General features: G+C 72.6%; 46 protein-coding genes and 1 riboswitch (2 of these 47 only partly in view). Of the genes, 35 read left to right on the top strand and 11 right to left on the bottom strand.

The genetic code is table 11. The annotated features are described in order from the left end of the window. Positions 1-411, top strand: partial view of a vitamin B12-dependent ribonucleotide reductase gene (locus tag B6R96_RS09595; protein WP_030389419.1) — the 3' portion only. Its footprint begins 2,478 nt before the window's first position; the window shows 411 of its 2,889 coding nt (coding positions 2,479-2,889); its start codon lies beyond the left edge, outside the window; it ends in the stop codon at positions 409-411. A 133-nt stretch (positions 412-544) separates the two neighbouring features. On the opposite strand, the gene B6R96_RS09590 is transcribed toward B6R96_RS09595, so the two are convergent. After that, a complete protein-coding gene (locus B6R96_RS09590; protein ID WP_081522255.1) occupies positions 545-1,504 on the bottom strand; it encodes a DUF1152 domain-containing protein in 960 nt (319 codons plus the stop codon). 122 nt (positions 1,505-1,626) lie between these two features. Between B6R96_RS09590 and B6R96_RS09585 the strand changes: the two genes are divergently transcribed. The 5 genes from B6R96_RS09585 (at position 1,627) to B6R96_RS09565 (ending at position 6,699) form a co-directional block, all read left to right on the top strand. Beyond that, the gene (locus B6R96_RS09585) at positions 1,627-2,475 is read left to right on the top strand and encodes an arylamine N-acetyltransferase family protein (RefSeq protein WP_081522254.1); all 849 of its coding nucleotides are present in this window, start codon (positions 1,627-1,629) and stop codon (positions 2,473-2,475) included. Positions 2,476-2,507: 32 nt separating this feature from the next. Beyond that, positions 2,508-3,113, top strand: coding sequence for a YdbC family protein (locus tag B6R96_RS09580; RefSeq protein WP_030008846.1), 606 nt, complete (start codon positions 2,508-2,510; stop codon positions 3,111-3,113). A 72-nt stretch (positions 3,114-3,185) separates the two neighbouring features. Continuing rightward, positions 3,186-3,845: a histidine phosphatase family protein gene (locus B6R96_RS09575; protein ID WP_030389422.1), complete on the top strand. Its 660-nt coding sequence runs from the start codon at positions 3,186-3,188 to the stop codon at positions 3,843-3,845. An 11-nt stretch (positions 3,846-3,856) separates the two neighbouring features. After that, the gene (locus B6R96_RS09570) at positions 3,857-4,774 is read left to right on the top strand and encodes an ADP-ribosylglycohydrolase family protein (RefSeq protein WP_030389423.1); all 918 of its coding nucleotides are present in this window, start codon (positions 3,857-3,859) and stop codon (positions 4,772-4,774) included. A gap of 209 nt (positions 4,775-4,983) precedes the next feature. Beyond that, positions 4,984-6,699: a DUF4153 domain-containing protein gene (locus B6R96_RS09565; protein ID WP_107475488.1), complete on the top strand. Its 1,716-nt coding sequence runs from the start codon at positions 4,984-4,986 to the stop codon at positions 6,697-6,699. Between the two features lie 98 nt (positions 6,700-6,797). Here B6R96_RS09565 and B6R96_RS09560 read toward each other — a convergent pair whose 3' ends face one another. After that, positions 6,798-8,351: an MFS transporter gene (locus tag B6R96_RS09560; protein WP_030389425.1), complete on the bottom strand. Its 1,554-nt coding sequence runs from the start codon at positions 8,349-8,351 to the stop codon at positions 6,798-6,800. 142 nt (positions 8,352-8,493) lie between these two features. On the opposite strand from B6R96_RS09560, the gene B6R96_RS09555 reads away from it, so the two are divergent. The 3 genes from B6R96_RS09555 to B6R96_RS09545 all read left to right on the top strand — a co-directional run bounded on the left by B6R96_RS09555 (position 8,494) and on the right by B6R96_RS09545 (position 10,626). Next, entirely contained in the window at positions 8,494-9,096 is a 603-nt protein-coding gene (locus B6R96_RS09555; protein ID WP_081522253.1) for a TetR/AcrR family transcriptional regulator, read from the top strand. 115 nt (positions 9,097-9,211) lie between these two features. After that, positions 9,212-9,922 (top strand): ribonuclease HII, encoded by a 711-nt coding sequence (locus tag B6R96_RS09550; protein ID WP_030389427.1) that lies wholly within the window; start codon positions 9,212-9,214, stop codon positions 9,920-9,922. A 59-nt stretch (positions 9,923-9,981) separates the two neighbouring features. Next, entirely contained in the window at positions 9,982-10,626 is a 645-nt protein-coding gene (locus B6R96_RS09545; RefSeq protein WP_081522252.1) for a hypothetical protein, read from the top strand. 156 nt (positions 10,627-10,782) lie between these two features. Here B6R96_RS09545 and B6R96_RS09540 read toward each other — a convergent pair whose 3' ends face one another. Continuing rightward, positions 10,783-11,409, bottom strand: a complete 627-nt coding sequence (locus B6R96_RS09540) for a hypothetical protein (RefSeq protein ID WP_081522251.1) — start codon at positions 11,407-11,409, stop codon at positions 10,783-10,785. A gap of 214 nt (positions 11,410-11,623) precedes the next feature. Next, on the bottom strand, positions 11,624-13,783 hold the full coding sequence (locus tag B6R96_RS09535) for a RecQ family ATP-dependent DNA helicase (RefSeq protein ID WP_053173345.1): 2,160 nt from the start codon (positions 13,781-13,783) through the stop codon (positions 11,624-11,626). A gap of 120 nt (positions 13,784-13,903) precedes the next feature. Between B6R96_RS09535 and B6R96_RS09530 the strand changes: the two genes are divergently transcribed. The 7 genes from B6R96_RS09530 to B6R96_RS09500 all read left to right on the top strand — a co-directional run bounded on the left by B6R96_RS09530 (position 13,904) and on the right by B6R96_RS09500 (position 24,221). Next, the gene (locus tag B6R96_RS09530; protein ID WP_107475487.1) at positions 13,904-15,169 is read left to right on the top strand and encodes a DUF4192 domain-containing protein; all 1,266 of its coding nucleotides are present in this window, start codon (positions 13,904-13,906) and stop codon (positions 15,167-15,169) included. Between the two features lie 209 nt (positions 15,170-15,378). Continuing rightward, on the top strand, positions 15,379-17,367 hold the full coding sequence (locus B6R96_RS09525; RefSeq protein ID WP_081522250.1) for a glycogen debranching N-terminal domain-containing protein: 1,989 nt from the start codon (positions 15,379-15,381) through the stop codon (positions 17,365-17,367). A 120-nt stretch (positions 17,368-17,487) separates the two neighbouring features. Then, positions 17,488-18,234 (top strand): NUDIX hydrolase, encoded by a 747-nt coding sequence (locus B6R96_RS09520; protein WP_030389433.1) that lies wholly within the window; start codon positions 17,488-17,490, stop codon positions 18,232-18,234. 137 nt (positions 18,235-18,371) lie between these two features. Next, positions 18,372-20,153, top strand: a complete 1,782-nt coding sequence (locus tag B6R96_RS09515; protein WP_081522249.1) for an ATP-binding cassette domain-containing protein — start codon at positions 18,372-18,374, stop codon at positions 20,151-20,153. A gap of 211 nt (positions 20,154-20,364) precedes the next feature. Further along, positions 20,365-21,234, top strand: a complete 870-nt coding sequence (locus tag B6R96_RS09510; protein WP_030389435.1) for a FadR/GntR family transcriptional regulator — start codon at positions 20,365-20,367, stop codon at positions 21,232-21,234. A gap of 374 nt (positions 21,235-21,608) precedes the next feature. Continuing rightward, positions 21,609-23,192 carry an RNA polymerase sigma factor gene (locus tag B6R96_RS09505; RefSeq protein ID WP_257789490.1) on the top strand — a complete coding sequence of 528 codons (1,584 nt, stop codon included), beginning with the start codon at positions 21,609-21,611 and terminating at the stop codon, positions 23,190-23,192. 102 nt (positions 23,193-23,294) lie between these two features. Then, positions 23,295-24,221 carry a serine protease gene (locus B6R96_RS09500; RefSeq protein WP_081522248.1) on the top strand — a complete coding sequence of 309 codons (927 nt, stop codon included), beginning with the start codon at positions 23,295-23,297 and terminating at the stop codon, positions 24,219-24,221. A 109-nt stretch (positions 24,222-24,330) separates the two neighbouring features. On the opposite strand, the gene B6R96_RS09495 is transcribed toward B6R96_RS09500, so the two are convergent. After that, positions 24,331-24,564 carry a DUF7455 domain-containing protein gene (locus B6R96_RS09495; RefSeq protein ID WP_030016583.1) on the bottom strand — a complete coding sequence of 78 codons (234 nt, stop codon included), beginning with the start codon at positions 24,562-24,564 and terminating at the stop codon, positions 24,331-24,333. 448 nt (positions 24,565-25,012) lie between these two features. On the opposite strand from B6R96_RS09495, the gene B6R96_RS09490 reads away from it, so the two are divergent. The 3 genes from B6R96_RS09490 to B6R96_RS09480 all read left to right on the top strand — a co-directional run bounded on the left by B6R96_RS09490 (position 25,013) and on the right by B6R96_RS09480 (position 29,386). Then, a complete protein-coding gene (locus B6R96_RS09490) occupies positions 25,013-27,133 on the top strand; it encodes a DNA gyrase/topoisomerase IV subunit B (protein ID WP_030389438.1) in 2,121 nt (706 codons plus the stop codon). A gap of 175 nt (positions 27,134-27,308) precedes the next feature. Then, the gene (locus B6R96_RS09485) at positions 27,309-27,797 is read left to right on the top strand and encodes a DUF485 domain-containing protein (RefSeq protein ID WP_051779728.1); all 489 of its coding nucleotides are present in this window, start codon (positions 27,309-27,311) and stop codon (positions 27,795-27,797) included. Beyond that, complete coding sequence (locus tag B6R96_RS09480) at positions 27,794-29,386, top strand: solute symporter family protein (protein ID WP_053703834.1); 1,593 nt, start codon at positions 27,794-27,796, stop codon at positions 29,384-29,386. Before B6R96_RS09485 ends, B6R96_RS09480 begins: the two co-directional genes overlap by 4 nt. A 6-nt stretch (positions 29,387-29,392) precedes the next feature. Here the strand turns inward: B6R96_RS09480 and B6R96_RS09475 are convergent, their stop codons facing one another. The 3 genes from B6R96_RS09475 to B6R96_RS09465 all read right to left on the bottom strand — a co-directional run bounded on the left by B6R96_RS09475 (position 29,393) and on the right by B6R96_RS09465 (position 33,316). After that, positions 29,393-30,103 (bottom strand): response regulator, encoded by a 711-nt coding sequence (locus B6R96_RS09475; RefSeq protein WP_081522247.1) that lies wholly within the window; start codon positions 30,101-30,103, stop codon positions 29,393-29,395. Next, the gene (locus B6R96_RS09470; protein ID WP_237291389.1) at positions 30,100-31,701 is read right to left on the bottom strand and encodes a sensor histidine kinase; all 1,602 of its coding nucleotides are present in this window, start codon (positions 31,699-31,701) and stop codon (positions 30,100-30,102) included. The genes B6R96_RS09475 and B6R96_RS09470 overlap by 4 nt, the downstream gene beginning before the upstream one ends. A gap of 361 nt (positions 31,702-32,062) precedes the next feature. Beyond that, the gene (locus B6R96_RS09465; RefSeq protein ID WP_081525045.1) at positions 32,063-33,316 is read right to left on the bottom strand and encodes a citrate synthase; all 1,254 of its coding nucleotides are present in this window, start codon (positions 33,314-33,316) and stop codon (positions 32,063-32,065) included. A gap of 78 nt (positions 33,317-33,394) precedes the next feature. Between B6R96_RS09465 and B6R96_RS09460 the strand changes: the two genes are divergently transcribed. Both B6R96_RS09460 and B6R96_RS09455 read left to right on the top strand, forming a co-directional pair. After that, entirely contained in the window at positions 33,395-34,546 is a 1,152-nt protein-coding gene (locus B6R96_RS09460) for a citrate synthase/methylcitrate synthase (protein WP_106977475.1), read from the top strand. Between the two features lie 30 nt (positions 34,547-34,576). Next, on the top strand, positions 34,577-35,710 hold the full coding sequence (locus B6R96_RS09455) for a CobW family GTP-binding protein (RefSeq protein ID WP_081522245.1): 1,134 nt from the start codon (positions 34,577-34,579) through the stop codon (positions 35,708-35,710). An 84-nt stretch (positions 35,711-35,794) separates the two neighbouring features. Here the strand turns inward: B6R96_RS09455 and B6R96_RS09450 are convergent, their stop codons facing one another. After that, the gene (locus B6R96_RS09450) at positions 35,795-37,873 is read right to left on the bottom strand and encodes a restriction endonuclease (RefSeq protein WP_203351611.1); all 2,079 of its coding nucleotides are present in this window, start codon (positions 37,871-37,873) and stop codon (positions 35,795-35,797) included. A gap of 100 nt (positions 37,874-37,973) precedes the next feature. Then, positions 37,974-40,430: a DNA gyrase/topoisomerase IV subunit A gene (locus B6R96_RS09445; RefSeq protein ID WP_030385638.1), complete on the bottom strand. Its 2,457-nt coding sequence runs from the start codon at positions 40,428-40,430 to the stop codon at positions 37,974-37,976. Between the two features lie 265 nt (positions 40,431-40,695). Between B6R96_RS09445 and B6R96_RS09440 the strand changes: the two genes are divergently transcribed. The 4 genes from B6R96_RS09440 to B6R96_RS09425 all read left to right on the top strand — a co-directional run bounded on the left by B6R96_RS09440 (position 40,696) and on the right by B6R96_RS09425 (position 45,511). Beyond that, complete coding sequence (locus B6R96_RS09440; RefSeq protein ID WP_030385639.1) at positions 40,696-42,048, top strand: M16 family metallopeptidase; 1,353 nt, start codon at positions 40,696-40,698, stop codon at positions 42,046-42,048. A 20-nt stretch (positions 42,049-42,068) separates the two neighbouring features. Beyond that, the gene (locus tag B6R96_RS09435) at positions 42,069-43,436 is read left to right on the top strand and encodes a M16 family metallopeptidase (RefSeq protein WP_030385640.1); all 1,368 of its coding nucleotides are present in this window, start codon (positions 42,069-42,071) and stop codon (positions 43,434-43,436) included. 217 nt (positions 43,437-43,653) lie between these two features. Beyond that, a riboswitch (cyclic di-AMP (ydaO/yuaA leader) is annotated at positions 43,654-43,812 on the top strand. Positions 43,813-43,825: 13 nt separating this feature from the next. Then, positions 43,826-44,629 carry a M23 family metallopeptidase gene (locus tag B6R96_RS09430; RefSeq protein WP_030385641.1) on the top strand — a complete coding sequence of 268 codons (804 nt, stop codon included), beginning with the start codon at positions 43,826-43,828 and terminating at the stop codon, positions 44,627-44,629. A gap of 204 nt (positions 44,630-44,833) precedes the next feature. After that, positions 44,834-45,511: a GntR family transcriptional regulator gene (locus B6R96_RS09425; protein WP_081522244.1), complete on the top strand. Its 678-nt coding sequence runs from the start codon at positions 44,834-44,836 to the stop codon at positions 45,509-45,511. A 683-nt stretch (positions 45,512-46,194) separates the two neighbouring features. Here the strand turns inward: B6R96_RS09425 and B6R96_RS09420 are convergent. Continuing rightward, positions 46,195-46,476, bottom strand: coding sequence for an HPr family phosphocarrier protein (locus B6R96_RS09420; protein WP_030012489.1), 282 nt, complete (start codon positions 46,474-46,476; stop codon positions 46,195-46,197). Positions 46,477-46,660: 184 nt separating this feature from the next. Here B6R96_RS09420 and B6R96_RS09415 point away from each other — a divergent pair, with 184 nt between their 5' ends. The 10 genes from B6R96_RS09415 to B6R96_RS09375 form a co-directional block, all read left to right on the top strand. After that, a complete protein-coding gene (locus tag B6R96_RS09415; RefSeq protein WP_081522243.1) occupies positions 46,661-49,444 on the top strand; it encodes a bifunctional acetate--CoA ligase family protein/GNAT family N-acetyltransferase in 2,784 nt (927 codons plus the stop codon). A gap of 50 nt (positions 49,445-49,494) precedes the next feature. Beyond that, positions 49,495-50,097 carry a DUF5998 family protein gene (locus B6R96_RS09410; RefSeq protein ID WP_030385644.1) on the top strand — a complete coding sequence of 201 codons (603 nt, stop codon included), beginning with the start codon at positions 49,495-49,497 and terminating at the stop codon, positions 50,095-50,097. After that, the gene (locus tag B6R96_RS09405; protein WP_081522242.1) at positions 50,097-51,299 is read left to right on the top strand and encodes an alkaline phosphatase family protein; all 1,203 of its coding nucleotides are present in this window, start codon (positions 50,097-50,099) and stop codon (positions 51,297-51,299) included. The genes B6R96_RS09410 and B6R96_RS09405 overlap by 1 nt, the downstream gene beginning before the upstream one ends. 73 nt (positions 51,300-51,372) lie before the next feature. Next, on the top strand, positions 51,373-52,023 hold the full coding sequence (locus B6R96_RS09400; protein WP_030385646.1) for a thymidine kinase: 651 nt from the start codon (positions 51,373-51,375) through the stop codon (positions 52,021-52,023). 262 nt (positions 52,024-52,285) lie between these two features. Then, a complete protein-coding gene (locus tag B6R96_RS37225; RefSeq protein WP_158721081.1) occupies positions 52,286-52,438 on the top strand; it encodes a hypothetical protein in 153 nt (50 codons plus the stop codon). A gap of 119 nt (positions 52,439-52,557) precedes the next feature. Then, the gene (locus B6R96_RS09395) at positions 52,558-54,051 is read left to right on the top strand and encodes a UDP-N-acetylmuramoyl-L-alanyl-D-glutamate--2,6-diaminopimelate ligase (RefSeq protein ID WP_081522241.1); all 1,494 of its coding nucleotides are present in this window, start codon (positions 52,558-52,560) and stop codon (positions 54,049-54,051) included. 73 nt (positions 54,052-54,124) lie between these two features. Further along, entirely contained in the window at positions 54,125-54,760 is a 636-nt protein-coding gene (locus B6R96_RS09390) for a VOC family protein (protein ID WP_030385648.1), read from the top strand. 175 nt (positions 54,761-54,935) lie between these two features. Next, positions 54,936-55,349, top strand: a complete 414-nt coding sequence (locus B6R96_RS09385) for a hypothetical protein (RefSeq protein ID WP_081525043.1) — start codon at positions 54,936-54,938, stop codon at positions 55,347-55,349. After that, positions 55,349-55,906, top strand: coding sequence for a hypothetical protein (locus B6R96_RS09380; protein WP_037859838.1), 558 nt, complete (start codon positions 55,349-55,351; stop codon positions 55,904-55,906). The genes B6R96_RS09385 and B6R96_RS09380 overlap by 1 nt, the downstream gene beginning before the upstream one ends. Further along, on the top strand, positions 55,906-57,671 hold the beginning of the coding sequence (locus B6R96_RS09375; protein ID WP_081522240.1) for a putative T7SS-secreted protein. The gene runs 2,899 nt beyond the window's last position; 1,766 of the gene's 4,665 nt are visible here — the first part of the coding sequence; its start codon is at positions 55,906-55,908; its stop codon lies off the right edge, out of view. The genes B6R96_RS09380 and B6R96_RS09375 overlap by 1 nt, the downstream gene beginning before the upstream one ends.

Here is a 57,671-nt window from a genome sequence, read left to right as displayed (position 1 = left end):
ATGACGGACGACCCGGACGTGCGGATGGCGCAGTCGATCGTCGACTACATCTTCCGCCGTGTGGCGCTCGACTTCCTGCCCTTCGAGACCCGCTCGGCCCTCGGCATCCACTCCGCCGAGGAGCGTCAGCGTCACCTGGACACCGGTTCCTACGAGCCCCTCGAAGAGGAGCTGGACACCGAGTCCCTGACGCAGGCGACCCCGCTGACGGCGGTCCCGTCCGCCCCGAAGCCGGTCGCGGCCGTGTCCGTGCCGTCCCCCAAGACGGCGCACAGCAGCGCCGAACTGGTCGAGATGCAGCTCGGCGTCTCCGCCGACGCCCCGCTCTGCTTCTCCTGCGGTACGAAGATGCAGCGCGCCGGCTCCTGCTACATCTGCGAGGGCTGCGGCTCCACCAGCGGCTGCAGCTGACACCTGGCAGGACAGTGCCGGAATCAGCGGTGAGCATCTGCCGCCGACGGCGCTGAACCGCGCATGAGAGAGGGTGCCGACCACGGGTCGGCACCCTCTTCGGCGTCCCGGCACCGTGCGGCCCGCGGGAGCGTCAGTGGGGGATGCGGCGGGGCGGGCGGGTGACGAGCTCGTCGCGGAATTCGGCGATCCGGGAGTGGACCTGGCGCATCAGCAGGGTGTCCTCGATGCGGTCCAGGTAGAGGCAGCGCGCGGCCAGCCCCGGCAGGTCGAAGGCGAAGCACAGCGACATCAGCGGGTTCACGAAGAGCTCGCTGCCCCGGGTGCGGGTGGTGAACTGCACGTCGCCGAAGGAGCCCCGGACGGCCCCGGCGATGGAGCCGTTCACGATGCTGGGCCGGTCCGGGGTCTGCGCCTGGGCATGGGCGACCGCGTCCAGGAAGAGCGCGCCCTCCCTGGTGGCGCGCGGTATGGAGAACGCGCCGAGGTACGCGCCCTCGCGCTCCAGCGCCGCGATGTTCTCCAGCACCAGGGCATGACTGACCCCGTGGTACGCGTCCACGCCGAAGCCCACCGACACGACGAGGCGCTCCGGTACGTCGTCCAGCGCGGCCAGTGCCGCGACGCTGGTCAGGTCCTCCTCGGGGGTGCCCAGGCCCGCCTCGTCGCCCCGCATCAGGATGTCCGTCCCGCCGTCGACCAGGACGATCGCGTCGATGCGGTGGAGGCCGACCAGCTCGCGGTAGGCGGCGCGCAGCGGCTGCACGCCGACCTGGGGGAAGGCGTACACGGTGGCCGGGTAGCCGTGCCTGTCCAGCCACTGGGCCAGGGTCCGCTCGGGGAAGTAGGACAGGTGGGGCGCGGAGTAAGGGGTGACGGCGGCGAGGTCCGGGGCCGCCCAGTCCTCGGCGGGCAGTCCGGCGAGCGAGCTGAAGGAAAGGTTCGCCAGGTGGACCCGCTTGCCCTGGTGCATGAGCGAGAGGGCCACGGGCAGGCCGGCGTAGATGTCGAAGCCGCCGCCCGCCCCCGCGACCAGGATGCTTTCGGCGTCGGCGAGGCGGTCGAAAAGCGGGTTGGTGTGCAGCGCGGTCATGGCGATCATTGTGCGGGGTGCCCGCGCCCGCGCGCCCCGGGATTTTCCGGCAGCGCGCGCGGGCGGGCACACGGGGAACGGGGAGAACGGCGTGAACGGTGCGAACGGGGAGATGGTCGGCCATGTGGAGCGGTGACGAGCTGGACCTGGACGCCTATCTGGCCCGGATCGGATGGGCAGGGAGTTCCGGAGACGAGGGGCAGCCCCGGGAACTCCGGCCGGACCTCGACACGTTGTACGCAGTGCACCGGGCCCACACCGCCGCCATCGCCTTCGAGAGCCTGGACGTCCTGCTCGGCCGCCCCGTCGCGCTGGACCTCAAGTCAATAGAGGCCAAGCTCGTGCACGACCGTCGCGGCGGCTACTGCTACGAGCAGAATTCGCTGCTGGCCGCCGCCCTGGAACGGATCGGCTTCGAGGTCTCCGGGCGCGGTGCCCGCAACCGCACCCGCGGGGACTCCCTGCTGGCCGTGACGCATGCCGTCCTCGTCGTCACCGTCGAGGGCGAACCCTGGCTGTGCGACGCGGGATTCGGGCACCAGGGCCCTCGCGAGCCGCTCCCGCTGGGACGGCCGGGGACCGAGGTGCGGCAGGGGGAGTGGACGTACCGCGTCCGCCAGGAGGAGAAAGGCGTCCTCGTGGTGTGCCTGCTGCGCGGCGACACCTGGCGGGACCTGTACGCCTTCTCCCCGCAGCCGTACCACCCCGTCGACTACGTCGTGCTCAACCACTACAGCTCCAGCCACCCCGCCTCCTCCTTCGTCGGGCGGCTCGTCGTCCAGCACCCGGGCGACGGCGTCCGCCGGGCGCTGGTCGGGAGGGAACTCACCCGGCTGCATCCCGACGGTCGGGCCGAGCAGGAGTGCGTCGGCCCGGACGAACTGCTCGCGGTGCTCGACCGGGAGTTCGGGCTTCGGCTGCCTGAGCGGGACGCGGCGGAACTGGTGCGGATCCACCGCGCCGGGGACTGACCGGGGCCCCGCCTGGCCCGTACGATGGCGCAGTGCTGGTCAAGTGGATTCGCTGCACGGTGACGGACCGACGCGGGTTCGAGCGCGGGCAGCGAAAATGGGCGGGGCTGCCGGGCGAGCCGGGATTCCGGGGGCAGGGCGGCGGCTGGAGCCGGGGCCGGCAGGGGGTCGCGCATGTCTTCGCGTTCTGGGAGAGCCGGTCCTTCTACGACTCCTTCATGGCCCGCTCGCACGACCGGTTGGCCGCCTCCCAGAACGGCACCTACACCGACCTGCGGGTCACCCTCTTCGACCACCGCTTCGACGTGAAGACCGGCTTCGAGCCGCGCTTCACCGATGCCGACGTCGTACGGGTCGCGCACACGCGGGTCCGGGAGGGCCGGGTCGACCACTTCGCCCTCATGCAGGAGAAGGTGTGGAATCCGGCCATGGCGGGCTCGCCCGGGATGGTTCGCGGCCTCTTCGGGGAGGCACCGGGCCGGGAGTTCCTGGTGCTGTCGATGTGGCACGCCGCCGCCGAGCACGGCAAGTACCGGCAGGAGCGGGTCGAGCGGCTGTCCCTGCGCGCCCAGATCCAGGCCGATGTCGAGGCCCTCACCGGTGACGTCGTCGACCTCGAACCCTCCTGGACGGTATGACCGTACGATGACCGGCGGGTCGGTCGGCGAGCCCGGTCGGCGCACCGCCCGATGGCCGAATAGGGTCGTGGGATGGTTCGACCACGGCGCATCGTCCTTGTCCGACACGGGGAATCGGAGGGAAACGCCGACGACACGGTGTACGAGAGGGAGCCCGACCACGCCCTGCGGCTGACCCGCAACGGGCGCGAGCAGGCTTCGGCGGCCGGAGTCCGGCTGCGCGAGCTCTTCGGCGACGAGACGATCAGCGCGTACGTCTCCCCCTACCGGCGGACCCTGCAGACCTTCCGGGAGCTCCGGCTGGACCCCACGCGGGTGCGGATGCGCGAGGAGCCCCGCCTGCGCGAGCAGGACTGGGGGAACTGGCAGGACCGGGACGACGTACGGCTGCAGAAGGCGTACCGGGACGCGTACGGGCACTTCTTCTACCGCTTCGCCCAGGGCGAGTCGGGGGCCGACGTCTACGACCGGGTCGGGTCCTTCCTGGAAAGCCTCTATCGCAGCTTCGAGGCCCCCGACCACCCCGAGAACGTGCTGCTCGTGACGCACGGGCTGACGATGCGGCTCTTCTGCATGCGCTGGTTCCACTGGTCCGTGGCCGAATTCGAGGCCCTGTCCAATCCGGGCAACGCCGAATACCGTGTCCTCCTGCTCGGCCCGGACGGAAGGTACCGGATGGACCGCCCGTTTGAGCGGTGGACCACACCCGAGCCTTATGACCTGGACGGCTAGAGTTGCCCGCGATGACGCCTGATTCCACTCCCGAACGGCGCTACGCGCGCGCCATGTCCAGCCTGCGCGGGCTGGCGCTGGGTGACGCCCTGGGCTCCCAGTACTTCGTCCCCGTGAACTACCCGCTCCTCAAGCGGCGCGAGCTGCCCGCCGGCGCCGGCACGTGGCAGTGGACCGACGACACCGAGATGGCCTGCTCGGTGGTGGCCGTGCTCGCCGATCACGGCCGTATCGACCAGGACGCGCTCGCGCTCTCCTTCGCCCACCACCACGATTTCGACCGCGGCTACGGGCCCGCGGTGAACCGGATGCTGCGTCTGGTGCGGGAGGGGCAGGACTGGCGCACGCTGGCCGCCGAACTCTTCAACGGGCAGGGCTCGTGGGGCAACGGCGCCGCCATGCGCATCGCGCCGCTGGGCGCCTGGTACGCGGACGACCCGGAGCAGGCCACGCACCAGGCGGAGATCTCCGCCTACACCACCCACCAGCACCGCGAGGCCGTGTGCGGGGCGATGGCCGTCGCCGCGGCGGCCGCGCTCGCGGCGAGTACGGACGGCCCGCCGAAGGCGTCCGACCTGCTGGACGGGGTGATCGCGCTGGTGCCGCGCAGCGCCGTGGGCGCCGGGCTGCGGCGCGCCCGGGACATGCTGGACTACGGCGACGCCACCACGGTCGCGGCGGTGCTGGGCTGCGGGCGCCGTACGAGCGCGCACGACACCGTGCCGTTCGCCCTGTGGTCGGCGGCCCGGGCGCTGGACGACTACGAGAGGGCGTTCTGGACCACCGCACAGGTGGGCGGGGACGTCGACACGACCTGCGCGATCGTCGGCGGAGTGCTGGGCGCGCGCGGGGACGACGTGCTGCCGGCCGCGTGGTTGGCGCGTACGGAGGCCCTGCCGGCCTGGCTGCCGGAGGTCGCGGCGGGCTGATGCCCGTGAAGCCGGTGGATCCCGCCGAGTCGGCGCTGTCCGGCGCGAGCTGACGCATGGTGACACGAGGTGAAATCTCGCGTTCCGATTGTCACGGTCCTGCCACAGCAGTCTTTTGATCCTGTTCAAAAGCGTAGGTGACCGGCCTACTCTGTCCGCATCGCCGCCCCACCCTGAACCGCGGGGCGGCCGACAGGGGAGGGAACCCGATGTCAGAGAACACCGGCGGAGCCGGCGAAACCAGGCCCGCGGACGCGGCGAATCCAGGAGCCACGGCAGGGGATCCGCTCGCCAAGCCGGCCCCGGCCGACGGCAGACCCACCGGTACGCACACCGGGACACCCACCGGGACACCCATGGGGATCCCCGGCCCACCGGTCGGGGCGTACGCCGGCGCGGTGGCCGCGAACCCCTGGCAGGTGCAGCAGCGTTCCGGCCCGCCCGCCTGGAGCACGCTGGTGCGGCCCGCCGAACCTGCACCGATCCGGACCGCAACCCTCGTCGCCGTCCTCGCCTCCGGCCTGGCCGCCGCGCTGCTGCTCGCCGACGGCATGGGCCCCGGCCTGCTGATCGCCGTGGTGCCCGCCGTCGTCGCCGCGTACATCGCCGCCCGCACGGCCCGCCGCAGTGCCCGGCCCTGGAGTCTGGCCTGGGTGATCGGCTGCCTCGCCCTTCTCGTCATACCCGCCCTGCGTGACTCCGCCTGGCCGGCCACGCTGGCGATCCTGTCCGCCGTCCTGCTGGGCGCACTGGCCCTCCACGGCAGCCGCACCTGGCCCGGAGTCCTGCTCAGCCCGCTCGGATTCGTCAACTCCGCGGTGTCCGGGATCGGCTGGCTGCTGATCGGGCTGCGTGCGCGCAGCGGGGTCAGCAAGGACCGCTGGCTGCCCTTCGCCAAGGCGACCGGGGTGGCCGTCGTACTGCTGGTGCTCTTCGGCGCGCTGTTCGCCTCCGCCGATGCGGCCTTCGCCGACCTGCTGGGCGACCTGATGCCCGACGTGTCGATCGAGGACGGGCCCGTCCGGGTCGTGCTCTTCGCCCTCGGCGCGGTCCTGGCACTCGCAGCGGCCCGCACGGCCGCTGCCCCGCAGCGCTGGGACCGGATCAAGGTGGCCCCGGGCAAGCCGCGTTCCCGTGTCGAATGGGCCCTCCCGCTCATCGTCATGAACCTGCTCTTCGCCGGCTTCAACGCCGTCCAGCTGGCCGTCCTGTTCGGCGGCTACCACAAGGTGCTGCAGAGCACCGGCCTCACCTACGCCGAGTACGCCCGCCAGGGTTTCTGGCAGCTGCTGTGGGCCACCCTGCTCACCCTCGCCGTGATCGCGCTCGCCCTGCGCTGGGCCCCGCGCTCCGGACCGGGCGACCGCCGACTCGTCCGCATCGTCCTCGGGCTGCTGTGTGCGCTGACCCTGGTCGTCGTCGCCGCCGCGCTGCGCCGGATGGACCTCTACGTGGACGCGTACGGGCTGACCAGGCTGCGCGTGTCGGTGGCCGCGATGGAGCTGTGGCTCGGGCTGGTGATCGTACTGATCATGGCGGCCGGGCTGTTCGGCGGACGTTGGCTGGCGCGCGCGGTCGCGGGCAGTGTCGGCGCGGCCGTCCTCGCCTTCGGCCTGCTGTCGCCGGACGGGATGGTCGCCGAGCGGAACGTGGCCCGCTTCGAGGAGGACGCGAAGATCGACCTGGCCTACTTCCAGTCCCTGTCGGCGGACGCCGTTCCGGCCCTGGACCGGCTGCCCGAGCCCCGGCGTTCCTGCGCCCTGCGCGGGATCAACGACGAGATGGCCTGGGCGGGAGACGTGCCCTGGTACGCGATGAGCCTGGGCGAGTACCGGGCCCGGCAGATCCTGCGCGAGCGTCCGGTGACCGCGTCGTACGAGGTCTGCTCGCGGATGGGCGCCTTCGGCGCCCGCGTCGAGTCCTAGTCGGGCACGAGTCGCGGACCGGCGGATTCGCGGGAAGCGCGTACGGGGCCGGGCGCGGGGGACGTTCCCCGCGCCCGGCCCCGTACGGTGAGCCGGATTCAGGCGGCCGGGCCGGCCTCCGCGGCGGTGCCGGCCAGGGCCTCCAGATCGCTCTTGCGCACCCGGATCACCAACAGGGCGGTGGCCAGCGCGAGGCCCGCCATGGCGACGGCGGCGTAGAACGCGGTGGAGATGCCCTGGGTGAGGACCAGATCACCCCAGGGGTCGGGCAGGAAACCGGTCTCCTTGAAGGCGGCGATCTGCTCGGGACCGGCCTGGGCCATGAAGGCCGGGACCTGCTGGGTGGCCTCATTGCGGCTGGCCGTGCCGAAGACGGTGACCAGGATGGACAGTCCGAGGGAGCCGCCGACCTGCTGGCTGGCGTTGAGCAGCCCGGAGGCCGCGCCCGCCTCCTTCGGTGCCACGCCGGAGACGGCCGTGAGGGTGAGCGTCACGAAGTTGAGGCCCATGCCGAAGCCGAACAGGAGCATCGGCCCGAGCACTCCGGAGACGTAGGAGCTGTCGGTCCGGATGAAGGTCAGCCAGGCCAGCCCGGTTCCGGTGAGCGCGGACCCGAGGACCATGAAGGGCTTGGGGCCGAACCGCGGCAGGAACCGCTGCGAGAGGCCGGCGGCGGTGACGATGGCGACCGTCACGGGCAGGAAGCCGAGACCGGACTGGATCGGTGAGAAGCCCAGCACGTTCTGCACGAACTGGACGATGAAGAAGAACATGCCGAACATCGCCGCGGCGAGGCCGAGCATGATCACGTACGTGCCGGTGCGGTTGCGGTCGGCGAACATGCGCAGCGGGATGATCGGTTCGCGGGCCCGCGACTCGATGACGACGAACAGCGCGAGCAGGACCGCGGCGGCCGCGAACGAGCCGAGGGTGAGCGCGTCGCGCCACCCCTCCTCCGAGGCGCGGATGAAACCGTAGACGAGCGAGGCCATGCCGCCGGTGGAGGTGAGGGCTCCGGCGATGTCGAAGCGGCCGGGGTGGCGCTCGGACTCGCTGATGAAGAGCGGGGTGAGGACCGCGATCAGCACGCCGATGGGCACGTTCACGAAGAGGACCCAGCGCCAGTCGAGCCACTCGGTCAGCATGCCGCCGGCCAGCAGGCCGATCGCGCCGCCGCCCGCGGAAACGGCGGCGAACACACCGAACGCCCGGTTCCGTTCCGGGCCTTCGGGGAAGGTCGTGGTGATCAGGGCGAGCGAGGTCGGCGAGGCGATCGCGCCGCCGACCCCCTGCAGGGCGCGGGCCGCGAGCAGGTGCCAGGGCTCCTGGGCGAAGCCGCCGAGGAGGGAGGCCAGGGTGAAGAGCAGGATTCCGGTCAGGAACACCCGGCGCCGCCCGAGGATGTCGCCCGCCCGGCCGCCGAGCAGCAGCAGGCCGCCGAAGGTGAGGGTGTAGGCGCTGAGCACCCACGACAGGTCGGTGGTGGTGAAGTCGAGGGCACTCTGGATGTGCGGGAGCGCGATGTTCACGATCGTCGCGTCGAGGACGACCATGAGCTGGCATGCGGCGATGACGGCGAGCGCCACTCCGGGGCGCCCCTCACGGCGTGCCGCGCCCGGTATCCGGGGTGTGGCGAGTTGAGAGCTTGTCACTGAGGATCCCCCCCCAAAGTGAAATAGTGAACGCATCCGTTCACTGCGGGACCACGGTAGGAGCCGCGCCTTAGTGAACGCAAGCGTTCACTAAGGCGGAAAATACGTGCGTCGAACGCGCAAGCCGGTCGGAGGTGGGGAGATGGTGGGTTCGCGCTGGTCAGCGGCGTCGCCGGGGCGCAGGCGGGGTCCGGAACTCGAACGGGCGATTCTCGACGCCGCGTTGGAGCAGCTGAGCACGATCGGCTGGAACGCGCTCACCATGGAGGGCGTCGCGGCCGGGGCTCACACGGGGAAGGCCGCGCTCTACCGCCGCTGGCCGTCGAAGGCGGACATGGTGGCCGATGCGCTGCGCACCGGTCTGCCGCGGATCGGTGACATTCCCGACTGTGGATCGGTGCGGGAAGACCTCTACCTGCTGTGTGTGCGCACGCGGGACGTGATGCACTCGCGGGCCGGTCAGGCCCTGCGGTCAGTGCTTCACGAATGCGATCACATGCATGCGGACCGGTTCCACGGAGTCATCTGGTCCGGTTTGCACGAGCCGGCCCAGCGTCTGATCAGGGAGCTTGTCGGGCGCGGAATCGACCGGGGTGACGTGCGGCCGGACGCGACTGGTCCGTTTGTCGTGGATGTCATCCCGGCCATGCTGATGTACCGCGCCAAGGTGTGCGGAAGCGAATGGGAGGATGCGGACATCGCGGCGTTGATCGACGAGGTGATGGTGCCGCTGCTCAGGGTGTGAGACGCGCAGGGGGCGGCGCGGGGCGCGTGGAACGCGGTTCACGTCCGATCCCGGGCCGGTCCGACCCGGGCGGGGGTGTGCAGTCGGCTCGGGGCGGCGTAACCTTGCTGGCGCCATGCCGTACGAAGCACCCACCCACACCGTCGAACGCTCCCTCCGTGCAACCACCGGCGCCAAGGTCATCGCCGGGGTCGACGAAGTCGGACGAGGGGCCTGGGCCGGACCCGTCACCGTGTGTGCGGCGATCACCGGTCTGCGCCGGCCGCCCGCCGGGCTCACCGACTCCAAACTGCTCACCCCCAAGCGACGCGACGCCCTTCTCGATGTCCTGGAGGGCTGGGTCACCGCGTACGCACTCGGGCACTCCTCGCCCGAGGAGATCGACGAGCTGGGGATGACGGCCGCCCTTCGGCTGGCGGCGGAGCGGGCGCTGGGCGCCCTGCCGGTGCGCCCCGACGCGGTGATACTCGACGGCAAGCACGACTATCTCGGCCCGCCCTGGCGGGTTCGTACGGTGATCAAGGGCGACCAGTCCTGCATCGCCGTCGCCGCGGCCTCGGTCATCGCCAAGGTCCGCCGCGACCGCATGATGGCCGCACTCGGGGAACAGGGCGGTGGCATCGAGGACTTCGCCTTCGCCGCCAATGCCGGCTACCCCTCGCCCGTGCACCGGGCTGCGCTGGAGGAGCTGGGGCCCACCCCCTATCACCGGCTCTCGTGGTCGTACCTCGACGCGCTGCCCCGGTGGCGCCACCTCAAGAAGGTGCGCCGCAGCGAGGAGTCGATGGAGCTGGAAAACGGAGGCCAACTCGGCTTCGATTTCTGATCGCACGCACGTGCCACCGGCCGGTACGTTTCGTACCGGTGTTTGATAGATATCAACTCATGCCTCTCACCCCCGCCATCGAGGAGCCTCAGATTCACGAGAGTGCCCAGGGTCCCCGCGTCACGCCGGCCGCGAGCCGCACCGCGCAGACCCCCCGCCCCGTACCTGGTCCGCGTCCCGCCGCCGTACCCCGGCCCGGCCGCCCCGGTCCCGTCCGGCCCGCACCGCCCGCGCAGCGGGCGCCGCAGGCCACCCCCGGACCCGTTCCCGCAGCTCCTGCCGCTGCCCCCACCGCACCGTCCGTCTCCGCGGCGGTGCCGCAGATCCAGCTGATCCCGGCCTCCGCCGAGGGCGCGCTGGACGCGGCCGAAGAGGCCGTCGACCTGCTGCTCGACACCGGGCGCGCGCCCGGCGACATCCTGGTGCTCACCAGTGGCGACCCGCACCCGTGGGCCGCGCACGAGCTGTCCTTCGGCGAGGCCGCGTACTGGGCCCTGCACGACGCCGGGGACGACGTCTTCTACGCGGACGCGGCGCAGGTCCAGCGCGCAGCGGGCCGTCCCGTCGTGGTCTTCGCGGCCAACGGCGGAGCGGTCGACACCATCGCGGGGGCCCTGCCGGTCGCGCTCACCCGGGCGGGTGCGCTGCTGATCGTGTGCGGCGACCCGCAGCAGATCAACTCCGTGCTGGGTGCGGGCGTCTGACGCCCTGTACCCCGGTACGGGCGAGGGGCGGGGCGGGCCGTCGGCCGGCCCCGCTGTAGCCCGCTCCGGGCCCGGGACGGAGCCCGGAGCCTGATCCGCCGTACGCCCGCTCCCGGGTGTACGGCCGTGAGGCATGCCCGGCGTCGGCCACGAGGGTCAGCGCGCGGCGGTCCGCCGCAGGACCTCGACCGAGCCGCCCCCGGTGTGCAGCGCCAGCGGGGAGAAGTCGGCGACGGTGTCGCCGAGGTGCTGCGGCCGTGAGTCGGAGCTCGGCCGTCGGCCGCCGCGGCCCTCGCCGAGCACCTGCCAGCCGCCGCGGGTCAGCGTGATGTACGCACCGCAGCGCAGGCCGTGCAGGGTGCAGGCGTCGCGCAGCCCCCACATCCACGCGCCGTCCTCCTCGGTCCACCGCTCGTCGCCCTCGCGGCAGTAGAGCAGTACGGCCGTCCGCACCGGGGTCCGTCGGCGCAGGTCGTGCGGGAGGACCCGGCGCAGCCGGGACAACAGGGCGTTGCGGTACTCCCAGCCGTCGGCAGAGGCGGTCCGCTGCACGAAGGAGGCGCTCGCGACGAGCTGCTCCTCCGGGCCGAGGACGGCGATCACCGCGGTCGAGGGCACCGGGCTGTGCCGGGAGTGCAGCCCGCTGACGACCTCGCGCGGATTGCGCAGCAGCGGGATGCCCGCCGCTGTCCATTCCGCCGGTTCCAGCAGCCTGCCGTGCCGGCTGGTGCCGCCGGTGGCTGCCAGGGACGTGGTCGGGGGCGGCGCGAATCCGAAGGTCACGGTCCTCCCTTCGGGTACACGCCCGCGGACGGGCACGGTGGAGTCAGGGCGCGCCGCAGCGCGGCCCAGGAGGGTGCCGAGGAGCCGAGCGGGAGCACCCCAATTCTCGCGTGGCTTCTGAGCGTGCGGCAACGAGCAATTGACGCCGCCGACCGGAATTCGCCGGTATGCCGTTCATATCCTTGCCCCGCCACGCCGAAGATGACGCATTCGGCTATCCCTGAAGCGCCAGCACCAGCGGGAACACCTCCTTTGCGCCTGCGCGCCGCAGCAGCCGGGCCGCCACCGCGAGCGTCCACCCGCTCTCCGCGCGGTCGTCCACGAGGAGCACCGGGCCCGCGGCCCCGGCCAGTGCCTCGGCCAGCGCCGGGGGCACCGTGAGGGACTGGTGGAGCCCCCGCACCCGCTGGGCGCTGTTCGAGGAGACCGACCCGAACTCCGGTGCCTGATCCGTGTATGCGAGCGTGCCGAGCAGAGGCATCCGTCCGACCTCCGCGATCCGCGCGGCCAGCGAACCGATCAGCTGGGGGTGGCTGCGCGAGGGCAGGGCGACCACGCCCACCGGCCGGGCCGGGGCATCGGGCGCTCCCGAGGCCCAGCCGCCGGGGCCCCGGGCCCAGTCGGCCAGCACCGCGACCACGGCCTGCGCGACATCGTCCGGGATCGCCTGGTCCGGAGCCTGCGGGGCGAGCATCGGGCGCAGCCGGTTGCCCCAGCCGATGTCGGACAGCCGGCCCAGAGCCCGGCCCGTCGAGGCCTGTTCACCGACATTGATGCGCCCCTTGAGGTCGACGCCGACCGCCGCGAGTCCGGTCGGCCACATCTTGCGCGGCTCCAGCTCCACGCCGGGGCGGCCGAGCTCGCCACGGGCGGTGTCCAGTGCGGTGGTGGAGACCTCCGCGGTGAACCGGGCCCCGGCGCAGTTGTCACAGCGGCCGCAGGGCGCGGCCTCCTCGTCGTCGAGCTGGCGGCGCAGGAACTCCATCCGGCATCCGGTGGCGGCGGCGTAGTCCCGCATCGCCTGCTGCTCCGTCGCCCGCTGGCGGGCGACCCACGCATAGCGCTCGGCGTCGTACGCCCAGGGTTCGCCCGTGGAGGTCCAGCCGCCCTTGACGCGGTGCACGGCGCCGTCGACGTCGAGCACCTTGAGCATGGTCTCCAGCCGGGTGCGGCGCAGATCGACGAGCGGCTCCAGGGCGGGCAGCGACAGCGGACGGCCGGCCTGGGCCAGGACGTCGAGCGTGCGGCGCACCTGCTCCTCCGGCGGGAAGGCCACCGAGGCGAAGTACTGCCAGATCGCCTCGTCCTCCCGGCCGGGCAGCAGCAGGACCTCGGCGTGCTCCACGCCTCGGCCGGCGCGGCCGACCTGCTGGTAGTAGGCGATGGGGGAGGAGGGCGAGCCGAGGTGCACCACGAAGCCGAGGTCGGGCTTGTCGAAGCCCATCCCGAGGGCGGAGGTGGCCACGAGCGCCTTGACCCGGTTCGCCTGGAGGTCGTCCTCGGCCTGCTGGCGGTCGGCGTTCTCCGTCTTGCCGGTGTACGAGGACACCGTGTGGCCGCGGTGGCGCAGGTACGTGGTGACCTCTTCGGCGGCCGCCACGGTCAGCGTGTAGATGATTCCGGAGCCGGGGAGGTCGCCGAGGTGGTCGGCGAGCCAGGCCAGCCGGTGCGCCGCGTCGGGCAGGGTCAGCACCGCCAGGCTCAGGCTCTCCCGGTCCAGCGGGCCGCGCAGCACCAGGGCGTCGGTGCCGGCCCCGGTGCCCAGCTGTTCGGCGACGTCGGCGGTCACACGGGCGTTGGCCGTGGCGGTCGTGGCGAGCACCGGAACGCCCGGCGGCAGATCGGCCAGCATGGTGCGCAGCCGGCGGTAGTCGGGGCGGAAGTCGTGACCCCAGTCGGAGATGCAGTGCGCCTCGTCCACCACGAGCAGGCCGGTGGCGGCGGACAGCTTGGGCAGGACCTGGTCCCGGAAGTCGGGGTTGTTGAGCCGCTCCGGGCTGACCAGCAGGACGTCGACCTCGCCGGCCGCGACCTCGGCCTGGATCCCCTCCCACTCCTCGGGATTGGCGGAGTTGATGGTGCGGGCACGGATGCCGGCCCGCGCCGCGGCCTCGACCTGATTGCGCATCAGGGCGAGGAGCGGGGAGACGATCACGGTGGGGCCGGCGCCGCTCGCCCGCAGCAGCGAGGTCGCGACGAAGTACACCGCGGACTTGCCCCAGCCGGTGCGCTGCACCACCAGGGCCCGCCGCTTGTGCGCCACCAGGGCCTCGATCGCCCGCCACTGGTCCTCGCGCAGCCTGGCGGCGCCCGTGGGGTCGCCCACGAGACGGGCTAGTACGGAGTCGGCCGATGACCTCAGGTCTGCGTTCATGCCCCCATGCAACCTGATGCCTCCGACATCGCGCCAATGCGGCTGTGGGCCTGTGGACAGCAGCGCGGGGAGTTATCCACAGGGCTTTCGGGATCGGATCATGCGCGGGACCTTCGTGGCATGACGAACAACCACGAATCGCGCATCCCGTCCGACCGGCCCTCCATCAGCCCGTCCGGTGCCGCCACCGGACCCCAGATCACCCTGCGCAGCCCGGCCGAACTGGCCGATGCGCTTCCCTACATGCTCGGCTTCCACCCGACCGACTCCCTCGTGATGGTCGCCGTGCACGGCGAGGGCGGACGCTTCGGCGGCCGGCTCCGCGTCGGCATCCCGAGCACGCCGGCCGAATGGGAGGACACCGCCCGACAGGTCGCCGACTGCCTGATCCGGGGCAGCGAACGGCGCGCCGGCAAGCCCGACGGCATCGTCGTCTACCTCTGCCAGGAACCGGCCGGCGAGGAGGACGGCCGACAGGTGATGGACCGCCTGCGGCCGCTCGCCCAGCGGATCCGGCTGGCCTGCGGCGCACTGGACGTGCCCGTGCTGGAGGCCCTGTGCCTCTCCGCCGGGCGGTTCTGGTCCTACGTCTGCCCCGACGGGCGGTGCTGCCCGGCCGAGGGCACCCGGCTCGCTGCCGTCGGCACCTCGGTGCTGGCCGCGACGGCCACCTTCGCCGGGCTCCAGGTACGGGGCTCCCTCAAGGAGATCGAGGGCAGGCTGGAACCGCTGCGCGGGGCCGTGGCCGACGAGGCGGAACGGGCCCTCGACAGGGCCGCCGCCGCCCTGATGCCGAGGATCCTCGACGGGACGACCCGGGAGGAGGTCGGCGCCGAGACCATCGCCCTGGCGCGGGCCCTGATGCGGCGGATGACGCTGGCTCCGCCCGTCGAGGGCGGAGCCCTCGGCGACGACTGGGACGACGCGCTGCTCGGCCACGACGAGGCCGCCTCGCTGATCCTCGGCCTCCAGGACCGCGAGATCCGGGACATCGCGGCCGAGTGGATGGAGGACGAGGAGGCGGCCCCGGCCCTGCGGCTGTGGCGGGCCCTGGCCCGGCGCTGCGTCGGGGCGTACGCGGAGCACGCCGCGGCCCCGCTCACCCTCGCCGGGTGGGTCTGCTGGTCCACGGGGGACGAGCCGACCGCCCGGATCGCCTTCGGGCTGGCCCTGCGGGCCGACGCCGAGTACCGCTTCGCCCAGCTGCTGCACCACGCCTGCAACGAGGGAATCGACCCCGAGGGGCTGCGGCAGTGCCTGCGGGAGGAGCGGCGCCGCCGTGAGCCCCGGCGAGGGCGCTCCTCGGCCGGTACCCGCCCTCCCGGCCGACGGGGCCGGGCGGCCTCGCGGCGCGGATCCCGCCGCACCGCGCGGAGCGAGCAGTGAACCCGGGCCGGCCCTCGCGCAGCGGCCCGGGGTGGCTGCTGCGGTGTGCCCAGGGCCCGCCCCGGCGGCGCGGGTCCCATTCCCGGTACGCCCGGTCGGAGCCCCGGCCCGTGACCCGGGCGGGGTCGGGGGCGTTCAGCTGGGGGGTGGTGGGGGCCCGGCCACGCCGCCGCCCAGCTGAACCGACCGGAGCGCAGACAAGGCGGCACATGTCTCACCCCGCACCTCCCCGCCCGGCCGGCGTGCCCGCCGCCCGCCGGTCCGAACTGCCGCCCGTGCACGGCGCCGTCATCTGCGTCGCCGCGCCCTGCCTGGTCATCTCCCCGGAACACGGCCAGCTGACCGGGCGGGGGATCGACGGGATCTACCGGTCCGGGCGCCGGCTGCTCTCCCGCTGCGTGCTGCGGGTCGGCGGCCGGGACCCGGTCGCCGTACTGGGGCGCAGCCTCGGCGCGGACCGGGCGGCCTTCACCGCGACCGTGCGCACCGGGGCCGAGCCCGGCCCCGACCCCGACATCGGGGTGGAACGGGTACGGCACGCGGACGGCACCGAGCGGATCACCCTGCGCAGTTTCACGGCCCGGCCGCTGCGCCTGCCCGTGGAGGTGCTGCTCGGCACCGACCTGGCGGAGCTGGCCGCGGTGGCCGCCGGCCGGGCCGGGCCGGAGCTGCCCGCCGGGGTGCACGCGGCCGGGCTGCGCTGGAGCACCGGCGACGCCCAGGCGGTGACCGCGGCCGAACCGCCGCCCGACGACGCGCTGGCCTCGGCGGGACTGCTGCGCTGGCAGCTCGAACTGGCCCCCGGCGAATCCCGCACCATCGAGCTGCGGACCACGCAGCACCGGGTGGTGCGGGCCTCCGCCGGACAGGTGGCCAACCCGCTGGCCGACGCCCGGGCCGAGGGGGATGAACCGAGGGCCGAGGCGTGGTTCCGCACCAGCGTCGAGGACCTGGGCGCGCTGCTCCTGAGGGATCCCGAGGTGCCGGGCGACGCCTTCGCCGCGGCCGGGGCGCCGTGGCGGCTGGGCCTGGCCCCGGCGGAATCGCTGTGGGCCGCCCGGATGGCACTGCCGCTCGGTACCGGTCTCGCGGCGGCCACCCTGCGCATCCTCGCCCGGACCCAGACCGAGGTGAGGGGACCCGGCCTCGGCAGGATTCCGGGCCCGCTGCGCGGAGCGGGCGCGCAGCTTCCCCCCGGGTGCACCGGCACGGAGGCGACCCTCGCCTTCCCCGCGGTGCTGGCCGAGGCCCGGCTCTGGGGCATGCCGGAGGATGAGGTGGCCCGCCTGCTGCCGGCCGCCGAGCGGTGCCTCGACTGGCTGCGGGGCGCGCTCGGGGAGGACGGCCTCCTGGCCGACCCCGATCCGGGGCCGCGGCGCTGCGAGACCCAGGCTCACGCCCACCGGGCCGCCGTGCTCGGCGCCGACCTGCTCGCCGCCTGCGGGCGGCCCGGCGCGGACGAGTGGCGGGAGTGGGCGGCCGCGCTGCGGGAGCGGTTCCGGGCCGGGTTTTGGATCGACGGTCCGGACGGCGGCCGGCCCGCTTCGGCCCTGCACCCCGACGGACGGCCACTGCCCCGGCTCACGGGGGCCGCCGCCCACCTGTTCGACACCGGGCTCCTCAGCGGCGGCCGGCTCGCCCCGGGGCTCCTGGACCGGACGCGCGCCGAGCAGCTGGCCCGGTTGCTCGGAGCCCCCGGCATGGACTCCGGATGGGGACTGCGGAGCATGGCCGTCAAGGAGCCGGGGCACAACCCGTTCGGCCACCGCTCGGGCGCCGTGCGGGCGTACGAGAGTGCGGTGGCCGTGGCGGGCCTGGCCGCGGCGGGCTTCGAGAAGGAGGCCGCGGGCCTGCTGCGGGGCCTCCTGGACGCGGCGGAGAGCTTCGGGTACCGGCTGCCGGAGATGTTCGCCGCCGAGCAGCGCACCGCGGGCAGTGCCCCGGTGCCGCATCCGGCGGCCTGCCGCCCGGCCGCCGTGTCCGCGGCGGCCGGGATCCACGCGCTGACGGCTCTCGCCGGAATCCGCCCGGACGCCCCCGCGGGCACGGTGGCCCTCGTCCCCCTTCCCGGTGCGCCCCTGGGCGCGCTCAGGCTCTCGGGCCTGCGCGTGGCGGGGGAGCCGTTCGCCGTCCGGATCAGCCGGCTCGGCCTCGGCATGGTGGAGGAGGCGGCCGATGCGCTCCAACTGGGAGGCTGAGACCTCACGCCCCGCCGTTGCCGGACCGTGGCTCCCGCGGAGCAGCTCCCACCTCAGGGGCAGTGCCTTCAAGGTCACCAAAGCGCTGTTTATCGTCAGGCAGACGACTATGATCGCCGCATGTCGCCCTACGACCCGTCGGCCTATCCGCCCTTCGCCGTCACCGTCGACCTGGTCGTGCTCACCGTGCGCCGCCACGCGCTCTGCGCGCTGGTCGTCCGAAGAGGTGAGCAGCCGTTCCAGGGGCGCTGGGCGCTGCCCGGAGGATTCGTCCGCGGGGACGAGGACCTGGCGGGGGCCGCCGCCAGGGAGCTCTCCGAGGAGACCGGCCTGTGCGCGCACGACCCGGCGCTGCCCGGCGCGGGCAACGGCGCCCACCTCGAACAGCTGGCCACCTACGGCGATCCGAAGCGGGATCCGCGGATGCGTGTCGTCAGCGTGGCGCACCTGGTGCTGGCTCCGGACCTGCCTGCGCCCCGGGCCGGCGGCGACGCCAACAGCGCGCGCTGGGCCCCGGTCGACGAGGTGCTGGCCGATACGGGCGAGGACACCACGGGACTCGCCTTCGACCACGCCCGGATCCTCGCCGACGGTGTCGAGCGGGCCCGTTCGAAGATCGAGTACTCCTCGCTGGCCACCGCCTTCTGCCCTCCGGAGTTCACCGTCGGCGAGCTGCGCCGGGTGTACGAGGCGGTGTGGGGAGTCTCCCTCGACCCGCGCAACTTCCACCGCAAGGTCACCGGAACCCCCGGATTCCTGGTGCCGGCCGGAGGGACGACGACACGTCAGGGCGGGCGTCCGGCCCAGCTGTTCCGCGCGGGCGGGGCCACTCTGCTCAACCCGCCGATGCTGCGTCCGGAGGTCTGACACCGCGTCACGGGCGGCAACGGCGGCCGGATGGGCAGTCCATCGGACCGGTTGCGCAGAAAATCGGACATATCGCGTTATCTTGCTTGCGGTACCCACCCTGCCGCTGAGCGGTCTCACCCCCCGCGAGAGAAGCGATGCTCCAGGCCATCGGACTCACCAGCAAGACCCGCCCCGACGCCCCGCCCCTCGTGGACGACCTCACCTTCGAGGCCCGCCCGGGGCACGTGACCGCCCTGCTCGGTCAGCCGGGATCGGGCAAGACCACCGCCCTGCGGCTCATGCTCGAACTCGAGCCGGGCCGCGGCGTCACCTACTTCCGCGGCCGCGCGCTGCACCGGATCCCGCACCCCGGCCGCGAGGTGGGAGTGCTCCTCGGCGACGTCCCCGGCAACCCCGCCCGGACCGTCCGCAACCAGCTGCGGATGCTCTGCGCCGCCGCCGGGGTACCGGCCTCGCGGGCCGACACCATGCTGGAGGTCGTCGGTATCGGGGGGCTGCGGGACCAGCGGCTCGGCTCCCTCTCGGTCGGGATGGAGCGCCGCGTCGCACTGGCCTCGGCGCTGCTCGCCGATCCGTGCACCCTGCTGCTGGACGAGCCCGGCGCCGGACTCTCTCCCCGCGAGCGGGGCTGGCTGCACGGGTTGCTGCGCGGCCACGCCTCCCTCGGCGGAGCGGTGCTCTTCACCACCGACGATGCAAAGGAGGCCGCCCGCAGCGCCGACCGCGTCGTCAGCATCGAGGCGGGCCGGCTCGTCGCGGACCAGGACGCGGCCGACTTCGCCCGGACCCGGCTGCGGCCACGGGTCGCCGTACGTACCCCGCACGCGGCCCGGCTGGCCGACGTGCTCGGCCGGGAGGCGCGCGCCGCCCGGCGCTCGGTGGAGATCGTCGCGGAGAGCGGCAGCCGCCTGTCGGTGTACGGCAGCAACTGCGCCGAGGTCGGAGAGGCGGCGTTCCGGCACGGAGTGCTGGTCCACCAGCTCGCCGACGAGACGGGCGACGCCGGCGCCCCGACGGCGCCGGTCCCGGCCGCCCGTACCGAGGCCGGGGCTCCGCCGGAGGCCGGCGCCGACCCGACCGGGACCACCCGCGAGCACCCCCGGCAGCTGCGCTCCGGGCGCCCGGCCTCGGCCGTGCGCCGCGTCGGCGGCCCGCTGCGGCCCCTGCGCTACGAGCTGCTCCGGGTCTTCGGGACGGCCACCCCGGTGCTCACCGCCGCCCTCGTGGTCGTCGTCTCGGTGCTCACCGCCCTGGTGCTGGCCCGGCTAGGGCAGACCCCGCAGAACCGGCTGCTCGCCGCCTGGCCCGAGCTGCTGCCCCTGCCACCCGCCGCCCTGGGCGCGGGACTGCTCGGCGCCCTGGCCTTCGGCGAGGAGTACCGCTACCCCGCGCTCGCCGCCGACCGCGGCACGGTGCCCCGCCGGATGGGGCTGCTCACCGCCAAGCTGGGCGTCTGCGCCGCCCTCGCCCTGCTGCTGGGCGCCCTGACCGTGGTTGCCGACGCCGCCGCCCTGGCGCTGGTCTTCGACAGCGGCCCGCTGCGCACCCCGGTGGAGTGGCTCTCCCCGGCCGCGAGTTGGGCCGGGCTGCTCATCGGCTGCGCCTGGGCCGGCGTACTGGCCTCCGGGGTCTTCCGGTCCGCCACTGCCGGACTGGCCGCGGTGCTGGCCGTACCGGTGATGGTGGTTCCGCTGGTGCGCAAGGCGCTGGAGGGCACGTCCGCGTACCCGTCGACCGGACTCGGGCCCCGGTTGCGCGGCCTGACCTGGGGCCAGTGGCCCCCGGAGGTCGACCGCCTGCTGGTGGGCGCGCTGCGGGTGATGGCCCAACCCGTCGGGACCGCGCTCGTGTTGTCGCTGATGGTCCTGTTGTGCGCCTATGGGTTCACCGGACTGCGCAGCCGGGTCCGTTGGTGATCGTTCCGGTTCGGGAGAAGTCCCGGACGGACCGTTGCGGTCCGTGTCACGTCAATCGGACCGCAACTCCCCGCAAAACGCCCGGTTCTTTACGATAAGTCGTCAATTGCGTAGGTGGCACCGATCACCCTTTCGTGTGCTTTTCACCAAAGACCTCAAGGGTCATGGAGGCACGGCCGACAAAGGATTCGTGAGTACCCTTGCGCACACCATGATGACCGCCGCCCGCCATGCTGCCGATTCCGGCCTCGCCGGCCCGGGCGATCTCGACCGCTACCCCTACGCGGAGACCCCCGGGTCCGACCGCGTCGGCGTACCCCACTGGGACGGTGCCGACGTCGAGTTGAGCCGCGTCGGCCGCCGCGCGGCAGGCAGCCGCGGACGCGGACTGCACGGCCAACTCGTCCAGCAGCTCGGCCAGATGATCGTTTCCGGTGACCTCGGCGCGGACCGCCCGCTGGTCCCCGAGGAGATCGGCCAGCGCTTCGAGGTCTCCCGTACGGTCGTCCGCGAATCCCTGCGGGTCCTGGAGGCCAAGGGCCTCGTCAGCGCCCGCCCCAACGTCGGCACCCGGGTCCGCCCCGTGGCCGACTGGAACCTGCTCGACCCCGACATCATCGAATGGCGCGCCTTCGGCCCCCAGCGCGACGACCAGCGCCGCGAGCTGGGCGAGCTCCGCTGGACCATCGAGCCGCTCGCCGCCCGCCTCGCCGCGGGGCACGGCCGGCCGGACATCCAGCAGCGCCTCGCCGACATGGTCGAGATCATGGGCCACGCCCTCGGCCAGGGGGACGCGATCACCTTCGCGCGCGCCGACAACGAGTTCCACGCGCTCCTGATCCAGGTCGCCGGGAACCGCATGCTGGAGCACCTGTCCGGCATCGTTTCCGCCGCCCTCCAGGTCTCCGGCAGCCCGATCACCGCCTGCGACCGCCCGAGCGAGGCCGGCGTCGCGCACCACGCGCGGATGGTCGAGGCCCTCGCCGCGGGGGACGCGACGGGCGCCGAGAACGCCATGCGGCAGCTCCTGACGGTTCATCCGGAGGTCGAGCGCGTGGTCCCCGCCCCGCGCGAGCACTGACGGGCGAACGCGCGGGGGCGCGGGGGTGCAGGACGTGTCGCCGGGCCCGGTCGGGTCCGGCGACACCGGCGTGAGGCCCTCTTTTCGCGGCGGTTCCGCCCCGGCGGGGCATCGGGTGCGACCCTATGACCGGCACGGGTGCACACGGGGTGTGACTCGGGCCACGAAGATTGGGCGTAACGCTCTGCGAGGTCACGCGATGACTTAAGAGGTGATGGCCGACGGAGGGAAGACAGCAGCCCTTGGGGGTGCTGTGCAGCTCCCCGGCCCCTGCCCGCGCCGCCGGCCCATCCCCGGTCGGTGGTCGTCGGCTCCGGTCCAGCACCACCAGGCCCGGGGTCGGAAGCCGTTCCCATCGTTCCGAGAGGTTGTTCGTGTCGGCCAGCACATCCCGTACGCTCCCGCCGGAGATCGCCGATTCCGAGTCTGTGATGGCGCTCATCGAGCGGGGCAAGGCCGAGGGGCAGATCGCCGGCGATGACGTGCGTCGGGCCTTCGAGGCTGACCAGATTCCTGCGACCCAGTGGAAGAATGTTCTGCGCAGCCTCAACCAGATCCTCGAGGAAGAGGGTGTGACGCTGATGGTCAGTGCCGCGGAGTCGCCCAAGCGCACCACCCGCAAGAGCGTCGCAGCCAAGAGCCCGGCCAAGCGGACGGCCACCGAGACCGTCAAGAAGACCGCGGCCAGGACGACGGCAGCGCAGCCCGCGGCCACCGCGGCCCCGGCAGCCGCGACGGCGGACCCGGAGACCGTGGACGCGATCGCGGGGGAGCCCGGAACGGAGCCCGTCGCCAAGAAGGCGGCGGCGAAGAAGACGGCGGCGAAGAAGGCAGCACCCGCCAAGAAGACCGCGGCCAAGAAGACGGCGGCGAAGAAGACCGCCGCCAAGAAGGACGCGGACGAGGGCGCCGAGGACGAGACCCCGGACGAGGGTCCCGACGCCGCCAAGGCCGAGGCCGAGGAAGAGGAGGAGGGCGGGGAGAACAAGGGCTTCGTCATCTCCGACGACGAGGACGACGCCCCCGCCCAGCAGGTCGTGGTCGCCGGCGCCACCGCCGACCCGGTCAAGGACTACCTCAAGCAGATCGGCAAGGTCCCCCTCCTCAACGCCGAGCAGGAGGTCGAGCTCGCCAAGCGCATCGAGGCGGGTCTCTTCGCCGAGGACAAGCTCGCGAACTCGGACAAGCTGGCGCCCAAGCTCAAGCGCGAGCTGGAGATCATCGCCGAGGACGGCCGCCGGGCGAAGAACCACCTGCTGGAGGCCAACCTCCGCCTCGTGGTCTCCCTGGCCAAGCGCTACACCGGCCGCGGCATGCTCTTCCTGGACCTGATCCAGGAGGGCAACCTGGGCCTGATCCGTGCGGTCGAGAAGTTCGACTACACCAAGGGCTACAAGTTCTCGACCTATGCCACGTGGTGGATCCGCCAGGCGATCACGCGCGCCATGGCCGACCAGGCCCGCACCATCCGCATCCCGGTGCACATGGTCGAGGTCATCAACAAGCTCGCCCGCGTGCAGCGCCAGATGCTCCAGGACCTGGGCCGCGAGCCCACCCCGGAGGAGCTGGCCAAGGAACTCGACATGACCCCCGAGAAGGTCATCGAGGTCCAGAAGTACGGCCGCGAGCCGATCTCCCTGCACACCCCGCTGGGCGAGGACGGCGACAGCGAGTTCGGTGACCTGATCGAGGACTCCGAGGCGGTCGTCCCGGCCGACGCCGTCAGCTTCACGCTGCTGCAGGAGCAGCTGCACTCGGTGCTCGACACCCTGAGCGAGCGCGAGGCGGGCGTGGTCTCCATGCGCTTCGGCCTCACGGACGGCCAGCCCAAGACCCTCGACGAGATCGGCAAGGTCTACGGGGTCACGCGCGAGCGGATCCGCCAGATCGAGTCGAAGACGATGTCGAAGCTCCGGCACCCGTCCCGCTCCCAGGTGCTGCGCGACTACCTGGACTGACCGGCCGGCTTTCCACGGTGCGACGGTGGCCGCGCGGGTGCGCTCGGCCACCGGGCATCCCACTCTGGGTGGAGTCATGCACACTCGGAGTCAGGAGGCCTCATGCGTCGTCCCTTTGCCCGTGCTCTGGCGGGAGCGCTGACCCTGGCGGCGGGAGCGGCAGCGGCGCCGTTCGCCCAGGTGCCGCAGGCGGCCGCGGACAGTGTGGTGATCGGCGGGAAGCCGGTGAAGGTCGCCGACAGCCCCTGGGTCGTCGCCCTCGCCAGCCGTGACCGGTTCGGGGGTACGCGGGGCGGGCAGTTCTGCGGAGGCGTCGTGGTGGCCCCGACGAGGGTGGTCACCGCCGCGCACTGCCTGGGCGCCCAGGTACTGGGCGGCCCCGTCGAGTCCGTGGCCGACTTCCGGGTGATCGCCGGCCGTACGGAGCTCCGGGCGGCCGACGGCCGGGAGATCGCGGTGCGCGGGGCGCGGGTGAACCCGGCCTACGACCCCGTGAGCAACGCCGGGGACCTCGCCGTTCTGGAGCTGGCCGAGCCCGTGCCGGCACACCACGTGCTTCCCATGGCGGAGACCGGACACGGCGCCTATGCGGCTGGGACCGGGGCGGCCGTCTACGGCTGGGGCGACACGAGCGGCTTCGGTGACTACGCGTACGCGCTGCGGGCCGCCGCGGTGACCGTCCTCGCGGACGAGGTCTGCGCGCGCGCCTACCCCGGGGACGCGGACGGGCAGTACCGCGCGGAGTCCATGGTGTGCGCCGGCGACAGCGGCGGCGGCAAGGACGCCTGCCAGGGCGACAGCGGCGGGCCGCTGGTCGCCCAGGGGCGGCTCATCGGCCTGGTCTCGTGGGGGCGGGGCTGCGGCCGCGCGGACAGCCCGGGGGTCTACACGCGGATCGCTCCGTTGGTCGACTTCGTGCTGGCCCCGGAGACGGGCTCGCAGCCGGGGGAGGTACGGGAAGTCCGGTGGGGGTCCCACAGGGCCTCCGGGGCGGACGCAGGGCCCGTACGGGGGCATCGCGCGCCCTAGCCGCGGGTCGCGGACGTGAGGACGGGCGGCACCCCTGGGTCTCAGGGGTGCCGCCCGTCGACCGGCCTAGCCGGTCCTGGCTCGTCGGATGCGAGGTGCAGGCCTTGTGTCAGCGGTCCTCGGGTTCGGCATTGGCAGCCGGAGCGGACGTGAGCCGCTCGGTCTCATCCTGTATTTCCGCGGCGATCTTCTTGAGTTCCGGCTCGAACTTGCGCCCGTGGTGGGCGCAGAAGAGCAGTTCACCGCCGCTCAGCAGGACGACGCGCAGATATGCCTGGGCGCCGCAACGGTCGCATCGGTCAGCGGCCGTCAGCGGGGTCGCGGGTGTCAGAACAGTAGTCACGTCGCCTCTTCTCTAGCTCGACGAGCTGTCGTACCAGGGTCAACATCCAACCAGGCCGAAAACGTTCCCGCTCGCGGCTTTTCCTCGAAACTTCCTTCCGAAGCTGGCCGGCTGTTGCCGGTTGGCGGCGAAGGAGCCGTATTGCGTTGCTTTACGGTTTCGCGTTGTCAGTCGTGCGCTTCTTGCAGTTCCATCCTCCCCCGGCACGAGTGCCAGGTTGTTCATGAGGACGTGCCCGAACCCTAAATGGTTCATGCGCGGAAGGGAACGTGATGTTTCCTTCACCCGCGTGGGGGATCGAACACCCGTGCGGATCTGGACTAGGCTGAAGAATGCGCGAGGGTGGCGTTGCATCGGCTCTACCTGGCCTCGGTACCCTTCGAGCGGCACCCGAGCCACCCCTGCGCCCCACCGGGCCAGAAAAGAAATTCAGCGAGGAGCGAACTGCGTGACCGCCGACACGTCCGTGCCTTCCAGCGCGCTGCTGTCCGGAGCAGACCGGGACGGTTCCAACTACACCGCGCGGCACCTGCTCGTCCTCGAGGGGCTGGAGGCCGTCCGCAAGCGTCCCGGCATGTACATCGGCTCGACCGACAGCCGGGGCCTCATGCACTGCCTGTGGGAGATCATCGACAACTCCGTCGACGAGGCCCTGGGCGGCTACTGCGACCACATCGAGGTGATCCTCCACGAGGACGCCTCCGTCGAGGTCCGGGACAACGGCCGCGGCATCCCCGTGGACGTCGAGCCCAAGACCGGCCTGTCCGGCATCGAGGTCGTCATGACCAAGCTGCACGCCGGCGGCAAGTTCGGCGGTGGCTCCTACGCGGCCTCCGGCGGCCTGCACGGCGTCGGCGCCTCCGTGGTCAACGCCCTCTCCGCCCGCCTCGACGTCGAGGTCGACCGCAACAGCTCGACCCACGCCATCAGCTTCCGCCGCGGCGTGCCGGGAATGTTCACCGAGCAGGGCGCCGAGAGCCCCTTCGATCCCGCGAACGGCCTGCGCAAGGTCAAGCGGGTGGCCAAGGGGAAGACCGGCACCCGGGTCCGCTACTGGGCCGACCGGCAGATCTTCCTCAAGGACGCCCGGCTCAATCTGGACACGCTCTACCAGCGCGCCCGCCAGACCGCCTTCCTCGTCCCCGGCCTGACCCTGGTCGTCCGCGACGAGCGCGGCATCGACGGGGCCGGCAAGACCGAGGAGACCTTCCGCTTCGACGGAGGGATCAGCGAGTTCTGCGAGTACCTCGCCCAGGACAAGGCCGTCTGCGACGTCCTGCGCCTGAGCGGCACGGGCACCTTCAAGGAGACCGTCCCGGTCCTCGACGACCGCGGCCACATGACCCCCACCGAGGTCACCCGCGAGCTCGGCGTGGACATCGCCCTGCGCTGGGGCACGGGGTACGAGACCAACGTCAAGTCCTTCGTGAACATCATCGCCACCCCCAAGGGCGGCACCCACGTCTCCGGCTTCGAGCGCTCGGTCGCCAAGACCGTCAACGAGGTCCTGCGCTCGGCCAAGCTGCTGCGCGTCGCCGAGGACGACGTGGTCAAGGACGACGCGATGGAGGGCATGACGGCCGTCGTCACCGTCCGCCTCGCCGAGCCGCAGTTCGAGGGCCAGACCAAGGAGGTGCTCGGCACCTCCGCGGCCACCCGGATCGTCGCCGCCGTGGTCGCCAAGGAGCTCAAGGCCTTCCTGACCTCCACCAAGCGCGACGACAAGCAGCAGGCCCGCGCCGTGATGGAGAAGATCGTCGCGGCTGCCCGGACCCGGATCGCGGCCCGTCAGCACAAGGAGGCGCAGCGTCGCAAGACCGCGCTGGAGACCTCCTCGCTCCCCGCCAAGCTGGCCGACTGCCGCAGTGACGACGTGGACCGCAGCGAGCTCTTCATCGTCGAGGGCGACTCCGCCCTCGGTACCGCGAAGCTCGCACGGAACTCGGAGTTCCAGGCGCTCCTGCCCATCCGCGGCAAGATCCTCAACGTCCAGAAGTCCTCGATCTCGGACATGCTCAAGAACGCCGAGTGCGGGGCGATCATCCAGGTCATAGGAGCCGGCTCGGGCCGGACCTTCGACATCGACGCCGCGCGGTACGGCAAGATCGTGCTGCTCGTGGACGCCGATGTCGACGGCGCGCACATCCGCTGCCTGCTGCTCACGCTCTTCCAGCGGTACATGCGTCCGATGGTCGAGGCGGGCCGGGTCTTCGCGGCCGTGCCGCCGCTGCACCGGATCGAGCTGGTCCAGCCGAAGAAGGGCCAGGACAAGTACGTCTACACGTACTCGGACAACGAGCTGCGCCAGACCCTGCTGGAGTACCAGCGCAAGAACATCCGGTACAAGGACTCGATCCAGCGCTACAAGGGCCTCGGCGAGATGGACGCGGACCAGCTGGCGGAGACCACCATGGACCCCCGCTTCCGCACCCTGCGCCGGATCAACATCGGCGACCTGGACTCGGCCGAGCAGGTCTTCGACCTCCTCATGGGCAATGAGGTGGCCCCCCGCAAGGAGTTCATCACGAGCTCCGCGGCGACCCTGGACCGATCGCGCATCGACGCCTGATGCCGGTGCTGCCGGACCCCGGCAGAGACTGACACCGAAGGCGCCACGGCACACCGGTGCTCTTCACTCCATCACCTGTTGGAGTGAAGAGCACCGGTACACCAGTCCGGAAAGCGCCGATTCCGCACATCCTTGTGGGCACGCAGCCAATGCGGCAGCGGACAAGGAGAGTTCGGTGGACAAGCACGAAGGTCGTGATACCGGAACGATCCGGTTGGACGACCCCTGGTACGACGCGCTGGCCGTCGGGTGGGGCGAGGGTGAGGAAACGTCCCAGCCGGCCCCGGCCCCCGGCGGCGGACGCCCCGCGCCCGGCGCATCCGACATCTACCTCGAAGTGCAGCGCAGCCCGGCCTTCCAGGAGGTCCGCAGCCGCTACCGTCGGTTCGTCGTCCCCGCCACCACCGGGTTCTTCCTCTGGTACGTCGCCTACGTGGTCGCCGCCACCGCGGCGCCCGGCCTGATGGCCCGGCCCGTCGTCGGCGCGGTCAACGTGGCCATGCTGGCGGGCCTCGGCCAGTTCCTCAGCACCTTCCTGCTGACCTGGGCGTACGCCCGGCACGCGCGGCTGCGCCGGGACCGGGCCGCGCTCGACCTGCGCTGGACCGTCTTCGAGCAGGAGCGCGGCCAGGAGCGGAACCGGGCGAGGAGGGCGGGCCGGTGACCACCGAGCACCAGACCCTCGCGCTGATCCTGTTCAGCCTCTTCATCGCGGTGACCCTCGGCATCACCACCTGGGTCAGCCGCAACCGGCACGGGTCGGCCGAGGAGTTCTACGCGGGCGGGCGGTTGTTCTCCCCCATGGAGAACGGTTTCGCCATCGCGGGCGACTACATGTCCGCCGCCTCCTTCCTCGGCATCTCCGGTCTGATCGCCCTCTTCGGCTACGACGGGCTGCTCTACTCGGTGGGCTTTCTCGTGGCCTGGCTCGTGGTGCTGTTCCTCGTCGCCGAACTGGTCCGCAACTGCGGTCGCTTCACCCTCGCCGACGTGGTCGCCGCCCGGATGAGCGAGCGCCCGGTCCGGATCGCGGCCGGCACCTCCTCGGTGGTCGTCTCCGTGCTCTACCTCATCGCGCAGATGGTCGGCGCGGGCAGCCTCGTCGGCCTGCTGCTCGGGAGTTCGGGCCCCGTCGCCCGCACCCTCACCGTGGTGGGGGTCGGGGCGCTGATGGTGGTCTACGTGTCCTTCGGCGGGATGCGGGCCACCACCTGGATCCAGATCGTGAAGGCCGTGCTCCTGATGGGCGGGGCCATCACCTTGACCGTGCTCGTGCTGCTGCGTTTCCACGGGAACTTCGACCAGCTGCTCACCAGCGCCGCCGACCGCAGCGGTCACGGACGGGCGTTCCTGAGCCCCGGCCTCAAGTACGGCGGCGACTGGACCGCCCGCATCGACTTCATGAGCCTCGGTCTCGCGCTGGTCCTCGGGACGGCCGGGCTGCCGCACATCCTGTCGCGCTTCTACACCGTGCCCACCGCGCGGGCGGCCCGCCGCTCGGTGGTGTGGGCGATCGCGCTGATCGGCGGCTTCTACCTGATGACCATCGTCCTCGGCTTCGGGGCGGCCGCCCTGGTGGGGCCGGACGAGGTGCGGGCCTCCAACGCCTCCGGGAACACGGCCGTTCCGCTGCTGGCCGCCTTCCTCGGCGGGGGCGCGGGCTCCACCGGCGGCGCGGTGCTGTTCGCCTTCGTCGCCGCCATCGCCTTCGCCACCATCCTGGCCGTGGTCGCCGGCATCACCCTCGCCTCCTCGGCCTCCGTGGCACACGACCTCTACGCCTCCCTCAAGCGCCGGCACGCCAGGCAGCGCAGCGAGGTCGCGGTGGCCAGGGTCGCCGCCGTCGGCATCGGGGCGGTCGCGATCGCCCTGGGGCTGCTCGCCCAGAACCTGAACGTGGCGTTCCTGGTGGGACTGGCCTTCGCGGTGGCGGCCTCCGCCAATCTGCCGGTGCTGCTCTACTCGCTGTTCTGGCGCGGCTTCACGACCCGCGGGGCCGTCTGGTCGGTGTACGGAGGCCTGATCCCGGCGGTGCTGCTCGTGCTGGTCTCGCCGGTGGTGTCGGGCAGTGCGGAGTCCCTCTTCCCCGGAGTGGACTTCCAGTACTTCCCGCTCCAGAATCCGGGGATCGTCTCGATCCCGCTGGGCTTCCTGGCGGGCTGGCTGGGCACGGTCACCTCGCGGGAGGAGCCGGACGAGGCGAAGCACGCGGAGACGGAGGTCCGTTCCCTGACCGGCGCCGGGGCCGTCTGAGCGAGGTCAGGCCGGCCCCTCCGACGGCAGCCAGGTGTAGCGGTGCTCGGGGCGGCCGGTCTCGCCGTAGCGCAGGGCGAGGCTGACCCGGCCGGTGCGTTCCAGGAGCTTGACGTAGCGCTGGGCGGTCTGACGGCTGATGCCGGCGCGGTCGGCGATCTGCTGGGTGGACAGGGGTCCTTCGGCGGACAGCAGCACCTGGCGGACCAGCTCCGCGGTGGTGGCGGAGTGGCCCTTGGGGAGCTCGTTGGAGGATCCCGCGGTGGCGAGCGCGCCGAAGATCCGGTCCACCTCGGCCTGCTCGGCCTCGCCGCCGGTGTCCAGTGCGCGGCGCAGGGACGCGTAGGCCTCCAGCCGGGTGCGCAGCCCGGCGAAGGTGAAGGGCTTGACCAGGTACTGCAGGGCTCCGAGACGCATCGCGGCCTGCACGGTGGCGAGGTCACGGGCGGCGGTCACCATGATCACGTCGGTGCGGTGGCCGAGTTGGCGCAGGCGCCGCACCAGGTCCAGGCCGTTCTCGTCGGGCAGGTAGTGGTCCAGGAGGACGAGGTCGACCGGATGCGTGGCGAGGAACTCCAGGGCCTCGGCCGCCGAATGCGCCTGCGCCGTCACCCGGAAACCGGGAACCTTCGCCACGTACGCCGCGTTGATCCGGGCAACACGCGTGTCGTCGTCGACGACCAGGACGACATGAACCCTGCTCGGGGTCTCGCTCATCGCAGGGCCTCCGGGAGTACGACGGAGAACTCCGCCCCTCCGTCCTCTGCTTCGCCGGCCCGGGCGCTGCCGCCCTGCCGCTCCGCGAGGCGGCGTACGAGGGCGAGCCCCAGCCCGCGCTCGCGGTGGGCCCGGGGCTGCTTGGTCGACCAGCCCTCCGTGAAGATCTCCTCGCGGCGGGCGGCGGGAACCCCGGGGCCGCTGTCGCGCACCCGCAGCACGGCGGTACGGCCCTCCGCACGCAGCTCCACCTCGACCAGCGGCGCCGCGGAACCGGCGGCCGCGTCGAGGGCGTTGTCCACGAGGTTGCCGAGGATCGTGACGAGACCGCCCGGGTCCACCAGGCGGTCGGGAAGGAGGGTGGTCCCCGCCAGCCGCAGCGGGACGCCGCGTTCGGCCGCGACGGTCGCCTTGCCCACCAGCAGCGCGGCCAGCAGCGGGTCGTGGACCTTCTCGGTGACCTGTTCGGCCGTCGTACGGTGCACCCCGGCGACCTCGGTCACGAACTCCACCGCCTCCTCGTGCAGGCCCAGCTCCAGCAGGCCGAGGAGGGTGTGGAGGCGGTTGGCGTGCTCGTGGTCCTGGGCGCGCAGGGCATCGATCAGACCTCGCGTGGAGTCGAGTTCGCGGCCCAGGCGCTCCAGCTCGGTGCGGTCGCGCAGGGTGGCGACGGCGCCGCCGTCCTCGGTGGGCATGCGGTTGGCCACCAGCACCCGGGGCCCCTGGACGGTGAGCAGGTCCCGGCCGGTGACGCGGCCCGACAGTACGTCCGCGGTGCGGCCCGCACCGAGTACGTCGTCCAGCGGGCGCCCGGCGCAGCGGTCGGCGGCGTCCGGGGCGAGGCCCAGCAGGCGCGCGGCCTCGTCGTTGACCAGCCGGACCCGGCCGTCGGGGGCGAGGGCGATGACGCCCTCGCGGATGGAGTGCAGCATGGCCTCGCGCTCGGCGAGCAGTCCGGCGATGTCGGAGAAGGCCAGATCGCGGGTCTGCCGCTGGATCCTCCGGGAGAGCAGGTAGGCGGCGAGGGCGCCCGCCGCCAGGGCGCCGCCCGCGTAGGCGAGGAGACCGGGGATCGCGCCGAGCAGCCGGTCGCGGACGCTGTCGTAGGCGATGCCGACCGAGACGGCGCCGACGATCTCGCCGTCGGCCGCGAGGAGCGGGACCTTGCCCCGGGCGGACCGGCCCAGGGTGCCGTCGTCGATCTCCATCACCTCGCGCCCCGCGAGGGCGTCGCTCGGGTCGGTGGAGACGGGCAGTCCGATCCGGTCGGCGCTCGGGTGCGAGCGGCGGATGCCGTCCAGGTCGAGCACCACCACGTACTCGGCCCCGGTGGCGCGGCGGATCCGCTCGGCCGAGGCCTGTACGGGGCTGTCGGGAGAGGGCCCCGAGGCGAGCAGCCCGCCGGCCAGCGACGGGTCGGCGGCGGCGCTCTGCGCGATGGCCAGGGCGCGCCGCATGGCCTGGTCGTCGAGCTGGGAGCTCAGGGGCGCCAGGAACAGTCCGGTGGCCAGGACGACGACCCCGGCGGCGATGGCCAGCTGGGTCAGCAGGATCTGGGAGACGGCCCGTCTGGGCAGCCCGAGGCGCCGAGCGCTCATGAGGGGGAACCGCATGGGCAGCAACGGTAGGTCGGCCTCGGCGCAAGCGGAATGCTTCCGCCCGGCTTGTCGGGTTCGCCACTCCCGTCTTGTCCGGGCCGTGCTCCAGGACTCGCTGCGGGTGAAGTGCGTGTCGCAGGGCTCGGGGGGTCCGGCAAGCCCCCCAGGCCGTCACTTTCGGATCCTGTCGGGTGAGCCCGGGTCGTCCGGTGCCATGGGGTCTCCCCAGGCCCGCCAGGGCCGAGGGGAAGCATCGCAAGGCGGAGGGGCGCCCGTGTACCGGACGTACTCGGGCGCCCCGACAACGCGGCGAGGTGCTGTGCCGGGCGGGCCGGGCCCGACAGGATCCGGAAGAGACGGCCTAGGCCTCCGGCACCGGCACCGGCATCGGCTGCGGCGGGCGGGGGCCGTGGTACTGCCCGCTCGGGCGCATCCGCAGCGGTCGCTCCTGGTACTCCTCCAGCGCGTGCGCGATCCAGCCGGCCGTACGGGCCACCGCGAAGACCGTCTCCCCGGCTTCGGCCGGCATTCCGCAGGACACCGTCAGCACCGCCAGCGCCAGGTCCACATTGGCGTGCAGCCCGCCCTGCCGGGCCATCACCGCGGCCACCTCGCGCGCCGCGCCCAGCGCCGGACCGGCCTGCTCCAGCGTCTCCAGGCGGGCGAAGAGGGCCCGCGCTCGCGGGTCCTCGCCCTGGTACAGCCGGTGGCCGAGCCCGGGGACCCGGCGTCCGGCCCGCAGGTACTCGGCCACCACCGGCGCGGCCCCGCCCTGTTCCAGCACCTCCACCAGCATCCGGTGCGCGAGCCGCCCCGCCGCGCCGTGCAGCGGCCCCTCCAGGGCGCCGAGCCCGGCGGACACGGCCGCGTACGGATGGGCCCGGGCCGACGCGGCCACCCGTACGGCCAGGGTCGAGGCCGCCAGATCGTGGTCGACCAGCAGCCCGAGCGCCAGGTCCAGTACGGCCAGTGCGTCCGGGTCGGGCTCCCGCGCGGTCAGCCGCGACCACAGCTGCCGGGCGATCCGGCCGTCCCCGGCCCACCCGTCCGGGCCCGCCGCGGGCAACGCCCCGACCAGGGTGGGAACCAGGGCGCGCGCGGAGCCGAGCACCGCCTCCTCGGACAGGTCGAAGCGCAGCGGATCCGCCACGGCCGCCGCGGCGACCGCCACCCGCAACCGGTCGATGGGGCCACCGTGCTCCGGCAGTGCGGCGACCGCCCGCCGGGCCGCCGCCAGGGCCTGCGGGGGAGCGGTGAACCGGGCCCCGGGCGCGATGGCGCCCGTCCAGAGCCACTCGGCGACCGCCTCATAGCGGTAGCGGGAGGCCAGTTCGACGGCGTCCACGCCGCGGAAGTAGTAGCGGTCGGGCTCGATGAGGGTGAGAGCGGTGCGCACGGTGAGGTCCCCGGTGGGGGCGGCCGCCTCGCGGCGGCTCCGCCGGGCCAGCGCCTCCACCTCGGCGGCGTCGAAGCTGCTGCCCCGCCCGGCCGGGTCGCGGCGGCTGGTGAGCTGGCCGCGGCTCACGTACGCGTACACGGTCGCCGGTTTCACCCCGAGCGCGCGCGCCGCCTCCTGTGTGCTGAGCCTGCGCCCGCCGTCCGTCTGGTCGCTCATGACCACACCCTACAGATGATCGATGCATTGATTGAATCAACATTGACAAGGATTGAATCCATCATGGATGGTCAATCCATGGACAGCACTCTGGAAGTACCCCGCGGTCTCGCGGGAGTCGTGGTCACCGAAACCGGGTTGGGCGATGTCCGGGGCCGGGAGGGCTTCTACCACTACCGCCAGTACTCCGCCGTCGAGCTCGCGGCCACCCGCGGCTTCGAGGACGTGTGGCACCTGATGTTCCGCGGCACGCTCCCGGTGGACGCAGCGGAGCGCGCCGCCTTCACCGCCGAGATCGCGCCCCTGCGCCGACTGCCCCAAGAGGTACGGGATGCCCTGCCGGACCTCGCCCGGGCCACCCGGCTCTCCGGCCCCCTCGCCGGACTGCGCACGGCACTGTCGCTGCTCGGCGCCTCCGCCGGCTTCCGCCCGGTCTACGACCTCGACCCCGGCCGCCGGGCCGCCGACGCGCTGGCCGCCTGCGCTGCCGTACCGACCCTGCTGACCGCCCTGCACCGGCTGGGGCAGGGCCTGGAGCCCGTGGAGCCGCGCGACGACCTCCCGTACGCCGCCAACTACCTCTACATGCTGACCGGCCGGGAACCCGATCCGGCCCGGGCCCGTGCCGTCGAGCAGTACCTGATATCCACCGTCGACCACGGCTTCAACGCCTCGACCTTCACCGCCCGCGTGATCGCCTCCACCGGCGCCGATGTCGCGGCCTGCCTGACCGGGGCGATCGGCGCGCTCTCCGGCCCCCTGCACGGGGGCGCCCCCAGCCGGGCCCTGGACACCCTCGATGCCATCGGCACCGTGGACCGGATCGGTCCGTGGATCCGCGAGCGGGTCCTGGCGGGCGATCGGATCATGGGCTTCGGTCACCCCGTCTACCGCACCGAGGACCCCCGCTCACGCATGCTGCGCGAGATCGCCCTCCGGTTCGGCGGTCCCCTCGTGGACTTCGCCGTCGAGGTCGAGCGCCAGGTGGAGGAGATCCTCGCCGAACTGAAGCCGGGCCGGGAACTGCACACCAACGTGGAGTTCTACGCGGGCGTGGTCATGGAACTGTGCGGGCTCCCGCGCGAGATGTTCACGCCCACCTTCTGCGCGGCACGGGTGGTCGGCTGGAGCGCCAACATCCTGGAACAGGCGGCCGACTCGAAGATCATCCGCCCGGCCGCCCGGTACACCGGCCCCACCCCGCCCCAGCCGGTGCCGCTCCTGCCCTGAGGGATCCCGCCCTGCGGGATCGTGCCCTGCATGATCCTGGCTACGATCGACCGGGTGAACAGCAGGCAGCCCATCCCCGTCGTCGTCCTCGCCGGTTTCCTCGGATCCGGCAAGACCACCGTGCTGAACCACCTCCTCGCCGGGCGCGGAGGCACCCGCATCGGGGTCGTCGTCAACGACTTCGGATCGATCGAGGTCGACGCGATGTCGGTGGCCGGCCAGGTCGGGGACTCGATGGTCTCCCTCGGCGGCGGCTGCCTGTGCTGCGCCGTCGACGGCAGCGAACTCGACGCCTACCTGGAGAAGCTCTCCGCACCCGTCCACCGGATCGACGTGATCGTCATCGAGGCGAGCGGGCTGGCCGAGCCCCAGGAGATGATCCGGATGCTCATGGCCAGCGAGAACCCGGACATCCGGTACGGCGGCATGGTGGAGGTCGTGGACGCCGCCGAATTCGACGCGACCCGGGCCAGGCACCCGGAGACCGACCGCCACCTCGCCGTCGCCGACCTCGTGGTGCTCAACAAGACCGACCGGGTGGACGCGGCCGAGCGGGCCCGGATCGAGAAGGAACTCGCCGCGCTGTGCGCCCCCGGCACCCCGGTCGTGGGCGCCGATCACGGGCGGATCGACCCGGAGCTCCTCTTCGACCGGCGGCCCTGGACCGAGACCCGCGGACAGCTCTCCTTCGAGGACCTCCTCTCCGAGGCGGCCGGCCACGATCACGACGGCTGCGACCACGTGCACGCCGCGTACGAGAGCACGGAGTTCACCTCCGAGCAGGCCCTGTCCCCGCGCCGGTTCATCGACTTCCTCGACCGGCGCCCGGCCGGGCTGTACCGGATCAAGGGCTTCGTCTACTTCGGCGTACCCGGGCACGAGGAGCGCTACGAGGTCCACGCGGTCGGCCGCTTCCTCCGCTTCGCCCCACGGCCCTGGGGGCGGGGCGAAGCACGCCTGACGCAGCTCGTCCTGATCGGCGCGGGCACCGACGGCCCGGGGCTGCTGCGCGACCTGGAGGCCTGCCGCGAGCCGGCCCCGCACGAGGCGCGCCCCGAGAGCATGTGGGGCGTGCTCCGGTACGTCGCCCGGCCCGCGGAGCCGGCAGAGCCGGCAGAGCCCGCGGAGGGGGCCGACTCCGGGACCGGCTCGCACGAGGGCTGAGGGAGCCGACACCCTTACTTCGGGCCGGGGTTGCTGTCACCGGGACGACCCCCGGCCTCGAGCTTCGGGCGACCGCCCGACCGCTCAGGCGACCTCGACCCCGTACTCGCCCAGCAGGGCCTCCAGGCCGCCGCGGTACCCCTTGCCGCCGATCACGAAGTCCCAGTCGCCGTTGGCGCGCCGCCGGAACGAGCCGAGGACCAGGGCCGTCTCGCCGGCGCGCCCGTCAGAGACGTCGAGCCGGCCCAGTTCCTCCCCGCCGGCCGACAGCAGCCGGATATGGGCGTCGGTGAACCCGGCGAGGTCGGCGTGCGGATCCACCTCCGGGTCGATCGCGGCCACCAGGACCAAGCGGTCGGCCTGCGACGGCAGGGCGTCGAAGGAGACCTCCAGCGCCGCCTTGTCGGGCATCGCGTGCTCGCGGGAGCGGACCGAACCGTCCGGGGTGCGCGGGTTGTTGAAGAAGACGAAGTGGTCCTCGCTCAGCACCCGGTTGCCCGTGCAGACCAGGGCGCACACGTCCAGGGCGACCGCGCCCGACCAGGACATGCCGAGCACGTTGTGGTCCGCCGGGGGAGCCGGCTCGGGCTCGGGCGCCCGCCGCGCGGGCGCCGCGGCGCTGCCGCCCCCGAGACGGCCCCGGAGCCCGTACTGGTGGAGCAGCTCGACCAGGTCCGCGCCGGGAACCAACTCCAGCGGCTTGCCGTTGGCAAAGGTGTACGACCCCGGCCCGAAGGACGCGGTGGTGACCAGCACCCCCTTGTTCGCCCCCTTGTCCTGGACCGTGCCGTACAGATCACGCACGGCCGTCGGCGGCACCGTGTTCCGGTAGCGCTTGACCTGCACCACGATCCGCCCGCCCCGGATCGGCGCCGGGTCCACCGCCTCCACGTCCACCCCGCCGTCGCCAGAGCGCTGCGTGGTCACCGCCTCCATGCCCATCGCCCGGAACAGCTCGGCGACCAGGTTCTCGAAGGCGATCGGGTCCATCACGAAGAGATCCGGCTCGTCCTCGTCCGCGCCGCCCCCGTGCCCGCCGTGGCTGACGACACCCCCGCCGACCTCGTCGGGCCGGCGCCCGGGGCGCACCGCCGTCAGCTGGTCGGGCCGCGCCGACAACAGCCCGCCCAGCCCCGAGACCAGGCAGTCCACCGCGCTGACCTGTTCCAGCCGCAGCCCGGAGAAGGCACTCCGTTCGGCCGGCACCGTGGAGAGCACGAACCGCGCCTCCTGCCCCGTCACCGGATCGTGGCAGTCCACGAAGCCGTTGACCACGACCGAGTCCAGTACGCCGAACTCGTCCGCCGCGTACAGCTCGCGCACCACCAGCAGCACGCACTGGGCCAGCAGGTCCCGGTACAGGGCCCGCCGCTCCGTGACCGGGCGCGGCTTCACCTTGTCCTGGTCCGTGCTCGGCAGGTACTGCACGGCCCGGGCCTCCGGCACGACCGCGTACCCGGGCAGTTCCCAGTCCAGCACCAGCTGGCGCGCGGCGGGGTCGTAGGCGGCAGCCACCTGCCGGGGCAGCCCCTCGGGCCAGGCCTTCGAGGCGTACAGGGCTGCCGAGAAGTACTCCACCGCAGCCTCGGCATCGCCCGCGCGCAGCGCGTCGGCCAGCTCGGTGAGCCCGCTGTTGTGCGCCCGCACCCCGGCGAGCTGCTCCGCCGCCCACCGGTCGTACTGCTGCCGGTACGCGGCCAGTTGCTGCTGCCGCTGTGCCTCAGCGGCGTTCGCGGCCTGCCAGGCCTGCGTGTAGCGGGCGTGGGCCTCCCGCTCCGCCTGCGCCCGGTGGTTCGAGCCGAGCGTCCAGCCGCTGCTCTGCCGCTGGAAGTCCTCGATGCGGGGCATCGGCACCGGCTGCGCCAGGGCCCCCGGGTTGAAGGGCTCCAGCCGGTCGGGCCGGGCCAGGTCGGATATCCGGAACGCCGGTGCCCGGCATCCCGCGGCCAACAGGCCCTTGAGGGCGGTGACCTCGGCGTCGAGCTGCGCGGTGCGCCTGAGGGCCTCGGCCTCGCGGTACTGCCGGTGGCTCCGGTTCGCGTCCCGTTCGTAGGCCCGCTGCCGGCGCTCGGCCTCCCGCTGCTGGATCTGCTGCGTCTGTTGCTGACGACGCTGGGCCTCCGCCCAGTTCCCGATCAGTCCGCTTCCCGCTCGACGGCTCATCAGTTGTGTTCTCCCCCCACCGCGTCCACGGGGAAAACACTAGTCGGCATTCGGGTGGTACGTCCCCCCGGTCGCACCACCCGAATGCCCTTCTGCGTCCCTACAGCGCGGCTCCCGCCAGCGCCGCGACGACCGCCGGCAGTGCGGCCCCCGAGCCGTCCCGGCGCGGGTCCACGGCGGGCAGTTCGGCCGGAGTGCCGTTCGCCGTCGCCGCGCGGGCGGGGGAGCCGCCCGCCCATGCCAGTACCAGCACGTCCTCGCCCTTCAGGAACCGCTGGCAGCGCACGCCGCCCGTGGCCCGGCCCTTGCGCGGGTACTGGTCGAAGGGGGTCAGCTTCCCGGACGTCACCGAGTCGTCCAGGGTGCCGTGCGAGCCCGCCACCGTGAAGACCACGGCCTCCCGCGCCGGGTCCACGGCCGAGAAGTGGATCACCTTGGCGCCGTCGGCGAGCTTGATGCCGGCCATGCCGCCCGCCGGGCGGCCCTGCGGGCGGACCTGGCCCGCCGGGTAGCGCAGCAGCTGGGCGTCGTCGGTGATGAAGACCAAGTCCTCCTCGCCCGTGCGCAGCTCGACCGCGCCGACGATCCGGTCGCCGTCCTTGAGGGTGATGACCTCCAGCTCGTCCTTGTTCGCCGGATAGTCGGGCACGACGCGCTTGACCACGCCCTGCTCGGTGCCCAGCGCCAGACCCTGCGAGGACTCGTCCAGCGAGGTCAGGCAGATCACCTTCTCGTCCGCCTCCAGCCCGGAGAGGAACTCCGAGACCGGGGCGCCGCCCGCCAGGTTCGGCGCGGCGTGGGTGTCCGGCAGCTGCGGCAGGTCGATCACCGACAGCCGCAGCAGCCGCCCGTACGAGGTGACCGCGCCGACATCGGCCCGGGCCGTCGCCGCGACCTGCGAGACGATCAGGTCGTGCTTGGCGCGGGCGCCGCCCTCCTCCTCCGGCAGCGCCTCGCCGTTCGCCGTACGGGCCAGCAGGCCCGTCGAGGACAGCAGCACCCGGCACGGGTCGTCCGCGACCTCCAGCGGAACCGCCGCCACCGCGGTGCCCGCGGACTCCAGCAGCACCGTGCGGCGCTCGGTGCCGAACTTCTTCGCGACCGCCGCCAGTTCCGCGGAGACCAGCTTGCGCAGCTCGCTGTCCGACTCCAGGATCCCGGTCAGCTCGTCGATCTCGCCGGCCAGCCGGTCGCGCTCGGACTCCAGCTCCAGGCGGTCGAACTTGGTGAGCCGGCGCAGCGGGGTGTCCAGGATGTACTGGGTCTGGATCTCGCTCAGCGAGAACCGCTCCATCAGCCTGGCCTTGGCCTGGGCCGAGTTCTCGCTGTCCCGGATGAGCCGGATGACCTCGTCGATGTCGATGAGGGCCACCAGTAGGCCCTCGACGAGGTGCAGCCGGTCGCGGCGCTTGGTGCGGCGGAACTCGCTGCGCCGCCGGACGACCTCGAAGCGGTGGTCGAGATAGACCTCCAGCAGCTCCTTGAGGCCCAGGGTCAGGGGCTGCCCGTCGACCAGCGCCACGTTGTTGATGCCGAAGGACTCCTCCATCGGCGTCAGCTTGTAGAGCTGCTCCAGCACCGCCTCCGGGTGGAAGCCGTTCTTGATCTCGATGACCAGGCGCAGGCCGTGCGCACGGTCGGTGAGGTCCTTGACGTCGGCGATGCCCTGGAGCTTCTTCGAGCCGACCAGGTCCTTGATCTTCGCGATGACCTTCTCGGGGCCGACCGTGAAGGGCAGTTCGGTGACGACCAGGCCCTTGCGGCGCGCCGTCACGTCCTCGACGGCCACCGTCGCGCGGATCTTGAAGGTGCCGCGCCCGTTCTCGTAGGCGTCCTTGATGCCCGAGAGGCCGACGATCCGGCCGCCCGTGGGCAGGTCGGGACCCGGCACGAAGCGCATCAGCGCCTCCAGGTCCGCCTGCGGGTGGCGGATCAGGTGGCGGGCGGCCGCGATGACCTCGCCCAGGTTGTGCGGGGGCATGTTGGTGGCCATGCCGACCGCGATCCCGGACGCGCCGTTGACCAGCAGGTTCGGGTACGCGGCGGGCAGCGCGACCGGCTCCCGCTCCTGGCCGTCGTAGTTGGCGGTGAAGTCGACGGTGTCCTCGTCGATCGACTCCGTCATCAGTGACGTGGCGTCGGCCATCTTGCACTCGGTGTAACGCATTGCGGCCGGCGGGTCGTCGTTGCCGAGCGAACCGAAGTTGCCGTGGCCGTCGACCAGCGGCAGCCGCATCGAGAAGGGCTGCGCCATGCGGACGAGGGCGTCGTAGATCGACGCGTCACCGTGCGGGTGGAGCTTGCCCATGACCTCGCCGACGACACGGGCGCACTTCACGTAGCCGCGGTCGGGGCGCAGGCCCATCTCGTTCATCTGGTAGACGATGCGCCGGTGCACCGGCTTCATGCCGTCCCGGGCGTCGGGCAGGGCGCGGGAGTAGATCACCGAGTACGCGTACTCGAGGAAGGAGCCCTGCATTTCGTCGACGACGTCGATGTCGAGGATCTTCTCCTCGAAATCCTCCGGCGGCGGGGTCTTCGTGCTGCGGCGGGCCATCGCTGCGCGGCTCCTTAACCAAAATGGGGTGTGCTGGGTGTCTGGCGGGGTGTCTGGCTCGGTCTGACGGTCTTGTGGTGTCCGGCGAGGGTACGACGCGGACCATTGTGGCCCGACGCACCGACAACGCCGACTCCGACCCCGGGGGTCCCCCGGACGGAGTGCGGGGGAGTGACCCGGGAACTTATCCGGCGGCCGACGCGCTTGCATACAGTGGCAGGTCGATAAGAAATCTCTGCATCGCGATCGAAGGGACCACATGCCCATGGGTCACACGGCCACAGCCCAGGCCGGCTCCGGCGGCCTGACAGCGACCGAGCACCGGCTGGCCAACGGCCTGCGCGTGGTGCTGTCCGAGGACCACCTGACCCCGGTCGCCGCGGTCTGCCTCTGGTACGACGTCGGCTCGCGCCACGAAGTCAAGGGACGCACCGGTCTGGCTCACCTCTTCGAGCACCTGATGTTCCAGGGGTCGGCGAGCGTACCGGGCAACGGCCACTTCGAACTGGTCCAGGGCGCCGGCGGTTCCCTCAACGGCACCACCAGCTTCGAGCGCACCAACTACTTCGAGACGATGCCGACCCACCAGCTGGAGCTCGCGCTCTGGCTGGAGGCGGACCGGATGGGGTCCCTGCTGGCCGCCCTGGACGACGAGTCCATGGAGAACCAGCGCGACGTCGTCAAGAACGAGCGCCGCCAGCGGTACGACAACGTTCCCTACGGCACGGCCTTCGAGCGGCTCACCGCCCTGGCCTACCCCGAGGGCCACCCGTACCACCACACCCCGATCGGCTCCATGGCCGACCTGGACGCCGCGTCCCTGGAGGACGCGCGCACCTTCTTCCGTACGTACTACGCGCCCAACAACGCGGTGCTCTCCGTCGTCGGGGACATCGACCCCGAGCAGACGCTCGCCTGGGTGGAGAAGTACTTCGGCACCATCCCGGCGCACGACGGCAAGCAGCCGCCGCGCGACGGCTCGCTGCCCGACATCATCGGGGAGCAGCTGCGCGAGGAGATCGTCGAGGAGGTCCCGGCGCGTGCGCTGATGGCCGCCTACCGGCTGCCGCACGACGGCACCCGTGAGTGCGACGCCGCCGACGTGGCGCTGACCATCCTGGGCGGCGGCGAGTCCTCGCTGCTGCACAACCGGCTGGTGCGCCGCGACCAGAGCGCCGTCGCGGCCGGCTTCGGCATGCTGCGCCTGGCCGGGGCCCCCTCCCTGGGCTGGCTGGACGTCAAGACCTCCAGCGGGGTCGAGATCCCCGCCATCGAGGCGGCCGTGGACGAGGAGCTCGCGCGGTTCGCCGCCGAGGGCCCGACGGCCGAGGAGATGGAGCGGGCCCAGGCGCAGCTCGAGCGCGAGTGGCTGGACCGGCTGAGCACGGTGGCCGGGCGCGCCGACGAACTGTGCCGCTTCGCGGTGCTGTTCGGCGACCCGCAGCTGGCGCTGACCGCCGTCCAGCGCGTCCTGGACATCACCGCCGAGGAGGTGCAGGCCGTGGCCGCCGCCCGACTGCGCCCGGACAACCGCGCGGTGCTCGTCTACGAGCCGATCGCCGCCGACGAGGCCGACCAGCACGACGAGTCCGACGAGAACGAGGGGGCGGAGCAGTGAGCGACACCGCAGCCGTCACGATGAGCTTCCACCCGCAGCCCCAAGCCGGCGAGCCGCAGCCGTGGGCCTTCCCGGCCCCCGACCGCGGGCAGCTGTCCAACGGGCTGACCCTGCTGCGCTGCCACCGGCCGGGCCAGCAGGTCGTCGCGGTCGAGGTCAATCTCGCCGCGCCGCTCGACGCCGAGCCCGCCGGCCTGGACGGCGTGGCGACCATCATGGCGCGGGCGCTCTCCGAGGGCACCGACAAGCACTCCGCCGAGGAGTTCGCGGCCGAGCTGGAGCGCTGCGGCGCCACCCTCGACGCGCACGCCGACCACCCGGGCATCCGGGTCTCGCTGGAGGTCCCGGCCTCCCGCCTGCCCAAGGCGCTGGGCCTGCTCGCCGAGGCGCTGCGCGCCCCGGCCTTCGCCGACGCCGAGGTCGACCGGCTGGTGCGCAACCGGCTCGACGAGATCCCGCACGAGCTGGCCAACCCGCAGCGCCGCGCCGCCAAGCAGCTCTCCAAGGAGCTCTTCCCGGCCACCCTGCGGATGTCCCGGCCGCGCCAGGGCACCGAGGAGACGGTCGCCCGGATCGACTCCGCCGCCGTACGCGCCTTCTACGAGGCCCACGTACGGCCCGCCACCGCCACCGCGGTGGTCGTCGGCGACCTGACCGGCATCGACCTGGACGCCGTGCTGGCGGACACCCTGGGCACCTGGACGGGCAACACCGCCGCCGCCCTCCCGGTGCCGCCGGTGACCGCGGACGACACCGGCCGCGTGGTCATCGTGGACCGGCCCGGCGCGGTCCAGACGCAGCTGCTGATCGGCCGGATCGGGGCGGACCGCCACGACCGGGTGTGGGCGGCCCAGGTGCTCGGCACGTACTGCCTGGGCGGCACCCTCACCTCGCGCCTGGACAAGGTGCTGCGCGAGGAGAAGGGCTACACCTACGGGGTGCGCGCCTTCGGCCAGGTGCTGCGCTCCACCGCGGACGGCAAGGGTGCCTCGATGCTCGCCATCAGCGGCTCGGTGGACACACCGAACACGGGCCCGGCGCTGGAGGACCTCTGGAAGGTGCTGCGCACCCTCGCCGAGGGCGGTCTGACCGACGCCGAACGCGATGTCGCCGTACAGAACTTGGTGGGCGTCGCCCCGCTGAAGTTCGAGACGGCGGCCTCGGTCGCGGGCACCCTCGCGGACCAGGTCGAGCAGGAACTGCCGGACGACTACCAGGCGCAGTTGTACGCCCAGCTGGCCGAAACCGGCACGGTGGAGGCGACGTCGGCGGTCGTGAAGGCCTTCCCGGCGGACCGGCTGGTCACCGTCCTGGTGGGCGATGCGTCGCTCATCGAGGAGCCCGTGCGGGCCCTCGGGATCGGTGAGGTCACGGTCGTCTCCAACTGACGGTCGGGCGACGGCTCCTTGAGGGCCGGCTGAAGGTTTCAGCAAGGGGTTCTGGTGACTTGTTCACCGGAACCCCTTTTGTCCGTTTAATGGTGAGGTTGCTTGTATGCGGTGTGGCGTACGCAACAAAAAGCCGCGTCTGTTTGGCGATTGACTGATGATCCGCCTAGCGTCGGCCGTGCTGTCCGTCAGTTGTGCCCGCCGCACCCGCGGCACCGGGCAGCGATCGCCGAGTCCCCGTCAGGCGCGAGCCTGGGGAGCCGGGGACCCACATGAGTCCCTGGGGTGAATCGGACCCCCTCGTAAGAGGAGGCCCGTAGGAGACCTTCCTGCTCCGAACCCGTCAGCTAACCCGGTAGGCGAGAAGGAAGGAAAGGATCAAACCCTTCATGGCGTTTGGCAGTCGTCCCGCTGGTTCCGGTAAGCACCGTGGTTCCAGCCGTCTGAGCCGCAAGACCGCCGGTTACGCCGGTATCGCCGCGATCGCCACCACGGGTGTCGTCGGCTCCCTCGCCGCCCCGGCCTTCGCCGCGGACAACCACAGCAGCAACATCGGCCAGGACAACGGCCTCGGTGCCGTCGTCGTCGCCGACGAGCTCGCGGGTGACATCTCCGAGCAGGCCGACGCCCAGCACCGCGCCGCCGAGCACGCCGCCGCCAAGGCGCAGGCCGAGGCCGACGCGAAGCAGAAGGCCGCGGAGGCCAAGCGCCTCGCCGAGGCCAAGGCGAAGGCCGAGCGCGAGGCCGCCGAGCGCGCCGCCCGCGAGGAGGAGCGCAAGCGCCTCAACACCTTCGTCGCCCCGGTGGACGGCTCCTACGTCAGCACGCAGTACCACGCGGGCGGCGGCATGTGGTCCTCCGGCAGCCACACGGGCATCGACTTCCACGCCGCCTCCGGCACCTCGGTCCACGCCGTCGGCGTCGGCACCGTCGTCGAGGCCGGCTGGGGTGGCGCGTACGGCAACAACGTCGTCATCAAGCACAACGACGGTACGTACACCCAGTACGGGCACATGACCTCGCTGAACGTCTCGGTCGGCCAGCAGGTCACCCCCGGCCAGCAGATCGGCCTGTCGGGCTCCACCGGCAACTCCAGCGGCCCGCACCTGCACTTCGAGGCCCGCACGGGCTCGCAGTACGGCTCGGACATCGACCCGATCGCGTACCTGCGCTCGCACGGCGTCGAGCTCTGACGCTGCCCCGAGCAGCTTCGGCTCCACCTTCTGCTCCACCGAAGACCCCGGCTCCCCGAGCCGGGGTCTTTGTGTTGCGCGTCCCTGTGCAAATGTTTCGCATTTTCGGCTGCTCTCGGAAATTATCGTGTGTTGCAATAGAGTCTCGGTACGCGCATGTGCGTGCAATCAGGCTGGCAGTCGGAAATAGGCGGAGGTTCGGTCTTGCGTATTCCTGCGCACGCGGTATGCACAGCAATCCGCGACGACATCGTCTCCGGGGCGTTCGAGCCGGGCGCGCGGCTGACCGAGGAGGTGCTGGCCCGCCGGTACGGGGTCTCGCGCGTCCCGGTCCGCGAGGCCCTGCGGACCCTGGAGTCCGAAGGCTTCGTGACCACGCGGCGCCATGCGGGGGCCTGCGTGGCCGAGCCGACCGAGCAGGAGGCCGCGGACCTGCTGGAGCTGCGGATGCTGCTGGAGCCCCTGGCGGCCGCCAGAGCGGCCCGGCGGCGCACCGACGCACACCTCAAGGTGCTGCGGGGGCTGGTCAGGCTGGGGCAGGAGCGGGCCAGGCGGGGCCAGGGGGAGGACCTGCGCTCCCTGGGCGGCTGGTTCCACGAGACGCTCGCGCAGTCCTCCGGCAGCCCCGGGCTGATCGCGCTGCTCACGCAGATGCGGCACAAGGTCGCCTGGATGTACGTGGTGGAGGCGCCGGCCCGGCCGGTGGAGTCCTGGGCGGAGCACGGCGCGATCGTGGACGCGGTGGCGCGCGGGGACGCCGAGCGGGCGCGGGCGCTGACCGTGCTCCACGCCGAACGGGCGGCGGGGGCGCACCGGCTGCGGGTGCGCGCGGCGGTGAGGACTTCGCAACCTGCCGTAAACATGTCGAGCGGCCGGCATTAACAGGACCCGTATACAAAGGGTGGAATCGCGCATCGCGTGAATTCGCTGCACGGCGGCCGGTCGGATTGTGCGCCGGGCCGATTTTCCGTGCCGAATTCCTGCGGAGCTCAATTCGGAGTACGGCGGATTTGTGCGGGGCCCTTTTCCGGCCGAGCGGGATCTTCCCGGTGCGCCGCGAGCGGCCGACGCCGGGTCGCACCCGGCAGTGCGGGAGCGCCCCGCGGGGCGCCCGGGCAGGTCGAGCACCGACGGCGCGGACCGACGCGGTGCGTTGTGCGTGCGGGTGCGGGTGCGGGTGCGGGTGCGGGTGCGGGTGCGGGTACGGGTATGGGTACGGCGCCGGCGCGAGCCCGTAGGTGTGCGCCCTCGCTCCGCCGGGCCGGGGCCGTGCCGGAGATCTGCGCCCGCGAGTGCATCGCGACCCGGGCGGTCGTCGCACCCGGTGGGCCGGCGGCGGTCTGCGCTTGGGCGGCGATGCTGTGCCGGACCCTGCGGGCTGCGGCCCTGTGCACCGTGTGCCCGTGCTGCGGGACGGCCGCGGCTCCCGGCCGGGGGCGGGCGGCAAGGGTGCGGCCCGGCAGGGGGGTTGCGAGGGGGCGGGGCGGGCCCCGTGCCGGATGCGGCGAAGCCGCGGTCCCGGGAGCGGGGGCCGCGGCTTCGTGCGTGAGGTCGAACCCGAAGGGTCAGACGGTCTCGGGGAGCTCCTCGAGACCCTCGGCGACCAGCTTCGCGAGGCGGTCGAGCGCGGCGTCCGCACCCTCGGCCTCGGAGGCGAGGACGATCTCCTCGCCGCCCTGGGCGCCCAGGCCCAGAACCGCCAGCATGGAGGCGGCGTTGACCGGGTCGCCGCCGGACTTCGCGATGGTCACCGGGACGCCGGAAGCGGTCGTCGCACGGACGAAGATCGAGGCGGGACGAGCGTGCAGGCCCTCGGCCCAACCGACGTTGACGCGGCGCTCTGCCATGGTGATGCCCTTCAGGTTCTTACGGTTGTCTAGACCAGTCTCTCACGACGTCCGGAATGCTCGGACCGACCTTCGGCCTGATTTTTTCGCCGTTCGACCTTCCCCAGCTTGCACTGGTTTGTCCCATCCTGCCTAATACGCCGCGCGAGCACTGTCCCGCCCGATCCGGCCGTAAGGTAGGCCCATGACCATCGAGTCGGACCCCTCGTACCCGGCCCACTGGGAAGCCGACGTCGTCCTGCGCGACGGCGGTACCGCCCGGATCAGGCCCATCACCACCGAGGACGCGGGCCGGCTCGTCAGCTTCTACGAACAGGTCTCGGACGAGTCGAAGTACTACCGCTTCTTCGCGCCCTACCCCCGGCTCTCCGACCGCGACGTGCACCGCTTCACGCACCACGACTACGTGGACCGGGTCGGGCTCGCCGCGACCATCGGCGGGGAGTTCATCGGGACCGTCCGCTACGACCGCATCGGCCCCGACGGCCGGCCCGCCTCCGGGCCCGCCGACGAGGCGGAGGTCGCCTTCCTCGTCCAGGACGCCCACCAGGGCCGCGGGGTCGCCTCCACCCTCCTCGAACACATCGGCGCGGTGGCCCGCGAGCGCGGCATCCGGCGGTTCGCCGCCGAGGTGCTGCCCGCCAACAACAAGATGATCAAGGTGTTCACGGACGCCGGGTACCAGCAGAAGCGCAGCTTCGAGGACGGCTCCGTCCACCTCACCCTCGACCTCGAGCCCACCGCCGAGTCCCTCGCCGTGCAGCGCGCCCGCGAACAGCGCGCCGAGGCCCACTCCGTGCAGCGGCTGCTGGCCCCCGGCTCGGTGGCCGTCGTCGGGGTCAGCCGGTCCGGCGCCGGTGTGGGCGCGGCCGCGCTGCGCAACCTCCGCGACAGCGGCTTCCGCGGCCACCTCTACGCCGTCAACGAGGCCGTCACCCGCGACCTCCTCGACGGCGTCCGGGCCTACCCCGCGATCGGGGCCATCGGCGCCCCGGTCGACCTCGCGGTGATCGCGGTCCCGGCCGAACGGGTCCCCGAAGCGGTGGCCGCCTGCGGCGAGCACGGGGTCCAGGGACTGGTCGTCCTGTCCGCCGGCTACGGGGAGAGCGGCCCGGCCGGCCTCGCCCGCCAGCGCGAACTGGTGCGGCAGGTGCGCTCGTACGGGATGCGGCTGATCGGCCCGAACGCCTACGGGGTGATCAACACCGCCCCGGACGTCGAACTCAACGCCTCCCTCACCCCGGCGCCGATGCCCACGCGCGGCCGGATCGGCCTGTTCACCCAGTCCGGGGCGATCGGGATCGCCCTGCTCTCCGGGCTGCTCCGGCGCGGCGAGGGGCTGTCCTCCTTCGTCTCCGCGGGGAACCGGGCCGACGTCTCCGGCAACGACATCCTCCAGTACTGGTACGACGACGAGGCGACCGATGTCGCCCTGCTCTACCTCGAAACCCTCGGCAACCCAAGGAAGTTCACCCGCCTCGCCCGCCGGACGGCGGCCGTCAAGCCGGTGGTCGTGGCCAAGGGCGGCCGCCACAGCCCCGCCGGGCACGTCGTCCCCGGCACCAGGCTCCCGGAGGCCACCGTCTCCGCGCTGCTGCGCCAGGCCGGCGTCATCCGCGTCGACACGGTCACCGAGTTGGTGGACGTCGGCCTCCTGCTGGCCGCGCAGCCGCTGCCGGCCGGGCCCCGGATCGCCATCCTCGGCAACTCCGAGTCCCTCGGGATCCTCACCTACGACGCCTGCCTCACCCAGGGCCTGCGGCCGCTGCCGCCCCTGGACCTGACGACGGCCGCCTCACCGGCGGACTTCCGCACCGCCCTGACCGACGCGCTCCGCTCCGAGGACTGCGACGCGGTCGTGGTCACGGCCATCCCCTGGGTCAGCGAGGACGCCCCCACGGACGACCTGGCCGGTGCGCTCCGCGACGCCGTGGCCGAGCACCCCGGCAAGCCGGTGGCGGTGGTCCACGTCGAACTGGAGGAGCTCGTCGAGGCCCTGTCCGCGGTACGGGGCCTGCCGCACCCCGCCCCCTCCCCGGCCGGCGGCCCCGCCCCGGACCCGCAGTCCCGGGCGGGCGTGCCCACCGCTGCCGGGGCCTCCATCCCCAGCTACCCCGCCGCCGAGCGGGCGGTCAAAGCCGTCGCCGAAGCGGTCCGGTACGGCCAGTGGCGCCGGGCCCTCGCCGACGACGACGGGCGGGTCCCCGAGTACGAGGACATCGACGAGACCGGAGCCGCGGCCCAGCTGGCCGCCCTGCTCGCGGACGTCGACGCCGGGGCCGCACTCACCCTGACCGACTGGCACGCCCGCGAGCTGCTCGCGCGGTACGGGATCCGGGCCCTGCCCACCCTGCCCGCGCCGAGCGCCGACGCGGCGGCCCGGGCCGCCGCGGTGCTCGGCTACCCGGTGGCGCTCAAGACCACCGCCCCGCACCTGCGCCACCGCGCGGACCTGGGCGGCGTACGGCTCGACCTCACCAACGAGGCCGAACTGCGGCGTTCGTACGAGGAGCTCACCGACGCGCTGGGCAAGCCGGCCGAGCTCCTGCCCGTGGTGCAGGCCATGGTGCCGCGCGGGGTCGACACCGTCGTGCGGTCCGTCATCGACCCCGCCGCGGGCGCCGTCCTCTCCTTCGGGCTCGCCGGGGTCGCCTCCGAGCTGCTCGGCGACACCGCGCACCGGCTGGTCCCGGCCACCGACCGGGACGCCGCCGGGCTGATCCGGTCCATCCGGACCGCGCCCCTCCTCTTCGGCTGGCGCGGCAGCGACCCGGTGGACACGCCCGCCCTGGAGGACCTGCTCCTGCGCCTGTCCCGCCTGGTGGACGACCACCCCGAGGTGATCGACGTCCGTCTGGAGCCCGTCGTGGTCGCCGCCGAGGGGGTGTCCGTGCTCAGCGCCACCGTCCGCGTCGCCCACGCGCCCGCCCGCGGAGACCTCGGCCCGCGGACCCTCCCCAGTTACTGACCGGGTACGGCGCGGCCTGAGGGCCCCGTACGGGCCTTAGGATGGACCTCATGGCGAAATCCGGTACGACGACCCAGGGGCTGCGCACGGCGATCGAGCGCAGCGGCTACTACCCGGCCCTCGTGGCCGAGGCCGTGGAGGCCGCGGTGGGCGGCGAGCCGATTTCGTCGTACCTGGTCCACCAGGAGACGACCTTCGACTCCAACGAGGTGCGCCGACACGTCACCGTGCTGGTCCTGACCGGCAACCGCTTCATCGTCAGCCACACCGACGAGCAGGCCGCCGACGCAGGGTCCCCCTCCCCGTACGCGACCACCTCCACCGAGTCGGTCAAGCTGTCCAGCATCTCCTCCGTGGTGCTCAGCCGCGTCGTCGCCAACCCGGAGTCCTACACCCCCGGCACCCTGCCCCGCGAGGTCGTCCTGACCATCGGCTGGGGCGCGGTCTCGCGGATCGACCTGGAGCCGGCCGCCTGCGGCGACCCGAACTGCGACTCCGACCACGGCTACACCGGCAACTCCACCGCCGACGACCTCAGCCTGCGCGTCAGCGAGGCCGGCGACGGCCCGGAGGCGGTGCGCCAGACCCTGGTCTTCGCACAGGCACTCTCCGAAGCCACAGCGGCGACGTCCACCTCCACCCCCGCCCGCTGATGGCGTACTCCGCGGCGCAGGAGTGGCCCGAGCCGGAGCTCCTGGACCTGGCCGGCGCCCCCGTCCCGGAGTACGGCAGCGGGTCGCTCGCCGATCTGCTGCCCACGCTCGTGGCGGGCCAGGGCGTACCCGGCTTCACCGCCGCGATCCCCGAGCTGACCCCGGCCGACCGGAACTGCGTGTTCCTTGTCGACGGCATGGGCTGGGAGCAGATCAAGGCCCACCCGGACGAGGCCCCGTACCTCACCTCCCTGCTCGGCAGCTCGCGCGGCGGCACCGGCCGCCCGATCACCGCGGGCTTCCCGGCGACCACCGCCACCTCGCTGGCCTCCGTGGGCACCGGCCTGCCGCCGGCCCGCCACGGCCTGCCCGGCTACGCCGTCCGCAACCCGGCCACCGGCGAACTGATGAACCAGCTCCGCTGGCACCCGTGGACCCCGCCGAAGCCCTGGCAGCCGTACCCGACCGTCTTCCAGCAGGCGGACAAGGCCGGGGTGGCGACCGCCCAGGTCTCCTCGCCCGCCTTCCAGACCACCCCGCTCACCAAGATCGCGCTGAGCGGCGGCACCTTCCTCGGCCGGATGACCGGCGAGGAGCGGATGGACCTGGCGGCTGAGCGCCTCGCGGCCGGTGACCGCTCGCTCGTCTACACCTATTACAGCGAGCTCGACGGGGCCGGTCACCGCCACGGCGTGGACTCCGATGCCTGGCGCGGCCAGCTGATGTACGTGGACCGGCTCGTCCAGCGGCTCGCCGAGCAGCTGCCGCCGCGCACCGCCCTGTACGTGACCGCGGACCACGGCATGGTCGACGTCCCCTTCGACGAGGACTCCCGGATCGACTTCGACGAGGACTGGGAGCTCGGCGCGGGCGTGGCCCTGCTGGGCGGCGAGGGCCGGGCCCGGCACGTGTACGCCGTGCCGGGTGCGCAGGCCGACGTGCTGACCGTGTGGCGCGAGGTGCTCGGCGACCGGTTCTGGGTCGCGAGCCGCGATGAGGCCCTGGAGCTGGGCTGGTTCGGCACGCCGGGGGAGTGCGACGAGCGGGTGCTCGGCCGCATCGGCGACGTGGTCGCGGCCGCCCAGGCCGATGCCGCGATCACCGCCTCGCGCAACGAGCCGAACGAGTCCGCCCTCGCCGGAATGCACGGATCCATGACTGCGGCGGAGCAGCTCGTCCCGCTGCTCGAGATCCGCACCTGACCCACGTCGGCCCACCGCCCCGACCCCCTGCCGCCCACCACCTGCCCACGACCCGAAAGGTCTCGTACTTCCCATGCCCGAGCTGGTGTTCTTCTCCGGAACGATGGACTGCGGAAAGAGCACTCTGGCGCTCCAGATCGCGCACAACCGCGATGCGCGAGGACTCCAGGGCGTGATCTTCACCCGTGACGACCGGGCGGGCGAGGGCAAGCTGTCCTCGCGCCTCGGGCTGGTGACGGAGGCGGTGGAGGCGCCGGAGGACATGGACCTGTACGCCTACCTGGTCGCGCAGTTGTCCAAGGGCGGCAAGGCGGACTACGTGATCGTGGACGAGGCGCAGTTCCTGACCCCGGAGCAGATCGACCAGCTCGCCCGCATCGTCGACGACCTCGGGCTGGACGTCTTCGCCTTCGGTATCACCACGGACTTCCGCACGAAGCTCTTCCCGGGCTCCCAGCGCCTGATCGAGCTGGCGGACCGGCTCGAACAGCTCCAGGTCGAGGCCCTGTGCTGGTGCGGCGCCCGGGCCACGCACAACGCCCGCACGGTGGGCGGGGAGATGGTCGTCGAGGGCGCCCAGGTCGTCGTCGGCGATGTGAACCGTCCGGCGGAGGAGATCGGCTACGAGGTCCTCTGCCGCCGCCACCACCGCAGGCGGATGACCTCGGCCGCGGCCCGGGCCGGCACCCTCTCCCCGGACGTCCTCCCCGTCAACCACGCCTGACACCTGACACCTGACGGCTCCCGGCTGCCGCTCCTGCGGCACGGCGGCCGAGGGCGAGCAGCAGTACGAGAAGCCGCCGGACGGCGCCGTGGTCCGTGCGCGCCGGGACGAGCGCCGCCCCCACCCGCCCCACCCGCGCCGCCGCCTTCCGCCGGTGCGTCCACGCACGGGGACGGCCGGTCGCCGGCCCGGCCGGACCGGCGGACATCGCGGGCCGGCAGCGGCGATCCCCGGGCCGCCGGGTGGGCCGTACACTCGGCCCATGGGTCGCACACGTTCCTCGAGGCAGTGCCTGCAGCAGGCCGCCTCCGGGATGCGCCCGGCCGCCGGGCTCACGACCGTCGTCGACCCGGCCGACGCGGCCCTCGCCGTACCGCCCAAGACGCGCCGTACCGCCCTGCACGGGCACGGCTAGCGCTTCGCGCCTCCGGCGCCTCCGCTCCACATCACCACAGCAGCTTCCCGGCATGCCGCCGGCGCTGCCGCCTGGCTACGGCCGCACGCCCGGGCCCGAGCCCCCTCGAAGGGACCATTGTGAAGCTGAGCGAATTGCTGGCCGGGCAGGAGCACCACGTCCTCCAGGGTGATCCGGACACGACGCTGATCACCGCGGGAACCACCTACGACGCCGACCGGGTGACCCCGGGCTCGCTCTTCATCGCCGTACCCGGACACCGGGAGGGCGGCCCCGGCTCCGTCCTGCCCGCCCTGGCCCGGGGCGCCGCCGCCGTGCTCGTCGACGGCAGCGAACCCGCCCTGCCGGCCGCGGTGTGGCCCTTGGGCGCCTGCGTCGTCCGGGTACCCGACACGCGGACGGCCGCCGCGGTGGTGACCTCCCGCTACTTCGGCGAGCCCGGCAGGCGGATGGACATGGTGGCGATCACCGGCACCAACGGGAAGACCTCCGTCTCGTACATGGTCGAGTCCGTCCTGCGGATCGCCGAGGGATCCAGGGTGGGGGTCATCGGAACCGCCGGCAGCAGGATCGGCGACGAGCCGATCCCCATGCCGCCATCGGTGCTGACCACGCCGGAATCCCCCGACCTGCAATACCTCCTGGGGTACATGCGCGACCACGGGGCCGCCGGCGTGGTGCTGGAGGCCACCTCGATGGCGCTGCTGACGCACCGGGTGGACCGTACGTTCATCGACGTCGGGGTCTTCACCAACCTCACGCAGGACCATCTGGACGACCACGGGACCATGGCGGACTACCGGGACGCCAAACTGCGGCTCTTCCAGGGCCTGTGCCGGCGTGCGGTGGTCAACGCCGACGACCCGGTGGGCGCGTCCATCGTGTCGATGATGCCGGGTGCGGTGACCACGTACGCGCTCGACCGCCCGGCCGACTACCGGGCCACCGATCTCGTGGTGAGCGCCGCGGGCACGCGGTTCACCCTCCACCACGACGGACGCGCCTACCCGGCCTCGATCCCCGTCCCCGGCCGGTTCTCGGTGGCCAACGCCCTCGCCACGGTGGCGGCCTGCCACGTACTGGGGCACGAGCTGGGCGCCCTGGTCGACGCGCTCGACCGGATGCCGCCGGTCCCGGGCCGGCTGGAGCGCTTCCGGACCCCGCTGGGCACGTCGGTGATCGTGGACTACGCCCACTCGCCGGACTCCCTGGACAAGGTCCTGACCACCATCCGGGGCTTCGCCCGCGGCCGGGTGATCACGGTCTTCGGCTGCGGCGGGGACCGCGACACCACCAAACGGGCCGAGATGGGCCAGATCGCCGGAAACCACTCCGACCTCTGCGTCCTGACCTCGGACAACCCCCGCAACGAGGACCCCGAGGCCATCCTGGACCAGGTCTCCACCGGCCTCGCGGCGACCGGCACCCCCTTCCGGCGCTACACCGACCGCCGCCGGGCGATCGGCTTCGCCCTGTCCGAGGCGGGCCCCGACGACACGGTCCTGATCGCCGGCAAGGGCAGCGAACCGCACCAGATCATCGGCGAGCAGCTGCTCCCCTTCAGCGACATGGCCACGGTGCGCGAACTCGCCCTCGATCCGCTCCACGGCTGAGTCCACGCGGACCCGGCCGCGGCGGCGGGCGTGGCGTGGGGATTTGTGCGGGTTGTCGGGTGATGATGGCGAAGTGCGACTTGATCACGTGTCCTATGCGGTGGCCCGCGACAGCTTCGTCTCGACCGTCCAGTGGATCGGATCGGCCCTCGGCGGAGGCTTCGTCGACGGGGGCGTGCACCCGCGTTTCGGCACCCGCAATTTCATCCTCCCGCTGAGCGGCGGCACCTACGTCGAGGTCGTCACCACACTCGACCACCCCGCCGCCGACCGCGCACCCTTCGGCCAGGCGGTCGCGCGCCGCGCCGCCGAGGGCGGCGGCTGGCTCGGCTGGGTGGTCTCCGTCGACGACATCGCCCCGGTCGAGGCCCGCCTCGGCCGCACCTCGGCCGAGGGCCACCGGGTCCGCCCCGACGGGTTCGACCTGAGGTGGAAGCAGATCGGCCTGCTGGAACTGATGGAGGACCCGCAACTGCCCTACTTCCTCCAGTGGCTGGTCCCCACCGAGGAGCGCCCGAGCGCCGACCCGCGCACCCCCACCACCATCCACGGGGTCTCCATCGCCGGCGACGCCTCCTCCATCGCCGAATTCCTCGGCGAACCGGCCGACCACCCCCTCGACCAGATCGACGTCACCTGGGTCGAGGACGAGGAACCGGGCCTGGTCTCGGTCGAGTTCGCCACCGCCCGCGGCCCGGTCACGATCTGATCCGCGCACGGCGGTGGGCCGACCACCGCCGAACGCTCGAGGCCATCGCGTGGAAGTGCCGCACCGGGCCGGCGTGCCCGCGGCGGCCGTCGTGGAACTGTACGCATCCCCCGCGCCTCTTAGTAACGTATGCGAATCCGGGGGCTGCCCACTGTCCTCGGGGACAGGGGATGTGATGGGACTGGCCGAGGAAATAGCCGCCATGCGTGTCGGATCGGGGCATTCCGGTCGTTTGCTGGGGGAATTTCGCCGCGCAGTGCTCCTCGTGCCGCTGTCCGAGGGCGAGGACGGCGGTCTGATGTCGGGGTGGCAGGGCGGTGTCCGCTGGATCTACGCCTTCACCGACGAAGAGGCGCTGGCGCGCTTCGCGGTGGCGCGCGGTGCGGCCGCCGGGGCCCGTGAGTGGGAGTACCTGGCGATCCTCGGGGCCCGGCTCGTCGACGCGGTGATTCCCACGGTCGACGGCCCGACCGGGGTGGCCGTCGATGTCGCGGACGAGGACGCTTCCATGCTGTTCCCGCCGGTCGTGGGCATCGTCGCGGACGCGTATGCCGTGGATGCGCAGCCCGATCGTGCGGAAGCCGTCTGATGGCGGGCGACGGGGACCTCGAGGTCTCGCCGGCAGCGGTCAAGAACATCCAGGACGGTCTGCGCAAGGCCATCGCCGAGTTGCGGGAGTCCGGTGACGCGGCAGGCGCCTCCCAGGGTGCCGGTTTCAGTGATCTGTCGATGACGGGGATGGAGGCCGGACACATGGGTCTGGCCACCGACTTCGAGGACTTCTGCGAGCGCTGGGAGTGGGGGGTGCGCAGTCTCGTGCAGAACGCGAGCACCCTCGCCGGGAACCTCGGCATCGCGGCGGGCACGGTGTGGGAGGAGGAGCAGTACATGCAGGGCGCGTTCAAGGTCGTGGCGAACGCCGCGTACGGCAATCCGCATGCGAGCGAGGACGAGATCGAGCAGAAGAGCTGGGACGACATCTGGCGGGCGGACGTCTACAAGCCGGACTACAGCGCGGAGTCCTTCGAGAAGAGCCGGCAGGACATGAAGCAGACCTGGTCGGACACGGGTGACAAGCTGACCTCCAGCGGGAAGATCGGCTCGTTGAAGGACCTGCTGGACCAGGCCGGCGGGGACGGCAACTGATGGGCTGGAAGGACTTCGTACCGGACTCGGCGGAGGACTGGGTCGAGGACCGGGCCAAGGACGTCGGCGACGCGATCGAGTGGACCGGGGACAAGGTCGCCGACGTGGCCGACGAGGTCGGTCTCGACGACGCCGGCGACTGGATCCGCGACAAGAGCCGCTCCGCCGCCAACCAGCTCGGCGCGGACGTCTCGGAGCTGGAGCTCGGGCAGACCGAGGACCCGAACAAGCTGGTCTACGGCAGCGTGTCGAAGATCCGCGCGCAGGTCTCGCACCTGAACGACTTCAAGTCCTCCTTCACCCTGGTCGGCAACGGCCTGAAGGGCCTGGAGGGCGACGGTCTGAAGGGCGCGTCGGCGGACGCGTTCCGGGAGGCGATAGCCAAGGAGCCGCCGCGCTGGTTCAAGGCCGCGGAGGCCTTCGGCAAGGCCGCGGACGCGATGGGCCGCTTCGCGGAGACCGTGGAGTGGGCGCAGGGCCAGGCCAAGCAGGCCCTGGAGGACTACAACAAGGCCAAGAAGGTCTCGCAGGACGCGCGCACCGCCTACAACAAGTCGATCACCGACTACAAGGCGGCGGTCGAGGCGGAGAAGGACACCCTCCCGCCGAGGCCGTCGGACGATTTCACCGACCCCGGCAGCCCGCTGATCAAGGCGGCCCAGGACAAGCTCGACACCGCCCGCACCCAGCGCAACGAGGTCGCGGAGACGGCCCGTACGGCGGTCCGCGCGGCCCGTGACGCCGCCCCGCCCAAGCCCTCGTACGCCGAGCAGCTCAAAGACGGCATGGACTACCTGGACCTCGCGCAGACCCACCTCGCGGGCGGTGTCCTCAAGGGCACGGCGGGCCTCGGCAACTTCGTCCGCTCGGTCAATCCGATGGACCCCTACAACCTGACCCACCCCGCCGAGTACCTGACCAGCCTCAACTCGACGGTCGCCGGACTGACCGTGGCGGTCAACGACCCCATGGGCGCCGGCAAGCAGATGCTCGACGAGTTCATGAAGGACCCCAGCGAGGGCATCGGCAAGCTCCTCCCGGAACTCGTCGGCACCAAGGGCCTCGGCGCCCTGAAGAAGACGGCGTCGATCGCCAAGCACGCCGACGACCTCCCGGGCCCCGGCCGCAGCCACCTCGACAAGGACGGCCCGGACGGACCCTCCCGCGACTCGTCCAAGGACAAGGTCTGCGAGGAGGACCCGGTCGACGTCGCGACCGGCCGCATGATCCTCACCCAGACCGACGTGGCGCTGCCCGGCACCCTGCCGCTCCTGTTCGAGCGGACCTTCGAGTCCTCCTACCGGGCGGGCCGGTGGTTCGGCCCGGCCTGGGCCAGCACCATAGACCAGCGGCTGGAGATCGACGCCGAGGGCATCGTCTTCCTGCGGGAGGACTCCAGCGTCCTGGCCTACCCGCACCCGGCGCCGGGCGTCCCCGTCCATCCCACGCGGGGCCACCGCTGGCCGCTGTCCCGGGACGCCGACGGCCGCGGGTACCGCATCACCGACCCCCGCACCGGCCTCGTACGGCACTTCGCCGTCCACAGCGAGGAGCTGGCGCTCCTGGTGCAGATCGACGACCGCAACGGCAACCACATCACCTTCGTCCACGACGAGGCCGGCACCCCTCAGGAGGTGGTCCACAGCGGCGGCTACCACCTGAAGCTGACCACCGCCGGGGGCCGGATCTCCCGGCTCGCCCTGGCCGACGGCACCGAGATCCTGCGCTACGGGTACACCGACGGCCACCTCGCCGAGGTCACCAA

This window comes from Streptomyces sp. Sge12 (assembly GCF_002080455.1).
Lineage (GTDB): Bacteria > Actinomycetota > Actinomycetes > Streptomycetales > Streptomycetaceae > Streptomyces.
Note: the sequence above shows the minus strand (reverse complement) of the source record. Positions and strands in the feature narration are given on the sequence as shown.

Bases quoted from the DNA above. Each gene is read 5' to 3' on its own strand.
- B6R96_RS09520 (WP_030389433.1), top strand. From the start codon at position 17,488: ATGTCGCCCTACGACCCGTCGGCCTATCCGCCCTTCGCCGTCACCGTC.
- B6R96_RS09525 (WP_081522250.1), top strand. From the start codon at position 15,379: ATGTCTCACCCCGCACCTCCCCGCCCGGCCGGCGTGCCCGCCGCCCGC.
- B6R96_RS09545 (WP_081522252.1), top strand. From the start codon at position 9,982: ATGCCTCTCACCCCCGCCATCGAGGAGCCTCAGATTCACGAGAGTGCC.
- B6R96_RS09535 (WP_053173345.1), bottom strand. From the start codon at position 13,783: ATGAACGCAGACCTGAGGTCATCGGCCGACTCCGTACTAGCCCGTCTC.
- B6R96_RS09385 (WP_081525043.1), top strand. From the start codon at position 54,936: ATGGGACTGGCCGAGGAAATAGCCGCCATGCGTGTCGGATCGGGGCAT.
- B6R96_RS09435 (WP_030385640.1), top strand. From the start codon at position 42,069: ATGAGCTTCCACCCGCAGCCCCAAGCCGGCGAGCCGCAGCCGTGGGCC.
- B6R96_RS09430 (WP_030385641.1), top strand. From the start codon at position 43,826: ATGGCGTTTGGCAGTCGTCCCGCTGGTTCCGGTAAGCACCGTGGTTCC.
- B6R96_RS09590 (WP_081522255.1), bottom strand. From the start codon at position 1,504: ATGACCGCGCTGCACACCAACCCGCTTTTCGACCGCCTCGCCGACGCC.
- B6R96_RS09565 (WP_107475488.1), top strand. From the start codon at position 4,984: ATGTCAGAGAACACCGGCGGAGCCGGCGAAACCAGGCCCGCGGACGCG.
- B6R96_RS09380 (WP_037859838.1), top strand. From the start codon at position 55,349: ATGGCGGGCGACGGGGACCTCGAGGTCTCGCCGGCAGCGGTCAAGAAC.
- B6R96_RS09570 (WP_030389423.1), top strand. From the start codon at position 3,857: ATGACGCCTGATTCCACTCCCGAACGGCGCTACGCGCGCGCCATGTCC.
- B6R96_RS37225 (WP_158721081.1), top strand. From the start codon at position 52,286: ATGGGTCGCACACGTTCCTCGAGGCAGTGCCTGCAGCAGGCCGCCTCC.
- B6R96_RS09445 (WP_030385638.1), bottom strand. From the start codon at position 40,430: ATGGCCCGCCGCAGCACGAAGACCCCGCCGCCGGAGGATTTCGAGGAG.
- B6R96_RS09475 (WP_081522247.1), bottom strand. From the start codon at position 30,103: ATGAGCGAGACCCCGAGCAGGGTTCATGTCGTCCTGGTCGTCGACGAC.
- B6R96_RS09450 (WP_203351611.1), bottom strand. From the start codon at position 37,873: ATGAGCCGTCGAGCGGGAAGCGGACTGATCGGGAACTGGGCGGAGGCC.
- B6R96_RS09400 (WP_030385646.1), top strand. From the start codon at position 51,373: ATGCCCGAGCTGGTGTTCTTCTCCGGAACGATGGACTGCGGAAAGAGC.
- B6R96_RS09465 (WP_081525045.1), bottom strand. From the start codon at position 33,316: ATGAGCGACCAGACGGACGGCGGGCGCAGGCTCAGCACACAGGAGGCG.
- B6R96_RS09530 (WP_107475487.1), top strand. From the start codon at position 13,904: ATGACGAACAACCACGAATCGCGCATCCCGTCCGACCGGCCCTCCATC.
- B6R96_RS09500 (WP_081522248.1), top strand. From the start codon at position 23,295: ATGCGTCGTCCCTTTGCCCGTGCTCTGGCGGGAGCGCTGACCCTGGCG.
- B6R96_RS09470 (WP_237291389.1), bottom strand. From the start codon at position 31,701: ATGAGCGCTCGGCGCCTCGGGCTGCCCAGACGGGCCGTCTCCCAGATC.
- B6R96_RS09555 (WP_081522253.1), top strand. From the start codon at position 8,494: ATGGTGGGTTCGCGCTGGTCAGCGGCGTCGCCGGGGCGCAGGCGGGGT.
- B6R96_RS09455 (WP_081522245.1), top strand. From the start codon at position 34,577: ATGATCCTGGCTACGATCGACCGGGTGAACAGCAGGCAGCCCATCCCC.
- B6R96_RS09415 (WP_081522243.1), top strand. From the start codon at position 46,661: ATGACCATCGAGTCGGACCCCTCGTACCCGGCCCACTGGGAAGCCGAC.
- B6R96_RS09515 (WP_081522249.1), top strand. From the start codon at position 18,372: ATGCTCCAGGCCATCGGACTCACCAGCAAGACCCGCCCCGACGCCCCG.
- B6R96_RS09460 (WP_106977475.1), top strand. From the start codon at position 33,395: ATGGACAGCACTCTGGAAGTACCCCGCGGTCTCGCGGGAGTCGTGGTC.
- B6R96_RS09585 (WP_081522254.1), top strand. From the start codon at position 1,627: ATGTGGAGCGGTGACGAGCTGGACCTGGACGCCTATCTGGCCCGGATC.
- B6R96_RS09510 (WP_030389435.1), top strand. From the start codon at position 20,365: ATGATGACCGCCGCCCGCCATGCTGCCGATTCCGGCCTCGCCGGCCCG.
- B6R96_RS09440 (WP_030385639.1), top strand. From the start codon at position 40,696: ATGGGTCACACGGCCACAGCCCAGGCCGGCTCCGGCGGCCTGACAGCG.
- B6R96_RS09405 (WP_081522242.1), top strand. From the start codon at position 50,097: ATGGCGTACTCCGCGGCGCAGGAGTGGCCCGAGCCGGAGCTCCTGGAC.
- B6R96_RS09550 (WP_030389427.1), top strand. From the start codon at position 9,212: ATGCCGTACGAAGCACCCACCCACACCGTCGAACGCTCCCTCCGTGCA.
- B6R96_RS09575 (WP_030389422.1), top strand. From the start codon at position 3,186: ATGGTTCGACCACGGCGCATCGTCCTTGTCCGACACGGGGAATCGGAG.
- B6R96_RS09410 (WP_030385644.1), top strand. From the start codon at position 49,495: ATGGCGAAATCCGGTACGACGACCCAGGGGCTGCGCACGGCGATCGAG.
- B6R96_RS09420 (WP_030012489.1), bottom strand. From the start codon at position 46,476: ATGGCAGAGCGCCGCGTCAACGTCGGTTGGGCCGAGGGCCTGCACGCT.